Genomic DNA, 43,901 nt, shown 5'->3' with positions numbered 1-43,901 from the left:
CAAGCGTGAAGCCGGCAGGCAGATCCGCACCATCGGTGACGCTGAAACTCAATGAAGCAGCATCATCAACATCCGACGCTGTTAGCTGTCCAGAGATCGCCGCATCGCCTTCATCGACAGATGCGGTGACATCGGCACCCGCTACAGGCGCATCGTTGGTGCCGGTTACCGTCACCTGAATCTGTTGGGTATCAGTCGCACCCTGCTCATCGGTTACTGTTACCGGAATCGTCAGCACCTGGGTATCGCCGGCATCCATTGACTGGTACGCATCGTCCGCAGGATTAAAGCTGTAAGAACCGTCACTCTCTAGCGTGAAGCCTGCTGGCAGATCGGCACCGCCGGTGACACTGAAGCTCAGGCTCGCTGCATCGTCTACATCCGACGCGGTTAACTGGCCAAAGATAGCTGTATCGCCTTCATCAACGCTCGCAGTAACATCCGCACCGGCCACTGGCGCATCGTTGGTGCCGGTCACTGTTACCTGAATCTGCTGGGTATCAGTCGCACCCTGCTCATCAGTTACGGTCACAGGGATGGTCAGCACCTGAGTATCGCCGGCATCCATTGACTCGTAGGCTGCATCGGCAGGGTTGAAACTGTAAGAACCGTCACTCTCAAGCGTGAAGCCGGCAGGCAGATCCGCACCGCCTGTGACGCTGAAACTCAGGCTGGCTGCATCATCAACATCGCTGGCACTTAACTGGCCCGAGATCGCCGCATCGCCTTCATCAACGCTCGCAGTGACATCGGCACCAGCAACCGGCGCATCGTTAGTACCGGTCACTGTTACCTGAATCTGCTGGGTATCCGTCGCACCCTGCTCATCGGTTACTGTTACCGGAATCGTCAGTACCTGAGTATCACCCGCATCCATTGACTGGTATGCATCATCGGCTGGATTAAAGCTGTAAGAACCGTCCGACTCTAAGGTAAAGCCTGCTGGCAGATCGGCACCGCCGGTGACACTGAAACTCAGGCTGGCTGCATCATCTACGTCGCTGGCACTTAACTGGCCCGAGATCGCCGCATCGCCTTCATCAACTGAAGCGGTGACATCGGCACCCGCTACCGGCGCATCATTGGTGCCGGTTACCGTCACCTGAATCTGTTGGGTATCCGTAGCACCCTGATCGTCAGTTATTGTTACCGGAATCGTCAGCACCTGGGTATCACCCGCATCCATCGATTGATACGCATCATCGGCTGGATTGAAACTGTAAGAACCATCAGATTCCAGCGTAAAGCCGGCAGGCAGATCCGCACCACCGGTGACACTGAAGCTCAGGCTTGCTGCATCGTCTACATCGGATGCACTTAACTGGCCCGAGATCGCGGTATCACCTTCATCAACGCTTGCAGTGACATCGGCACCCGCTACCGGCGCATCGTTGGTGCCGGTCACCGTCACCTGAATCTGCTGAGTATCCGTCGCACCCTGATCATCGGTCACGGTCACAGGGATAGTCAGAACCTGGGTATCGCCGGCATCCATTGACTGGTATGCATCGTCCGCCGGGTTGAAACTGTAAGAACCATCGCTCTCAAGCGTGAAGCCGGCAGGCAGATCGGCACCACCGGTAACACTGAAACTCAGACTGGCAGCATCATCTACGTCACTGGCACTTAACTGGCCAGAGATCGTCGCATCGCCTTCATCGACAGAAGCGGTGACATCGGCACCGGCAACTGGCGCATCGTTGGTGCCGGTCACTGTTACCTGAATCTGTTGGGTATCGGTCGCCCCCTGCTCGTCGGTTACTGTTACCGGAATCGTCAGTACCTGAGTATCGCCCGCATCCATCGACTCGTAGGCTGCACCGGCTGGATTGAAACTGTAAGAACCGTCAGATTCCAGTGTGAAGCCAGCTGGCAGATCCGCACCGCCAGTGACACTGAAGCTTAGACTTGCCGCATCATCAACATCCGAAGCGGTTAGCTGTCCAGAGATCGTCGCATCGCCTTCATCGACAGATGCGGTGACATCGGCACCCGCTACCGGGGCATCATTGGTACCGGTTACCGTCACCTGAATCTGTTGGGTATCGGTCGCCCCCTGCTCGTCGGTTACTGTTACCGGAATCGTCAGTACCTGGGTATCGCCCGCATCCATCGACTCGTAGGCTGCATCGGCTGGATTGAAACTGTAAGAACCATCAGATTCCAGCGTAAAGCCGGCAGGCAGATCCGCACCACCGGTGACACTGAAGCTCAGGCTTGCTGCATCGTCTACATCGGATGCACTTAACTGGCCCGAGATCGCGGTATCACCTTCATCAACGCTTGCAGTGACATCGGCACCCGCTACCGGCGCATCGTTGGTGCCGGTCACCGTCACCTGAATCTGTTGGGTATCAGTCGCACCCTGATCGTCAGTCACGGTCACAGGAATCGTCAGTACCTGGGTATCACCCGCATCCATCGATTGATACGCATCATCGGCTGGATTGAAACTGTAAGAACCGTCAGATTCCAGTGTGAAGCCAGCTGGCAGATCCGCACCGCCAGTGACACTGAAGCTTAGACTTGCCGCATCATCAACATCCGAAGCGGTTAGCTGTCCAGAGATCGTCGCATCGCCTTCATCGACAGAGGCGGTGACATCGGCACCCGCTACCGGGGCATCATTGGTGCCGGTTACTGTTACCTGAATCTGTTGGGTATCGGTCGCCCCCTGCTCGTCGGTCACGGTCACAGGGATAGTCAGTACCTGGGTATCGCCCGCATCCATCGACTCGTAGGCTGCATCGGCTGGATTGAAACTGTAAGAACCGTCAGATTCCAGTGTGAAGCCAGCTGGCAGATCCGCACCACCGGTGACACTGAAGCTTAGACTTGCTGCATCGTCTACATCGGATGCACTTAACTGGCCCGAGATCGCGGTATCACCTTCATCAACGCTTGCAGTGACATCGGCACCCGCTACCGGCGCATCGTTGGTGCCGGTCACCGTCACCTGAATCTGTTGGGTATCAGTCGCACCCTGATCGTCAGTCACGGTCACCGGAATCGTCAGTACCTGAGTATCACCCGCATCCATCGATTGATACGCATCATCGGCTGGATTGAAACTGTAAGAACCATCAGATTCCAGCGTAAAGCCGGCAGGCAGATCCGCACCACCGGTGACACTGAAGCTCAGGCTTGCTGCATCGTCTACATCGGATGCACTTAACTGGCCCGAGATCGCGGTATCACCTTCATCAACGCTTGCAGTGACATCGGCACCCGCTACCGGCGCATCGTTGGTGCCGGTCACCGTCACCTGAATCTGTTGGGTATCAGTCGCACCCTGATCGTCAGTCACGGTCACAGGAATCGTCAGTACCTGAGTATCACCCGCATCCATTGATTGATACGCATCATCGGCTGGATTGAAGCTGTAAGAACCGTCACTTTCTAACGTGAAGCCCGCCGGTAGATCGGCACCACCGGTGACGCTGAAACTCAGGCTGGCTGCATCATCTACGTCGCTGGCACTTAACTGACCCGAGATCGCGGCATCGCCTTCATCAACGCTCGCAGTGACATCGGCACCGGCTACTGGTGCATCATTGGTGCCGGTTACCGTCACCTGAACCTGTTGGGTATCAGTAGCACCTTGCTCGTCAGTCACGGTCACAGGAATCGTCAGTACCTGAGTATCGCCCGCATCCATTGATTGATACGCATCATCGGCTGGATTGAAGCTGTAAGAACCGTCACTTTCTAACGTGAAGCCCGCCGGTAGATCGGCACCACCGGTGACGCTGAAACTCAGGCTGGCTGCATCATCTACGTCGCTGGCACTTAACTGACCCGAGATCGCGGCATCGCCTTCATCAACGCTCGCAGTGACATCGGCACCGGCTACTGGTGCATCATTGGTACCAGTTACCGTCACCTGAATCTGTTGGGTATCAGTCGCACCCTGATCATCGGTTACTGTCACAGGGATAGTCAGAACCTGGGTATCACCCGCATCCATTGACTGGTAAGCATCGTCCGCTGGATTGAAGCTGTAAGAACCGTCACTTTCTAACGTGAAGCCAGCAGGCAGATCCGCACCGCCGGTGACACTGAAACTCAATGAAGCAGCATCATCAACGTCCGAAGCGGTTAGCTGTCCATAGATCGCCGCATCGCCTTCATCGACAGAGGCAGTGACATTTGCACCCGCCACTGGCGCATCGTTAGTACCAGTCACTGTTACCTGAATCTGCTGAGTATCCGTCGCACCCTGATCATCGGTCACGGTCACAGGGATAGTCAGAACCTGGGTATCGCCGGCATCCATTGACTGGTATGCATCGTCCGCCGGGTTGAAACTGTAAGAACCATCGCTCTCAAGCGTGAAGCCGGCAGGCAGATCCGCACCGCCGGTGACACTGAAGCTCAATGAAGCAGCATCATCAACATCCGAAGCTGTTAGCTGTCCAGAGATCGCCGCATCGCCTTCATCGACAGAGGCCGTTACATCGGCACCCGCTACCGGGGCATCATTGGTACCGGTCACCGTCACCTGAATCTGTTGGGTATCAGTAGCACCCTGCTCGTCAGTTACTGTTACCGGAATCGTCAGTACCTGAGTATCGCCCGCATCCATCGATTGATACGCATCATCGGCTGGATTGAAACTGTATGAACCATCGCTCTCAAGCGTGAAGCCGGCAGGCAGATCCGCACCACCGGTGACACTGAAGCTCAATGAAGCAGCATCATCAACATCCGAAGCTGTTAGCTGTCCAGAGATCGCCGCATCGCCTTCATCAACAGAGGCGGTGACATCGGCACCCGCTACCGGCGCATCGTTGGTGCCGGTTACTGTCACCTGAATCTGTTGGGTATCCGTCGCACCCTGCTCGTCAGTCACGGTCACAGGAATCGTCAGAACCTGAGTATCACTCGCATCCATTGACTGGTAAGCATCGTCCGCTGGATTAAAACTGTATGAACCGTCACTTTCTAACGTGAAGCCAGCAGGCAGATCCGCACCGCCGGTGACACTGAAGCTCAATGAAGCAGCATCATCAACATCCGAGGCGGTTAGCTGTCCAGAGATCGCTGCATCGCCTTCATCAACGCTTGCAGTGACATCGGCACCGGCTACCGGCGCATCGTTGGTGCCGGTTACCGTCACCTGAATCTGTTGGGTATCCGTCGCACCCTGATCATCAGTCACTGTCACAGGAATCGTTAGTACCTGAGTATCGCCCGCATCCATTGACTGGTATGCATCGTCCGCAGGATTGAAGCTGTAAGAACCGTCACTTTCTAGCGTGAAGCCGGCAGGCAGATCCGCACCGCCAGTGACACTAAAACTAAGACTCGCTGCATCGTCTACATCCGACGCTGCTAGCTGACCAGAGATGGCGGTATCACCTTCATCAACGCTCGCAGTGACATCGGCACCGGCTACCGGCGCATCGTTGGTGCCGGTTACCGTCACCTGAATCTGCTGGGTATCAGTAGCACCCTGCTCGTCAGTTACAGTCACAGGGATAGTCAGCACCTGAGTATCGCCCGCATCCATTGACTGGTATGCATCGTCCGCAGGATTGAAACTGTATGAACCATCACTCTCAAGCGTGAAGCCGGCAGGCAGATCCGCACCGCCGGTGACACTGAAGCTCAATGAAGCAGCATCATCTACGTCGCTGGCACTTAACTGTCCAGAGATCGCCGCATCGCCTTCATCAACTGAAGCGGTGACATCGGCACCCGCTACCGGCGCATCGTTGGTGCCGGTTACCGTCACCTGAATCTGCTGGGTATCAGTAGCACCCTGATCGTCAGTCACGGTCACAGGGATCGTCAGCACCTGGGTATCACCCGCATCCATCGATTGATACGCATCATCGGCTGGATTGAAACTGTAAGAACCGTCACTTTCAAGCGTGAAGCCGGCAGGCAGATCCGCACCACCGGTGACACTGAAACTCAATGAAGCAGCATCATCAACATCACTGGCACTTAACTGACCCGAGATCGCCGCATCGCCTTCATCGACAGAGGCGGTGACATCGGCACCGGCTACCGGTGCATCGTTGGTGCCGGTTACCGTCACCTGAATCTGTTGGGTATCAGTAGCACCCTGATCGTCAGTTACAGTCACAGGGATAGTCAGCACCTGGGTATCGCCCGCATCCATCGACTCGTAGGCTGCATCGGCTGGATTGAAACTGTAAGAACCGTCACTTTCTAAGGTGAAGCCAGCAGGCAGATCGGCACCACCGGTGACACTGAAGCTCAATGAAGCAGCATCATCAACATCAGAAGCTGTTAGCTGTCCAGAGATCGCCGCATCGCCTTCATCAACAGAGGCGGTGACATCAGCACCCGCTACCGGCGCATCATTGGTACCGGTTACCGTCACCTGAATCTGTTGGGTATCAGTAGCCCCCTGATCATCGGTTACTGTTACCGGAATCGTCAGCACCTGGGTATCACCCGCATCCATTGACTGGTAAGCATCGTCCGCTGGATTGAAGCTGTAAGAACCGTCACTTTCTAACGTGAAACCAGCAGGTAGATCCGCACCGCCGGTCACACTGAAGCTCAATGAAGCAGCATCATCAACATCCGAAGCACTTAACTGACCCGAGATCGCCGCATCGCCTTCATCGACAGAGGCGGTGACATCGGCACCGGCTACCGGTGCATCGTTGGTGCCGGTTACCGTCACCTGAATCTGCTGGGTATCAGTAGCACCCTGATCGTCAGTCACGGTCACAGGGATCGTCAGCACCTGGGTATCGCCGGCATCCATTGACTGGTATGCATCGTCCGCCGGGTTGAAACTGTAAGAACCATCGCTCTCAAGCGTGAAGCCGGCAGGCAGATCCGCACCGCCGGTGACACTGAAGCTCAATGAAGCAGCATCATCAACATCCGAAGCTGTTAGCTGTCCAGAGATCGCCGCATCGCCTTCATCGACAGAGGCCGTTACATCGGCACCCGCTACCGGGGCATCATTGGTACCGGTCACCGTCACCTGAATCTGTTGGGTATCAGTAGCACCCTGCTCGTCAGTTACTGTTACCGGAATCGTCAGTACCTGAGTATCGCCCGCATCCATCGATTGATACGCATCATCGGCTGGATTGAAACTGTATGAACCATCGCTCTCAAGCGTGAAGCCGGCAGGCAGATCCGCACCACCGGTGACACTGAAGCTCAATGAAGCAGCATCATCAACATCCGAAGCTGTTAGCTGTCCAGAGATCGCCGCATCGCCTTCATCAACAGAGGCGGTGACATCGGCACCCGCTACCGGCGCATCGTTGGTGCCGGTTACTGTCACCTGAATCTGTTGGGTATCCGTCGCACCCTGCTCGTCAGTCACGGTCACAGGAATCGTCAGAACCTGAGTATCACTCGCATCCATTGACTGGTAAGCATCGTCCGCTGGATTAAAACTGTATGAACCGTCACTTTCTAACGTGAAGCCAGCAGGCAGATCGGCACCGCCGGTGACGCTGAAACTCAGGCTGGCTGCATCATCTACATCACTGGCACTTAACTGGCCCGAGATCGCAGAATCGCCTTCATCAACGCTTGCAGTGACATCCGCACCGGCTACCGGCGCATCGTTAGTACCAGTCACTGTTACCTGAATCTGTTGGGTATCAGTCGCACCCTGATCATCGGTCACAGTCACAGGAATCGTCAGCACCTGAGTATCACCCGCATCCATTGACTGGTAAGCATCGTCCGATGGATTGAAGCTGTATGAACCGTCACTTTCTAACGTGAAACCGGCAGGTAGATCCGCACCACCGGTGACACTGAAACTCAGGCTGGCTGAATCATCTACATCACTGGCACTTAACTGACCCGAGATCGCCGCATCGCCTTCATCGACAGAGGCGGTGACATCGGCACCGGCAACCGGCGCATCGTTGGTGCCGGTTACCGTCACCTGAATCTGCTGAGTATCCGTCGCACCCTGCTCATCGGTTACTGTTACCGGAATCGTCAGCACCTGGGTATCACCCGCATCCATTGACTCGTAGGCTGCATCGGCTGGATTGAAGCTGTAAGAACCGTCTGACTCTAAGGTAAAGCCTGCAGGCAGATCCGCACCACCGGTGACACTGAAACTCAATGAAGCAGCATCATCAACATCAGAAGCTGTTAGCTGTCCAGAGATCGCAGAATCGCCTTCATCGACAGAGGCGGTTACATCTGCACCGGCTACCGGCGCATCATTAGTACCGGTTACCGTCACCTGAATCTGCTGGGTATCAGTCGCCCCCTGATCGTCAGTCACGGTCACAGGAATCGTCAGTACCTGGGTATCACCCGCATCCATTGACTGGTATGCATCGTCCGCAGGATTGAAACTGTACGAACCGTCAGATTCCAGCGTGAAGCCAGCGGGCAGATCCGCACCGCCGGTGACGCTGAAATTCAGACTGGCTGCATCGTCTACATCGGATGCAACCAATTGCCCTGAAATAGCCTGGTCACCTTCATCAGTGACTGCAATTACATCGGCATCAGCCACTGGCCCATCGTTAGAGCCGGAGATTGTAATCACTATCTCTGCTGAACTTTCCAGACCACCGGAATCAACAACTTTAATCGGGATCGCGAGGATCTGAGAGTCACCTATGGCCAGATGATCATAGGCAGAATTAGTTGGATCGAAACTATAATCACCATCGGCAGCCAACTCAAAGCCCGGCGGGAGTGTAAATCCGTCCGCCACCATAAAAGAAAGCTGATCAGCAAAGTCAGGATCTTCAGCTTCCAGTGCCCCTCCAGCGATATCACCACCTTCTGTTACAGAAATAGCAGCATCAGAGAGTACGGGGGTTTCATTGATATCATTCAGATCAATGGTAACAACTTCGGTGTAGCTATTACCGGCAGGGTCGGTGACGGTTACTTCAACCGAATGCTGAGCCAAAGTTTCAAAATCAAATTCACTGCCCTCTTTCACAATCAGCTGATGGCCTTGAATCTCGAACAGTTCAGCCCCTACTCCTGTGAGCTCAAATTCAAAACCATCAACATTATCTGAATCGACTGCAATCAGGTTCGCTACAAAGTCTCCACCCTGAGCATCTTCATCCAGAGTTGTATTTGAAAGCTCAATGTCCGTAGGAACAAAATTAAAAGACTCTTCAACCAGCTCAGCTAACCCATCAAAATTAACACTCAGGGGAACATCCAGAGAGAAGTCGGTGGTGTTGCTACTAACGCTAACCTGCAATGCGAACAGCTCGCCTACCTGAGGTAGTAAGTTAGAACTAAGTACAAGCTGATCACCGACAATGGCAAACTGAGAGTCGCTCAGCTGAAAAGAGAAGTCGGCCCCCTCAACAGGCACCGATAAGGTTGCGATAACCGTACCTTCAGGCAAGACACCGTCTGACTCAATTGCAGAAAGCAGCTGATCGTTAACAACAAATTCAAAGCCTTCTGACTCCAGCTCAGGCAGTAATTTGTCATCTAAACCATGGTCTATTCGTCCCTGGATATTCTGCTTAAACAGCTCCTCCGGAGACAGGTCATCCCGGCCATGAATATCCTCTGACATCCGGCGATTAGGATTAATATGAGCAGTGGCATCTCGGTTAAACAGATCCTCTGTCGCTTTATCACGTACAGAATCTGTAGAAAAATTTTGCTTATCTGCCATAAAGAGCCTCTGCTTCTATTACATCCGGCAAACCACTTCTCAGAATGGTTTATCCAAAATTCAAAAAACGACTGAAGCCCTTGAGAATCGCCCGGAAGAGATGCACTATTGGTTAGAACAAAATTACCCTAATTCAATTAGTTGCATTACATCCTGGAACAGCAGAGCTCCCATGAGTAGGAAAAGGTCGCATCAGTTTGCTTTAAAACGACTTAAAACACCGGGAACATGGAGCCATCCCAGTGTATTACTGTCTTCGCTTGCCATTAACATACTGGCTTTAGCCCTTCCTACTGTCATACTTCAAGTCTATGACCGAATTATTCCCAATCAAGCCACCGGGACCTTTATGTTCCTCATATTGGGCATGCTCGGCGTTGTCATACTGGATACAGCCTTACGAATTTTTCGTTCAACTATCCTGAGTTGGAGTGGTGCAGAATTCGATCATCGCGAAAGCCTTAAAGCGATGAATCACATTTTGAATACAGATAATTCGGCTTTTGAAAGCAAGCCTGCCGGTTACTATCTTGATAAAGTCCACGCCTTAGAACAGATTCAGGAGTTTTACTCTGGTCAGTCGGTTCTGTTGATCATGGATCTCCCCTTCGTTCTTCTATTTCTCGCTTTAATCTGGATTATCGCCGGGCCGCTCATTGTTATTCCATTAGCACTGTTAATGGTCTTTCTGGTCGTGGCAATCATAACCGGCCGCAAACTAAGAAATGCTCTGGAAACCCGTTCCATAATGGAAGACAGGCGCCAGAATTTTATTATTGAAACCTTAAAAGGGATTCATACGGTTAAATCGATGGCGATGGAAGCCCTGATGCTGCGTCGCTATGAAAAACTACAGCACCAATCTGCAGAGAGCGTATACGACCTGAGCCGAATCAACAGCATCGTGCAGGGCATTGGCGCCACATTCTCGCAACTGGCCGTCGTTGCATTTGTTGGTATCGGCAGCATCTATGTTATTGAGGGAGATCTGACAGTAGGCGCACTGGCCGCAGGCACTATGCTATCAAGCAGAGTCCTGCAACCCGGACTAAAAGCGATGGGCTTCTGGTCTCAGTTTCAAACCCTTCACCTGGCTTTGGATAAAGTTAAAGAGTTATACGAACAGCCAGAGGAAACCGGCGGCTCAATCCGGATGGAAACCGGACTAAGCGGTAAAATTGAGATTCGAAACGTAAGCTTCAAACATCCCGGACAAGAAGAGAACCTGATCGAAGACCTGTCCCTGGTTGCCTACCCTGGTGAAACCATAGGCATTACCGGCAACAACGGTATTGGTAAAACCACGCTAATTGGCTTGTTATCCGGTTTCTTAAAACCCGATACAGGCGAACTCTATCTCGATGACCACGATATTCGCGAATACGACATCGAATACCTGCGGGCTCAGATCGGCATCATGCCGCAAAAAGGCATTCTGTTCGAAGGTACTATTCTGGAAAACATGACCCTCTATCGCGAAGGCGAAGCCCTGCAACAAGCGCTTGAATTATCAAAAGTTCTGGGACTTGAGGAGATCGTTGCCCGACTACCAGACGGACTGGATACTCAGGTCGGCGGCGCCGCGGTCGATACCCTGTCTGAAGGGGTGCGTCAAAAGATCATTATGGTTCGATCTTTGGTTGGACATCCGAAGATCATTCTGTTCGATGATGCTAATGCTAATTTTGATATTAAAAATGACAACCGGTTACTCAATGTTATTAAGCAGATGCGCGGCTCTCGCACCATGATTATAGTGACCCATCGTCCTTCATTTATGCGCATCTGCGATCGCCAATACAGCCTGACAAGAGGCAAGCTTTTAGAATATGTCGACCCATATATGGCCAAGAAAGCTAAAGCACAACCTGCAACAGAGACACAAGGCTAAGATCTGATGAGTAATAGCTCTAAGCGCCCCGAAATCGTTTCTGAAAAACTCGCCCACGCTCTGCGCAGTGACAGCGACGACGCATTTATTGATGCATCACCCTTTGCAGCCTGCCTACTTCCTCTTTTAAGAGAGCTTGGCTGGAATAATTATGCCAAAGAACTGATAGAGGCTCTGCCGCACTTTTCTGAACAACTGGATCTTATCGATCTGCGTAATATTCTGGCTACTTTAGGCTACGAAAGCACACCCGTAGCGATTGAAAGCGACAAGCTTAAACATGAGCTCTACCCCGCACTCTATATCACTAAAGAGGGCCGGGTACTGCTATTACAGGGCATAGACGAGCAGCTGATACATTATTACGACCCCTCTGACGACAGCTATCAGACCACCGAAAAACTAAACCTACAAGGCACGGCGTATCTGTTTACCGACTGCCACCACGCCCATGGCAGCAACCCTTCCGAGGCCCCTGGCGCAGACTGGTTTAGCAATCTGTTACAGCGTTTTCAAAAGATGATTATTCATCTACTGGGTATGACTTTTATCATAAACCTGGCCGCGCTTCTGGTACCACTTTTTATCATGGTCATTTACGACAAAGTGATCGGCGCAAAATCCGCAGAAACCCTGCCGTTTTTAATCAGCGGCGCCGCCATTCTCCTTTCAGCAGATCTGGGCCTGCGCTACCTGCGCGCCAAACTACTAGGCGTCACCGCAGGTCGACTGGATTATCTGATCGGCGTAGAAACCTTCAAACGCATGCTCTACCTGCCCCCGCTATACACTGAACGCTCTACAGTTGCGGCCCAGCTTTCCAGGCTTAAACAGTTCGATTCAGTGCGGGACTTCTTTACCGGCCCCAGCGCTGCCATCGCCCTTGAGCTGCCCTTTGTTATTTTATTTCTTATCGTCATAGGTATTCTCGGCGGCGTTGTCGCACTGATTCCATTAGCCATGGTAATAGGCTTTGTCATGCTAGGACTATTCTGGCTACCTATGTTGAACAGTAAGATAATGCGCTCAGGTAAGGCCCGCACCGACAAACAACGCATCATCATGCAAACCGTTGCAGGGCGAAAAGAGATCAAATCCATTGGTGGCGAAACCGTCTGGTGGGAACGCTTCAGAGAAAACTCCGGCGAAGCCGTTCTCTCTAACTACCATACCTTTCTATCCAATAATGTCATGAACAACCTTGCCCAGGGGATGATGACGTTTACCGGTGTCGCCGTTCTCGGCGTAGGTACTTTACAAGTCATGGCCGGAGAGATGACTATCGGCGCCCTGATCGCAATTATGGCGTTGGTATGGCGAGTACTATCTCCTATGCAAAGCGCATTCCTCTCATTTTCAAAAATTCAGCAGACCATTAAAGCAATTAAACAGATTAACCAGCTAATGAAGCTACGCAATGAACGTAAAGGCGGAAAATCCGGTCTGGTATTGGAAAAACTGAAAGGCGATATACGTATTGAGCGCGTTAGCTTTCGCTACGGCCCTGATCGGGACCCAGCCCTGTTAGGCGTATCATTTCATATCAAACCCGGTGAAATTGTCGCCATCTCTGGTAATACCGGATCGGGCAAGTCCACGCTAATTAAAATGATAGCTGGTATGTATGCGCCTCAGGCAGGCTCTATTCAGGTAGATCATATGGATCTGCGCCAACTCAATGCGATGGATCTGCGCCGCGCCGTCGCGTACGTACCCCAGCAAACCCATATGTTCCACGGCACCATCACTCAGAACATCCGCCTCAACAACAGCCTGGCCACGGACGAGCAAATTGAGAGCGCGGCCGCTGAAGCCGGCGTTCTGGAAGAGATACTGGCACTACCTGAAGGCTTCAATACCCGTATTGGTGATACCACCATTGACCGTATGCCACCGGGTTTTCTTCGATCTCTATCGATGGCAAGAGCCTTTGTCAGCCCCGCTAAAATTCTGTTACTGGACGAACCCGGCGCCTCGCTCGATGATGAATCAGATCGTCGCTTTGTCGAACAACTTAAACTACTTAAGGGTAAACGCTCAATCGTTATGGTAAGTCACCGCCCGAGTCATATCCGCCTGGCGGATAAAGCAATACTGATGGATCAGGGAGCCGTTGCCCACGTCGGACACCCTGATGAAGTAGTCGCCCTGCTGCTGGAGAACCTGACATGAGCAATAACAATAACGTTTTTTCATCTCGCGGCGGCGCCAGCCTCCCCCGCGCCCGCGCCCGCTTTCTGGCTCAGGCTATTCAACTGGAAGAGCATCAACCTTCAACCATTATCAATGCAGCTATCTACTTCACATCCTTCATTCTGGTAGCCGCTATCGCCTGGGCTGCATTCACTCAGGTTGATGAAGTTACTTCTGCCCGTGGCGAGATAGTTCCTGCCGGCCTGATTCATGACGTTCAACATCTGGAAGGCGGCATTGTCAGCAAGATAGCCGTACGTAATGGCGACAAGGTACGGGAAGGCGATCTTCTACTAAGCTTCTCACCACCGGCATCACAGTCCGAACTTACTCAAACAGAGATCCGCCGCGCTTCTTTTGTCATGGAGAAAGAGCGGCTACAGGCTATTCTTGACACCCGAACTCCGGTATTTGGGGAGATGGGCCAGCAATATCCTGCGCTGGCACGCAAACAGATGACTATATACAACGCACAACTGGCCAGCTACGAAAGCGAGCTGGGTGTCATTGATGCGCAGATCAGACAGAAAGAGCAGGAACTGAATCAACAGCAAAATAAAGCAGCCTCTGTGGATAAAAAAGTTAAGTTGCTCGATCAACAAGTTGCTATGCGGTTACAGTTGGTTGAAAGCAATGTCGTTTCAGAATCTGATTTGATCACAACTAAGACCAGCCTGGCTGAAGCACAAAGCGAGCAACGCAGCTTGTATGACGGCATTAAAGTATCAAAGTCCGCCCTGAATGAAGCCGAAAAGCGCAAAACCGAAATCACTGCCCGCTTCAAAAGAGACACTGAGCTAGAAGCGGGTAAAGTGGGTGAAGAACTGGCTGAAGTTGAGCAGACCCTGATACGGGCCGAAGACAGAGTGAATCGCTTAGATGTCTATGCACCACTGAGCGGTATCGTTCAGGACCTGTCAATTACACGCATTAATGCCGTAGTAGATCCCGGCCAGATTATTATGCAACTGGTCCCTACCGGTGATGACATGATTGTTGAAGCCCGCCTTTCACCCAGCGATATTGGCCATATCCATCCTGGCCAGCACGTTGAGGTTAAAGTCGACAGCTATGATTCTGCCCGGTTTGGCATTGTAGCAGGCATCGTAGAGCGGATTTCAGCGTCCACCTATCTTGATGAAAAGAAGGACCCTTACTTCCGTACCGAAATCAGCCTCAACCAAGGCTTTGTCGGCGCCAACAAGAACTTTTTAGTCTCTCCGGGCATGACGGTAACAGCAGATATCAAAACAGGCTCTAAATCGATTCTGGACTACTTGCTGAAACCTATATCACGCGGTTTTAATAACGCCTTTAGAGAGCGCTAACAAAATCAATAAAAGAAACCGCCAATGGCGGTTTTTTTATGCACGCAAAAAATTAACCGACACCGATGTCCGCAACAGCTGATCAGGGGTTATATTTTTTAGGGCCGCTTAAACTGAATTGAGCCACTCTGATACCAGACTAAGCTGCGGTGACACTTATTCAATCACACTAATGATTAATTAGACCATGCTGGCGCTTGTAAGGCCCCTGAGACTTAATTGACGTGGAAGCTGGCTGTACTCGACCAGAGTCTACTGAGACTTAATCAGGCAACACTGATGCTTGTACTTATCTGGAAAGCAGCGAGACTTACATAAGCGTGTCATACTTGATCAGGCTTAGCTAAAACTTATTTGGATTAGGGTAAAACTAAGATGATTTTCAGATTGAAAACCCTGAAGTGGCGCGCCCGGCACGATTCGAACGTGCGACCGCCTGGTTCGTAGCCAGGTACTCTATCCAGCTGAGCTACGGGCGCGTATCAGGTAATCTGTGAGTAGATAAAACTTAAGACAGTTTGAGAAGGTTGGCGCGCCCGGCACGATTCGAACGTGCGACCGCCTGGTTCGTAGCCAGGTACTCTATCCAGCTGAGCTACGGGCGCTTAAACCCAAACTTGTTGCTTCCATTATTACACCAACAAATGAATACCTAAGCATTCAGATTGTTGGCGCGCCCGGCACGATTCGAACGTGCGACCGCCTGGTTCGTAGCCAGGTACTCTATCCAGCTGAGCTACGGGCGCTAAATGGCGGTGAGAGAGGGATTCGAACCCTCGATAGAGTTTCCCCTATACGCCCTTAGCAGGGGCGCGCCTTCAGCCACTCGGCCATCTCACCTCAACAACGGCGCGTATAGTACAAGATTGATTTTCAAAAGAAAAGCGCAATCTCTAAAAAAGAATAATTAATCGTTATCTTGTTCTTTTTCTTTCTGAATGCGCTGATAAATCTCTTCACGATGAACAGAAATATCTTTAGGTGCATTGACGCCGATGCGAACCTGGTTGCCCTTAACGCCCAGCACGGTAACGGTAACATCATCACCGACCATCAGAGTTTCTCCGACACGACGAGTAAGAATTAGCATTAATAAATCTCCTTATTTAACAGACAAGTACTACCGACCTGACATATCCAGACTGCTATCTTGCATAACAACATCGGGCTGCCGCAGGCTTACCTTGCGTTAAACATTAATAATGTGCAACAGCAATCTAACTATAGACCACCGTTAATAAAGTTATTCACTTACAGTATCTGCAGCATTCAAATCAAAAGCAGAGTGTAAACCACGTACAGCCAATTCTAGATATTTTTCTGCAATCACTACGGATACTTTAATTTCAGACGTAGAGATCATCTGAATATTAATGTTATCACCCGCCAATGTATCAAACATCTTACTCGCTACACCAGCATGAGAGCGCATTCCTACACCCACAATCGATACTTTAGCGATTTTATTATTACCCATGACTTCACGAGCACCCAACTCAGCCTTAACTTTTTGCAAAATTTCTTCTGCTGCAGCAAAGTCATTGCGGTGTACCGTAAAGGTAAAGTCAGTCGAGTTATCAGCAGCAACATTCTGAAGAATCATATCAACTTCAATATTGGCACGGCTAACAGGACCTAGAATACGCGATGCGACACCTGGAATATCTGGCACACCCAGAATTGTCAGTTTCGCTTCGTCGCGGTTAAATGCAATCCCTGAGATGACCGGTTTTTCCACTGTATCTTCTTCCTCTGTTGTAATAAGCGTACCAGGGCCGTCCTGAAAACTATGCAAGACCCGCAATGGCACATTATATTTACCTGCAAACTCCACAGCACGAATCTGCAGCACCTTAGAACCGAGACTGGCCATTTCCAGCATCTCTTCAAAGGTAATCTTATCCATGCGCTGAGCGCCTTCCACAACACGCGGATCGGTTGTATAGACTCCATCCACGTCAGTGTATATCTGACACTCGTCGGCTTTCAGAGCGGCTGCCAGAGCCACGCCGGTCGTATCCGAACCGCCACGCCCCAATGTTGTAATATTGCCAGTAGGATCAACACCCTGAAAACCCGCAACAACAACGACACGGCCTTGCTCGAGATCTGCACGCATATTGTCGACATCGATATCCTGGATACGTGCTTTCATATGCACATCATCAGTCAGAATTCTGACCTGACTACCAGTATAGGAGCGAGCGCTTACGCCACGTGCCTCCAACGCCATACTCAACAGTGCGATAGTTACCTGCTCGCCCGTTGATACCAGAACATCCATTTCACGAGGTGCCGGATGCTCCTGCATCTCTTTTGCCATACCGATCAGACGATTGGTTTCACCGCTCATTGCTGAAACAACGACAACCACATCATGACCCGCTTCCCGGAACCCTTTTACTTTGTCAGCTACCGACTGAATACGCTCGACGGTACCAACAGATGTTCCACCATATTTCTGTACGTATAGGGCCATACTTACCTGCTTCCTTAATCAGCCTCACGGCTGCAACAATTACAGATTCTGTTCTACCAATGATTTTACGTCTTCCAGCACAGCTGGTAACGCAGCAGCATCAGTACCGCCACCCTGAGCAAAGTCAGGACGACCTCCACCTTTACCACCCAGCTTGGCTGTCAGTTCGCGTACCAGATCTCCCGCCTTTACCTGACCGGTAAGATCTTTTGTTACGCCTGCAGCCAGGCTAACTTTGCCGTCAGCAACAGTTGCCAGTACAACAATACCGCTGCCCAACTTATTCTTGAGCTGATCGATAGTATCACGCAGTGCTTTAGGCTCAATTCCTTCCAGCTGTTCAGCGAGAACTTTAACGCCTTTAACCTCAATCGCATTACTTAAAAGGTCGGCACCTTTCGCCGCAGCCAGTTTAGCCTTCATCTGCTCCAGCTCTTTTTCCAGCTGACGACTTTTAGCAATTTGATCCTGTAGTTTATCTTCTAGCTGTTTAGCTGACTGCTCTACATACTCCAGCGCCTTAGCGCCGGTTACCGCTTCAATTCGACGTACGCCAGCTGCAATACCACCTTCAGATGCAATCTTCAGCAATGCAATATCACCCGTGCGAGAAGCATGAGTACCACCACAAAGCTCTACCGAAAATCCTTCACCCATTGTCAGCACACGAACAGTCTCATCATACTTTTCGCCAAACAATGCCGCAGCACCCGTCGCTTTAGCCGCTTCAATATCCATAATATCGGTACGAACTTCAGAGTTCTGACGGATCTGTTCGTTACAGATTTGCTCAATCTGTTTCAGTTCCTCTGGCTTAACCGCTTCAAAGTGCGAAAAGTCAAAACGCAAACGATCAGCATCACACAGCGAGCCTTTCTGCTGCACATGCTCCCCTAACACTATACGCAGGGCTTCATGCAAAATATGAGTCGCTGAATGATTCACTGCGGTCGCCTGACGCTTACCAGCATCGACCTGGGGCTGCAGAAGATCGCCTACTTTAATAGAGCCTGAGTTCAGGATTCCATGATGTAGATGGTTTTTCGATTCTTTCGTGCAGTCATTAACCTGAAATTCGATACCCGTCGCTGTCAGTACACCTGTATCACCTACCTGACCACCGGATTCACCATAGAATGGCGTTTCATCCAGTACCACCATCCCGGTATCACCAGCATTCAACTGCTCAACAGCTTCGCCATTACTAAACAGCGCGACTACTTTCGCATCGCCACTAAGCTGCTCGTAACCGCTAAATGCTGTTTCACTATCCAGACGGATCGAATCATTGTAATCAACATTAAACTTACCAGCGGCCCGTGCACGGTTACGCTGATCTTCCATCGCCTTTTCAAAACCCGCCATATCGACAGATAGTTCTTGCTCACGAGCTACATCTGCCGTCAGGTCAACCGGAAAGCCGTAAGTATCGTATAACTTGAAGACTGTTTCGCCCGGAATTTCTGTTCCTTTAAGACCACTGATTGCATCCTCAAGCAGACGCAAACCATGATCCAGAGTCTTAGCAAACTGCTCTTCTTCTTTGAGAAGGATACGTTCAACCTGAGCCTGCTTTTCAATCAACTCAGGATAGGCCTGACCCATCTCTTGTGCCAACGCAGCAACCAGCTGGTTAAAGAAAGGTCCGGTAGCGCCCAGTTTATTACCATAACGTACCGCACGACGAATAATACGACGCAGCACATAGCCCGCTCCTTCATTCGACGGAATAACGCCATCACAAATCAGGAAAGAGCATGAGCGGATATGGTCAGCAATTACACGCAGAGACTTGTTATCGGTTTCAGCCGAGCCAACCGCTTTCGCAGCAGCCTTCAGTAGATTTTGGAACAGGTCGATCTCGTAGTTAGAGTGAACGCCCTGCAGCACTGCAGCGATACGTTCCAGGCCCATGCCAGTATCGATAGACGGATTAGGCAGAGGATCCATAGTGCCGCTGGCATCACGGTTAAACTGCATAAATACCAGGTTCCAGATTTCGATATAACGATCGCCATCTTCTTCTGGACTGCCGGGAGGTCCACCCCAGATCTCTTCACCATGATCAAAAAAGATCTCGGTAGAAGGACCACAAGGGCCGGTATCACCCATCGACCAGAAGTTATCTTCATCCAGCTTAGAGAAACGCTGAGGATCTACACCGATCTCTTCTTTCCAGATTTTCTCAGCTTCATCGTCTGAGATATGAACAGTTATCCACAGTTTCTCTTTCGGCAGCTCCAGCACTTCAGTCAGGAAGGTCCAGGCGAAGCGGATAGCATCACGCTTAAAGTAATCACCGAAACTGAAGTTACCCAGCATTTCAAAGAAAGTGTGGTGACGCGCAGTATAACCAACGTTTTCCAGATCGTTATGCTTACCACCAGCACGTACGCAACGCTGACTGGTAGTCGCCCGGTTATAGGAGCGTTTGTCATCGCCCAGGAAGACATCTTTAAACTGCACCATGCCCGCGTTCGTAAACATCAGAGTCGGGTCATTTGCAGGAATCAGAGAACTGCTATCAACAATTTGATGACCCTGAGACTGGAAGTATTCCAGAAAGGCCTGACGCAGTTCAGCACTTGTCATATTTTTCATGGCTTTAATTCGCTCGTAATACTTAACCGTCACCATCACCGTTTCCGATATAAAACAGAAGCTTAGAAACAGCGTGGAAATCACTATAAAAATGGCGATGTAGTATATAACGTGAGGAGTAAATCTACGAATTTTTTTGTTTTTAACCGGTATTCAGCAGGAAATGACTTGAAAAGTGCTGACAGGTAAGGGGTTTTGTCTAATGATCGTTATTAGCGCTTTGCTCAATAGAATAGTTAATCTGCTCCATTGAAAAGCCGCGCTGCGCCATAAATCGCATCCGTTTACTTCGCTCTTTAAAATCTTGCGGTGTTATTGCTGTGCGGTATTTCCTACAGTAAAGCTCCAGAGCCTGTTCGAACCAGTCAATTTCAGCCTCTTCCAGTGAAGTATTAATCATTTCACTGCTTATGCCTTTCTGTCTCAGATCAAAGCGAATTCTGATCTCACCATGCCCCTGTGACACCCTCATGCGGATAAAACTCTGACTAAATCGCAGGTCAGATAAATAGCCGGCGTCTTCCAGCAGATCTAGCACAGGCTCTAGTGCAAAACCCTGACAGCGAGGCTGAAGCTTGGTCATCAGCTCTTTTCGAGAATGTTCGCGCCTTGCTAACAAACCTATCGCCGCATTTTTTGCTTCTTGTTCAGACTCGTACATCTAAATTTCCGGTAAAAAAAAGGAGCCTTTCGGCTCCTGATTTAAACTTAAAGATCTAGCTGAGCTTCCTCAGCATCCTTCTTTTCGTCTTTCTTAAATTGCGGTACTACCAATAATTTTTCTCTGATAGCGGCCTCAATTTCAGTGGCTATTTCTGGATGTTCTTCCAGGAATCTTGCCGCATTAGCTTTACCCTGACCGATCTTATCGCCCTTATAGGCATACCAGGCACCGGACTTATCAACCAAGCCTTCCTTAACACCCAGGTCGATTACTTCACCCATATGGTAGATACCTTTACCATACATTATCTGGAATTCAGCCTGTTTGAACGGCGGTGATACCTTATTCTTAACAACCTTAACCCGGGTCTCGTTACCGATAATCTCATCACCCTGCTTTACCGCACCGGTACGACGGATATCCAACCGCACAGAGGAGTAGAATTTCAGTGCATTACCACCGGTAGTGGTTTCAGGATTACCAAACATCACACCAATTTTCATACGAATCTGGTTGATGAAGATAACCAGCGTATTGGCGTTCTTCACATTACCTGTCAACTTACGCAACGCCTGTGACATCAAACGCGCCTGCAGACCCACGTGATGATCGCCCATCTCACCTTCGATCTCAGCTTTTGGTGTCAAAGCAGCAACAGAATCGACAACCAGAACATCTACTGCATTGGAACGAACCAGCATATCGGTAATTTCCAGCGCCTGCTCGCCCGTATCTGGCTGCGAAACTAACATTTCATCAACGTTTACACCCAGCTTTTCAGCATAGATAGGGTCAAGTGCATGCTCAGCATCAACGAAGGCACAGGTCTTGCCTATCTTTTGTGCTTCAGCGATTACCTGCAATGTAAGTGTTGTCTTACCGGATGATTCAGGACCGTAAATCTCGACAATACGACCGGTTGGCAGACCGCCTATGCCCAGCGCGATATCCAACGCCAGAGACCCGGTAGAGATCGCTGGAATGGCTTCACGGGGCTGGTCGCCCATTTTCATCACAGCGCCTTTACCAAACTGGCGCTCAATCTGACTCAGGGCAGCATCTAATGCTTTTTGTCTGTTCATATCCATCGTAATTACCTATCCCGGCAGGGCAATTAATATACTGTACGTTTGGACAGTATTATTAACAGGACATTGCCAGTTTGCAAGTAATTTATATGTTTTTTTATACAGTATTTTTCAAGCGTTCTATTTTGCTGCAACAGAGAGTTGTTTTATAAGACCTTTTAGCGCTTCTGTGATCGCTGCAACCTGAACGGAATGACGATCCCCACTGAATAAAAAGCAATGAGTCTCGACTTCGCCGCCATCCATATACCAGGCCATCCAAACAGTGCCCACCGGTTTTTCCGGACTACCACCACCAGGACCTGCTACGCCGCTAATACTAACACTGATATCGGCATTACTGCGCTCTACAGCTCCAATGGCCATTGCAGTGACAACAGACTCACTCACAGCGCCATCAGTGATGAACAGCTTTTCTGGAACCGCCAACATACTCTGCTTCGCGGCATTACTATAAGTGACAAAACCACACTCAAACCAATCTGAACTGCCAGCCAACGCTGTAATACTTTGTGCAACACCACCGCCAGTACAAGATTCAGCTGTACATATTCTGATATTTCGCTGTTTCGCCAGCAAAGCCAGCTTATCTACCAAAGGGTCTGTCATCGTCACTCTTTCTTTAACACTTATGCAGCAATTCAAGTCATCTGCTTACAAGACTACCAGCTTATTTAAAGTTTACTAAGGTTGCCCCATCCGCATTATTCAGAATCCCTTCTAAACCATTTTCCTCTGGCTCTGAAGTATTTAAATAATCTCGATTTCCGATTTGAAGAATATCCTTGATATGGGTCTTATCTTCCAGATAACGGGTTGCCTGATCTTTTAGTAACGGTTTACTGAACAATTCACCCTGAACCTCATCACAGTTCATTTTTTTCAGAGTTGCTAGCTGTTTCATATCCGCCACACCTTCAGCAACAACTTTCAAGCCCAGGTTATGAGCCATCGAAATGACGGTCGTCACTATCTCTGTATCTAACGGGTTGCGTTCAAAACCTGACACGAAACTACGGTCAATTTTAACCCAGTCTAACGAAAAATCCCGCAATGAAGCTAACGATGAGCGACCAGTACCAAAGTCATCTAATGCAAAACGAATACCGGCATCACTCAAACATTGCAGGGTATCCACGATTCTTGCTTCATTGCCGCTGAGGGATGATTCAGTCAGATCGATAACCAGATGTTCACAAGCAATATCAGCAGACTTTACCGCCGTCAGAATATCGTCGACCAGACCGGTATCGTTAAACTGCGACTGGGAGAAGTTTACCGTTATTGTCAGTCCTTGCTGTCCCGGTATTGATTGCCACTGTTTGAGCTGACGACAAGCTACATTCAATACCCACCGGCCAATATCACTGATCAAGCCAGAGCGTTCTGCCAAAGCGATAAATTGTGCCGGATCAACCATACCTAGTTCAGGATGATACCACCGCAACAACGCTTCAAATCCGGTAATCCGGCCATTTCGTATATCGATCTGCGGCAGGTATTCCATAAACAGATCATCATGCTTGATCGCTTTCTGCAGGTTCGCACTAAGATTGAGCTGCTTGCGTGACCGTTTGTGGATATCTTCACTAAAGTGAATGCAATTATCCTGACCTAACATCCGCGCTTCCAGCAAAGCCGCGCTGGCGTTAGCCAGCAATATTTCCGGATCATCACTGTCTTCCGGATAACTGCTCACGCCAAAGTTTGGCACCACCAGGATATCATTACCCTCCAGAATAAAGGGTTCTTTTAATGCGCTAAGCAAGCGCTGTACAATCCAGGTGATATCCTCATCACTTTGAATATCGGTCAACAGCAAAGCAAACTCATTCTGACTCAGCTTTGAGATACTGATATCCAATAGCGGTTGATCATCTCTGCTAACGGTATCAGTACTACGCAGTGACGTTCGTAAGCGCTTGATCGTCATTCTGGTCAGTTTCTCTGCGGCCTGATAGCCCCAGGTACTGCGAACCTGGGTAATGGTTTCAGTACCCATAAATAGCAGAGCCATTCTGGTCTTCGTGCGCTCAAACCGAATCACATTCTGCTGGATACGATCTAATAGTATGGCCCTACTTGCGCTACCATCCTTATCTATTCCTTTCCCATGTTTACGCTGTCTCTGCTCGCCAAGTTGATTTTCCAACTCTTCTATCCGAGCCAACAAAAACATTTCCTGCCCCTTTGGCCCTTCTTCTGTCCGCATAACGTTTGCATTTGTAAGGTCCGGCATTTCATGCTGTTTGTCCGTAGAGCTCTGTTTATCCTGCCAGTGTACGACTTTGTTACGGCCCGTTTCTTTTGCTACATACAGCGCCTTATCTGCTTTATCAATAATCTCCTCAGCATGCACCTCACCTCTCTCATAACTCGACACGCCGAAACTTGCGGTAAAATTAAGACGTGATGAACCCACCCGAATCTCTGCATCTTCAACAGCCCGACGGATACGTTCAGCTATTTCCAGCGCATGCATCTTACTCATCCCTTTAAGGACAACACAGAATTCTTCGCCACCATAACGCCCCACCAGATCTTCCGGCCGCGTCATTTTTGTCAGAGTAAGCGCCATCAACTTGATTGCTTTATCACCGGTAGCGTGTCCATAGCGATCATTAACCAGCTTAAAGTGGTCAATATCAACCATAATGCAACTGAATATACCCCGCTCTTCCCGGGTCTCATTTATCAGCAGGTCCAAGCCTTCAAATAATGATCTGCGATTCAAAATACCGGTCAATGAATCATAAGAAGCCAACTGCCGTAGTTCTTTATTCTGCTTCGCTATTTCTGTCTGGCTTAGTTTTAGCTTTTGTAACACCCTTGCAAGGTCCTGATGCGACTGTTCCAATTCGGTAAGATCGGCAAAAGTCACAATTGCACCGACCAGATTTCCTTTTGGGTCATCTATTCGTGCAACATTGACTGAAAAACTCAGTAATTCCTTTGCTTTAGTTGTAAAGCTAAGCGGGGTTGTTTCCACATCGTCATGGTCGGTCAATAATCGTTTCCATGGAAAAACAAATGATGGATCATCACTAACATTGGCTATATTCCATGCCAGTGTAGATAAAGGTATCCCGGTGAGATCATGTCCGATGAAGCCTGTTTTTCTGATAAATGTGCTATTAGTAAACAGAATATGACCTGACTGATCTAGTATAACCAAGCCTTCAGATAGCGTATCTAACGCATTTTTCACCCTATCAGGAACAACAGATGAGGGATCTAATTCTCTTAATGAACGCTTTAGAAATAACCAGTAAGCCAGACAGCCTGCCACACTGACAAACAGGATAATGCCAATAATAGACTGTCTTTGAAACAGTCCTCCCCAGAAGTTATCAACCGATTTAAACTGTATTTCCAGAGTTCCCCAACGACCAGCATTATCATGAATAGGCAATAAAAGGTGACTATAGGTCGATCTGTTATTTGCTGGCGACCGCCAGTTTTTAGCATGTTCACCCGTTGCAAAAATCAGCTGCTGGCTCTTGTTACGTAATCCAAGCGATACAATATCTTCGCTTCGATTTTGTACCAGACGCATAGCCTGTTCAGACTCATCAATGTGCCCTGCTGCTACATCAATCGATACCTGTACAGCTAATGTCTCAGCAATAGCCACTCTTGCCTTAAACTGATTCTCCTGTTTATCTGGCACCAGTCCAATCAGATCACCTACCAACAATAAACTGATTGTCAGTAGCAGCAGCCCAAGGGTTAACCGAACTATCGGCGATATTAAAGCCATTGAATTTACCCTGTGTAACTAATCATTAATAACTAACCTATCGTTCAAAAAGATCATCTATGTTTCGACTTTCATCCTTACCCTGTTCGGACCTGGACTTTGATTCAGCTTCAGCTTGTTCAGCCTGCTTTTTTTTCTTTTTACCCGCTGCAAGAATTGGAAGAGGATCAAACCATTTCCAGAATGGTAATGAGAACAACAGACTGGCAAGCAGTGAACTACCGCGTAACAATGTACTGAAGACGCCAACCGTTAATGCCATAAATATCCCGGCAAGTGACTCAGTGAAAATCTTATCCTTACGCTGTTCGGCATCCGTTGATGCCTTCATGTCGATCGCAACCTGCTCCATCTCTGCGGCAAACCCCGACTCACTATCACGAGCTAGCAGATGCTCTATCACCCGATCAGTTGCAGTATCGTTTTGTTTTGCCAAAAGCAGTTCATGGATTTGATTCTGATCAGAAGACAGATCGCTGTCTTCTCTTTCCACGTGCTGATTCTCAAACACAGGATTCAGTACCTGCAATACCACATCATAAACCTCGATAGGCTCAACCGACTTATCAGGCGTACCCACCGATGCTGGTGCTGTCGTGGCAACAGTCACTCTTTCCGGTTCCGAATCAGGTTCAGATGGTAACTCATACTCCGACTCAGGTTCAGGCACGGGAATTATCTGAGGCGGCTCCGGTTGAGGAGTCACTGCCGAATTATCAAATACCCTGATACTGAACACCTGATTTCTAAAAGTATCACCATCACTGACCTGTACAACCACATTGTGCACACCAATCTCAGAGGTTCCAGGCGTTCCATAAAGACTCGCTGTGCCATCACCGTTGTCGATCAGGGTAAGCCAGGCCGGCAGCGTCGGAGCACTGATCATCAAAGTATCTACAGCATCCGAATCTGAGGTAATGATGTTATAGCTATACAAGTTATCCTGAACCACGGTGGTCAGTGCTGTGCTATTAAAGCGAGGCGTATCTTCTGCACCGTTTATGGTAATCACAACATCATGAGTTGTTCCATCAGCACTGGTGACGGTAAGGGTATCAATCAGGGTTTCTGTGACATCCAGCCCCTGAACCATAGCTTGAGTGTTATTGGCACTGTAACTCCAGTTACCTGCATTACCGATAACCAGATCACCATAGCTGCCGTTAACCGTTTCGGCGACAAATGAAGACTCACCGACATCAATATCAGTAATATTCAGGGTTCCACTGACTTCAAGCAAACCATCGCCATCAGGATCAATATCTTCCGTCACCGCTCCGGTATCAACACCCGTAATAACTGGCGTATCATTCACATTGGCCAATGTAACACTGATCGACTGGGTGGTGGTGCCGTTCAGGTCATCGGTGACGGTGACTTCAAAGCTGTCACTGCCAAACCAGTTAACGTCTGTCGGGGTATAAGTCCAGGCTCCGGTCTCAGGATCAATACCTGCAGTTCCATTGGAACCCTGACTACTAACAGTAAAGTAAGTGCTGTCAGTCAGGCCTTCAACATCGGTGGCATTAAGATCACCAGTTATTACATCGCCTTCATTACCTGAGTTACTGATGTCGCCGGTAATAACAGCAGCATCATCGACATTCGCCAAAGTCACGCTAATCAGCTGCGTAGTTGTGCAGTTGAGGTCATCAGTTACGGTTACCTCGAAACTATCGGAACCGTACCAATTGGCATCCGTCGGGGTAAAGGTCCAGGCGCCGGTCACAGGATCAATCGCTGCAGTACCGCTGGAGCCCTGGTTGCTGATGGTAAAGTAGCTGCTATCGGCCAGGCCGTCTGCGTCGGTAGCGTTAATATCACCGATTACAGCCGCTCCTTCATTGCCATTGAAGCTGGTATCGCCGGTAATGACCGCCGCATCGTCGACATTCGCCAGAGTCACGCTAATCAGCTGCGTAGTTGTGCCGTTGAGGTCATCGGTTACGGTTACCTCGAAACTATCGGAACCGTACCAGTCAGCATTGGTCGGGGTAAAGCTCCAGGTTCCGGTGGCAGGATCAATGGTTGCAGTGCCGTTACTACCCTGACTGCTGATCGTAAAATAGGTGCTATCGGTCAGGCCTTCAACGTCTGTCGCATCAAGATCGCCCGCAACAACATCACCTTCATTGCCCGAGAAGCTCGTATCACCGGTAATGATGGAAGGATCATCGACGTTAGCTAATGTGACGCTGATCAGCTGGGTCGTGGTGCCGTTCAGGTCATCGGTGACGGTGACTTCGAAGCTGTCGCTGCCGAACCAGTTGGTATCGGTCGGAGTGAAGGTCCAGGCGCCGGTGGCAGGGTCAATCGCCGTGGTACCGTTACTACCCTGACTACTTATCGTAAAGTAAGTGCTGTCGGTCAGACCTTCGATGTCGGTGGCATCAAGATCGCCAGCGACAGCATCGCCTTCATTACCGGTATAACTGGTATCGCCAGTAATAATCGAAGCATCATCGACATTAGCCAGAGTCACGCTGATTAGTTGCGTCGTGGTACCGTTCAGATCGTCAGTGACGGTGACTTCAAAGCTATCGGAACCGAACCAGTCGGCATCCGTCGGGGTAAAGGTCCAGGCGCCGGTCACAGGATCAATCGCTGCGGTACCGCTGGAGCCCTGAGTGCTTATGGCAAAGTAAGTGCTATCGGTCAGGCCGTCTGCGTCGGTAGCGTTAAGATCACCAGCTACGGTATCTCCCTCGTTACCGATATAGCTGGTATCGCCGGTGATCACTGCACTATCGTCAATGTTACTCAGGTTAACGCTAACCACCTGATCGGTGGTACCGCCCTGATCATCGGTGACCGTAATAGTAAAACTATCACTGCCAAACCAGTTGGCATCGGTCGGGGTAAAGCTCCAGGCGCCAGTCGCTGCATCGATACTCGCAGTACCGTTAGTCGCCTGACTTTTAACCGTAAAGTAAGTGCTATCGGTCAGACCATCAACATCAGTCGCATTCAGATCACCACTTACCACATCGCCTTCAATGCCAATATAGCTATTATCTCCTGTGATAATAGCCAGGTCATCGGTGTTACTCAGGTTAACGCTAACCACCTGATCAGTGGTACCGCCCAGATCATCGATGACGGTAATAGTAAAGTTGTCACTGCCATGCCAATCCGGATCGGTCGGGGTAAAGGTCCAAGCGCCGGTTTCAGCATCGATACTGGCACTACCGTTTGTACCCTGCGTCTTTATCGTAAAGTAGGTGCTATCGGTCAGACCATCCGCATCGGTCGCGTTCAGGTCACCAGTGATTATATCCCCTTCTACACCGGTATAACTGGTATCCCCGGTTATCACTGCGCTATCGTCTACGTTACTCAGGCTAATACTGATCACCTGATCAGTGGTACCGCCCAGGTCATCGGTGACGGTAATAGTAAAGCTATCACTGCCATGCCAATCCGGATCGGCTGGGCTAAAGGTCCAGGCGCCGGTTTCAGCATCGATACTGGCACTGCCATTGCTCCCCTGACTCTTAATCGTGAAGTAAGTGCTGTCGGTCAGCCCATCCACATCGGTCGCATTCAGATCGCCACTGACTACATCACCTTCGCTACCGGTATACCCGGTATCGCCGGACATCACCGCACTGTCATCAACGTTGTTCAGGTTGATACTGATCACCTGATCGGTAGTGCCACCCAGGTCATCGGTGACTGTAACGGTAAAGCTATCCGAGCCGTGCCAGTTGGCGTCGGTCGGGGTAAAGCTCCAGGCCCCGGTCGTACCATCGATACTGGCAATGCCATTGGTAGACTGAGTCTTGATCGTAAAATAGCTACCGTCGATCAGGCCGTCCACATCAGTAGCGTTCAGGTCACCACTCACGACATCGCCTTCGTTGCCGGTATAACCGATATCACCCGTGATGATTGACAGATCATCACCATTACTCAGGTTTATACTAATCACTTGATCAGTGGTGCCACCCAGGTCATCGGTCACGGTCACGGTAAAGCTATCACTACCAAACCAATTCGGATCAGTCGGGGTGAAGTTCCAGCCTCCGGTTACAGCATCAATGCTTGCTGTACCATTCGCGGGCTGATTTTTAATGCTGAAGTAACTATTATCCGTCAGCCCATCGATATCAGTGGCATTCAGATCACCGCTTACCACATCACCTTCGTTGCCGGTATAGCCGGTATCACCGGTAATAATTGCACTATCGTCAACATTAGTCAGGCTGATATTTATCACCTGATCGGTAGTTCCACCCAGGTCATCCGTCACCGTCACGGTAAAACTGTCACTGCCGTGCCAGTTGGTATCGGTCGGGGTAAAGCTCCAGGCACCGGTCGCAGCATCAATACTGGCAGTGCCGCTGGCGGCTTGATTCTTGATCGTAAAGTAACTGCTGTCGGTCAGACCGTCCACATCGTTAGCGTTCAGATCACCACTAACGATATCGCCTTCAGTGCCGCTATAGCCGATATCGCCGGACACTATTGCACTGTCATCAACGTTATTCAGGTTGATGCTGATCACCTGATCAGTGGTGCCGCCCAGATCATCGGTGACGGTTACGGTGAAGCTGTCACTACCGTGCCAATTCGAGTCGGTAGGAGTAAAGCTCCAGACTCCGGTTGCGGCATCAATGCTGGCACTGCCGTTTAAACCCTGATTCTTGATCGTAAAGTAGCTGCTGTCGTTCAGACCATCGATATCGGTGGCATTCAGGTCGCCACTCACGACATCGCCTTCGTTACCGGTATAACCGATATCGCCGGTGATAATAGCCAGATCATCGGTGTTACTCAGATTGATGCTGATCACCCTATCAGTGGTGCCGCCCAGATCATCGGTAACGGTGACGGTAAAACTATCGCTACCGTGCCAGTCCGGATCGGTTGGGGTAAAGCTCCAGGCTCCGGTTGCGGTATCGATACTGGCACTACCATTTAACCCCTGACTCTTTATCGTAAAGTAACTGCTGTCAGTCAGACCATCCACATCGGTGGCATTCAGATCACCACTCACGGCATCACCTTCATTACCGGTATAACCTGTATCGCCGGTAATAATAGCGCTGTCGTCAACGTTGCTCAGGTTGATACTGATTACCTGATCGGTAGTGCCGCCCAGATCATCGGTAACAGTAATGGTAAAACTATCACTGCCAAACCAATTAGGGTCAGCCGGGGTAAAGCTCCAGCCCCCGGTCGCAGGATCAATATTGGCTGTACCATTCGCAGATTGTGTCTTGATGGTAAAGTAAGTACTGTCGGTCAGGCCTTCAACATCGGTAGCATTCAGATCACCGGCAACCATATCGCCTTCGTTACCGGTATAGCTGGTATCGCCTGTGATAATTGAAAGATCATCACCATTACTCAGGTTGATACTGATCACCTGGTCGGTAGTGCCGCCAAGGTCATCGGTAACGCTAACAGTGAAACTGTCACTGCCGAACCAGTTCGGATCGGTCGGGGTAAAGCTCCATGCGCCAGTTTCGGCATTAATACTGGCACTGCCATTTGCAGGCTGGTTTTTAATACTGAAGTAGGTGCTGTCGGTCAGACCGTCAACGTCGGTGGCATTCAGGTCACCGGCAACTGTATCGCCTTCGTTACCGCTATAGCCGGTATCGCCGGTAATAATGGCACTGTCGTCAACGTTGCTCAGACTGATGTTGATGACCTGATCGGTGGTACCGCCCAGATCATCGGTGACGGTAACGGTAAAGCTATCACTGCCATGCCAGTTGGCATCGGTCGGGGTAAAACTCCAGGCTCCGGTTGCGGTATCTATATTGGCTGTGCCACTGGTACCCTGAGTATTAATGGTAAAGTAAGTATTGTCGGTCAGACCATCCACATCGGCCGCATTCAGGTCACCGGTTACGGTATCCCCTTCGATACCGCTATACCCGATATCACCTGAGATGATCGCACTGTCATCCAGGTTACTCAGGTTAATACTGACCACCTGATCGGTGGTACCGCCAAGGTCATCAGTGACAGTCACTGTAAAACTGTCGCTGCCGTGCCAGTTCGCATCGGTCGGGGTAAAGGCCCAGGCCCCGGTTTCAGCATCGATACTGGCACTACCGTTTACCCCCTGGCTCTTGATCGTAAAGTAAGAGTTGTCTGTCAGGCCATCCACATCGGTAGCATCCAGATCACCACTCACGGCATCGCCTTCGTTACCGTTATAGGCCGTATCACCGGTTATAAGGGCACTGTCGTCAACGTTACTCAGGTTGATACTGATCATCTGATCAGTAGTGCCACCCAAATCATCGGTGACGGTCACAGTAAAACTATCACTACCGTGCCAATTGGCATCAGTAGGGGTAAAACTCCAGCTTCCGGTTACGGCATCGATACTGGCACTACCGTTTAACCCCTGGGTCTTGATCGTAAAGTAGCTGCTATCAGTCAAACCATCTACATCAGTAGCGTTCAGGTCACCCGCAACAACATCGCCTTCATTACCGGTATAGCTAACATCGCCTGTAATGACAGCCAGATCATCGGCATTGTTCAAAGTAATACTGATCAGTTGCGTCGTGGTGCCGTTAAGATCGTCGGTTACCGTCACTTCAAAACTGTCAGAACCGAACCAATCAGAATCGGTCGGCGTAAAGGTCCAGGCGCCAGTGGCAGGATCAATGGCTGCGGTACCGTTAGAGCCCTGACTACTAACGGCAAAGTAAGTGTTATCAGTCAGGCCCTCGACATCGGTAGCGTCAAGATCGCCCGCAACAACATCGCCTTCGTTGCCTGAGTAACTGGTATCGCCGGTGATGATCGAAGCATCATCAACATTGGCCAGAGTCACGCTGATCAGTTGCGTGGTCGTACCGTTCAGGTCATCGGTTACCGTCACTTCGAAACTGTCAGAACCGAACCAATCAGAATCGGTCGGGGTGAAGGTCCAGCCGCCAGTGGCAGGATCAATGGCCGCAGTACCGTTGGTGCCCTGGCTACTTATCGTAAAGTAAGTGTTATCGGTCAGGCCTTCAACATCGGTGGCGCCCAGATCGCCCGCAACGGCATCGCCTTCGTTGCCTGAGTAACTGGTATCGCCGGTAATAATCGAAGCATCATCCACATTGGCCAGAGTCACGCTGATCAGTTGCGTAGTCGTGCCGTTCAGGTCATCGGTTACCGTCACTTCGAAACTGTCAGAACCGAACCAGTTGGTATCGGTCGGGGTAAAAGTCCAGCTGCCGGTGGCAGGATCAATGACAGCGGTACCGTTACTGCCCTGACTGCTTATCGTAAAGTAAGTGCTATCGGTCAGGCCCTCGACATCGGTTGCATTCAGGTCGCCCGCAACAACATCGCCTTCGTTGCCTAAGTAACTGGTGTCGCCGGTAATGATAGAAGCATCATCAACATTGGCCAGAGTCACGCTGATCAGTTGCGTGGTCGTACCGTTCAGGTCATCGGTTACCGTCACTTCGAAACTGTCAGAGCCGAACCAATTGGCATCGGTCGGGGTAAAGGTCCAGGCGCCGGTGGCAGGATCAATCGCCGCGGTACCGTTTGCGCCCTGACTACTAATGGCAAAGTAAGTGCTATCGGTCAGGCCCTCAACATCGGTTGCATTCAGGTCGCCCGCAACAACATCGCCTTCGTTGCCTGAGTAACTGGTGTCGCCGGTAATGATAGAAGCATCATCAACATTGGCCAGGGTGACGCTGATCAGTTGCGTAGTCGTGCCGTTCAGGTCATCGGTTACCGTCACTTCAAAGCTGTCCGAACCAAACCAGTTGGCATCGGTCGGGGTAAAGGTCCAGGCCCCAGTCGCAGGATCAATCGCTGCAGTACCGTTACTGCCCTGACTGCTTATCGTAAAGTAACTGCTGTCGGTCAGACCTTCGACATCGGTGGCATCAAGATCGCCCGCAACAACATCGCCTTCGTTGCCTGAGTAACTGGTGTCGCCGGTAATAATCGAAGCATCATCGACGTTGGACAGAGTCACGCTGATCAGCTGCGTGGTAGTGCCGTTCAGATCATCAGTCACCGTCACTTCAAAGCTGTCCGAACCAAACCAGTTGGCATCGGTCGGGGTGAAGATCCAGGCGCCAGTGGCAGGATCAATGGCCGCGGTACCGTTAGAGCCCTGGCTACTAACGGCAAAGTAAGTGTTATCGGTCAGGCCCTCGACATCGGTTGCATCAAGATCGCCCGCAACGGCATCGCCTTCGTTGCCTGAGTAACTGGTATCACCGGTGATGATCGAAGCATCATCAACATTGGCCAGAGTCACGCTGACCAGTTGCGTGGTCGTGCCGTTCAGATCGTCGGTCACCGTTACTTCGAAACTGTCAGAACCGAACCAATCAGAATCGGTCGGTGTAAAGGTCCAGGCGCCGGTGGCAGGATCAATGGCCGCGGTACCGTTAGTACCCTGACTACTAACGGCAAAGTAAGTGTTATCGGTCAGGCCTTCAACGTCAGTGGCATCAAGATCACCAGCAACAACATCACCTTCGTTGCCGGTATAACTGGTATCACCGGTAATAACCGAAGCATCATCAACATTGGCCAGGGTGACGCTGATTAGCTGCGTGGTAGTACCGTTCAGATCATCGGTTACCGTCACTTCGAAGCTGTCAGAACCGAACCAATTAGAATCGCTTGGCGTAAAGGTCCAGGCGCCGGTCACAGGATCAATGGCCGCGGTACCGTTTGTGCCCTGACTGCTTATCGTAAAGTAAGTGTTGTCGGTCAGGCCCTCAACGTCGGAGGCATTCAGGTCGCCCGCAACGGCATCGCCTTCATTACCGGTATAACTGGTATCGCCGGTAATGATGGAAGCATCATCGACATTGGCCAGAGTCACGCTGATCAGTTGCGTGGTGGTGCCGTTCAGGTCATCGGTTACCGTCACTTCGAAACTGTCGCTGCCAAACCAATTAGCATCGGCCGGGGTAAAGGTCCAGGCGCCCGTGGTTGGGTCAATCGCCGCAGTACCGTTAGCGCCTTGGCTGCTGATCGTAAAGTAGGTGCCATCAGTCAGGCCTTCGACGTCGGTGGCGTTCAGATCGCCATCAACCACATCGCCTTCGTTACCTGAGTAACTGGTATCCCCGGTTATCACAGCACTGTCGTCAACGTTGCTCAGATTAATACTGATAACCTGATCGGTGGTGCCTCCTAAATCATCGGTAACGGTGACTGTAAAGCTGTCACTGCCATGCCAATTTGAATCAGTCGGGGTAAAGGTCCAAGCCCCGGTCGCAGCATCAATATTGGCAATACCATTCGCAGATTGTGCCTTGATGCTAAAATAAGTGCTGTCGGTCAGCCCGTCCACATCGGTAGCATTCAGATCACCAGCGACAACATCACCTTCGTTACCGGTATAGCCGGTATCGCCGGTAATAATGGCACTGTCATCAACGTTGCTAAGGTTGATACTGATCACCTGATCGGTGGTACCGCCCAGATCATCGGTAACAGTGATGGTAAAACTGTCACTGCCGTGCCAGTTGGCATCGGTCGGGGTAAAGCTCCAGGCACCGGTAATAGGATCAATACTGGCGCTACCGTTGGCAGACTGAGTCTTAACCGTAAAGTAGGTGCCGTCAGCCAGACCATCTACATCAGTGGCGTTCAGGTCACCCGCCACCACATCGCCTTCGTTACCGGTATAACCGATATCGCCAGTAATTATTGACAGGTCATCGCCATTACTCAGGTTGATACTGATGACCTGGTCGGTGGTGCCGCCCAGATCATCGGTGACAGTGACGGTAAAGCTGTCACTGCCGAACCAGTTTGGATCTGCCGGGGTAAAACTCCAGCTGCCACTCGTAGCATCGATACTGGCTGTACCGTTAGCGGACTGAGTCTTGATCGAAAAATAACTGTTATCAGCCAGGCCATCGATATCAACGGCATTCAGATCACCACTCACGACATCGCCTTCATTGCCGGTATAACTCGTATCGCCGGTAATAACCGCTGCATCATCGACATTGGCCAGGGTTATGCTGATCAGCTGCGTCGTTGTGCCATTCAGATCATCGGTCACCGTCACTTCAAAACTGTCGCTGCCAAACCAATTGGCATCGGTCGGGGTAAAGGTCCAGGCGCCCGTGGCAGGATCAATCGCCGCGGTACCATTTGTCCCCTGGCTACTTATCGTAAAGTAAGTACTGTCAGCCAGGCCTTCAACATCGGTTGCATTCAGATCACCAGCGACAGCATCCCCTTCCATGCCGGTATAACTAGTATCGCCAGTAATAACCGCCGCATCATCGACATTGGCCAGAGTTACATTAATCAGTTGCGTGGTGGTGCCATTCAAATCATCGGTGACTGTCACTTCAAAGCTATCCGAACCGAACCAGTTGGCATCGCTTGGCGTAAAGGTCCAGGCGCCGGTCGCAGGATCAATCGCTGCGGTACCGTTACTGCCCTGACTACTAACGGCAAAGTAAGTACTGTCGGTCAGACCTTCGACATCGGTGGCATCAAGATCGCCAGCGACGGCATCGCCTTCATTACCGGTATAACTGGTATCGCCGGTGATGATGGAAGCATCATCGACATTGGCAAGGGTGACGCTGATCAGTTGCGTGGTAGTGCCATTCAGGTCATCGGTGACAGTCACTTCGAAACTGTCCGAACCGAACCAGTTAGCATCGGTCGGAGTAAAGGTCCAGGCGCCGGTCGCAGGATCAATCGCCGCGGTACCGTTAGTACCCTGACTACTAACGGCAAAGTAAGTACTGTCGGTCAGACCTTCGACATCGGTGGCATCAAGATCACCAGCGACGGCATCGCCTTCATTACCGGTATAACTGGTATCGCCGGTGATGATGGAAGCATCATCGACATTAGCTAATGTCACGCTGATCAGTTGAGTCGTTGTACCGTTCAGATCATCAGTCACAGTCACTTCGAAACTGTCAGAACCGAACCAATCAGAATCGGTCGGGGTGAAGGTCCAGGCGCCAGTAGCAGGATCAATCGCCGCGGTACCGTTAGAGCCCTGGCTACTAACTGCAAAGTAAGTGCTGTCGGTCAGACCTTCCACATCGGTAGCATCAAGATCGCCAGCAACAACATCGCCTTCATTCCCTGTATAACTTGTATCGCCGGTAATGATGGAAGCATCATCGATGTTGGACAGAGTCACACTGATCAGCTGCGTGGTAGCGCCGTTCAGGTCATCGGTTACCGTCACTTCGAAACTGTCTGAACCGAACCAATCAGAATCGGTCGGGGTAAAGGTCCAGGCGCCAGTGGCAGGATCGATGGCCGCGGTACCGTTAGTGCCCTGGCTACTTATCGTAAAGTAAGTGCTGTCGGTCAGACCTTCCACATCGGTAGCGTCAAGATCACCCGCAACAACATCGCCTTCATTCCCGGTATAACTAGTATCGCCGGAAATGATGGAAGCATCATCAACGTTGGCTAATGTGACGCTGATCAGTTGCGTCGTGGTGCCGTTCAGATCATCAGTTACCGTCACTTCGAAACTGTCCGAACCGAACCAGTTGGCATCGGTCGGGGTAAAGGTCCAGGCGCCGGTGGCAGGATCAATCGCCGCGGTGCCGTTACTACCCTGACTACTAACGGTAAAGTAAGTGTTGTCGGTCAGGCCCTCGACATCAGTCGCATCAAGATCGCCCGCAACAACATCATCTTCGTTGCCGGTATAACTGGTGTCGCCGGTAATAATCGAAGCATCATCCACATTGGCCAGGGTCACACTGATCAGTTGCGTGGTAGTACCATTCAGATCATCGGTTACCGTCACTTCGAAGCTATCGCTGCCGAACCAGTTGGCATCGGTCGGGGTAAAGGTCCAGGCGCCGGTCGCAGGGTCAATCACCGCGGAACCGTTAGAGCCCTGGCTACTAACGGCAAAGTAAGTACTGTCGGTCAGACCCTCGACATCGGTGGCATTCAGATCACCCGCAACCACATCACCTTCGTTGCCGGTATAACTCGTGTCGCCGGTAATAACTGCTGCATCATCGACGTTGGCCAGGGTTACGCTGATTAGTTGCGTGGTCGTACCATTCAGATCATCGGTTACTGTCACTTCGAAGCTGTCAGAACCGAACCAGTTGGCATCGGCCGGGGTGAAGGTCCAGGCGCCGGTGGCAGGATCAATTGCTGCGGTACCGTTACCGCCCTGACTGCTTATCGTAAAGTAGGTGTTGTCGGTCAGACCTTCAACATCGGTTGCGTTCAAATCACCCGCAACCACATCACCTTCGTTGCCTGAATAGCCGGTGTCGCCAGTAATGATGGAAGGATCATCGACATTGCTAAGGTTGATACTGATTACCTGGTCGGTAGTGCCACCCAGATCATCAGTGATAGTCACTGTAAAGCTGTCACTGCCGAACCAGTTGGCATCCGTCGGCGTAAAGCTCCAGGCCCCGGTTGCAGCATCGATACTGGCTGTACCGTTGGCGGACTGAGTCTTGATGGTAAAGTAACTGCTGTCGGTCAGACCGTCCACATCAGCAGCATCAAGATCGCCAGCGACAACATCACCTTCGTTGCCGGTATAACCTGTATCGCCAGAAACAATGGCACTGTCGTCAACGTTGCTCAGGTTGATACCGATTACCTGATCAGTGGTACCGCCCAGATCATCGGTGACCGTAACGGTAAAGCTGTCGCTGCCGTGCCAGTTAGCGTCAGTAGGGGTAAAGCTCCAGACCCCACTAACAGCATCGATATTGGCCGTACCATTCGCTGACTGCGTCTTGATGGTAAAGTAAGTACCGTCGGTCAGGCCTTCAACATCGCTAGCATTCAGATCACCGGCAACCGTATCACCTTCATTTCCGGTATAGCCTGTATCACCCGTGATCACTGCACTATCGTCCAGGTTACTCAAGTTAATACTGATCATCTGGTCGGTGGTGCCGCCCAGATCATCAGTAACGGTGACGGTAAAGCTGTCACTGCCGAACCAGTTAGCGTCAGACGGGGTAAAGCTCCAGGCCCCGCTAATAGCATCTATAGCTGCTGTACCGTTAACCCCCTGACTACTGATGCTAAAATAAGTCGTGTCGGCAAGGCCATCGATATCGGTTGCGTTCAGGTCACCGGTTACCGCGTCGCCTTCGTTGCCGGTATAGCCGGTATCACCGGTAATAATGGCACTGTCATCAACATTACTCAGATTAACGCTGATCACCTGGTCGGTAGTGCCACCCAGATCATCGGTAACGGTGACGGTAAAACTGTCACTACCGTGCCAGTTGGTATCGGTCGGGGTAAAGCTCCAGGCCCCGGTCTCGCTATCGATGCTGGCAGTGCCGCTGGCGGCTTGATTCTTGATCGTAAAGTAGCTGCTGTCGGTCAGACCATCCACATCGGTAGCGTTCAGATCACCTATGACGGTATCCCCTTCAATACCGCTATACCCTGTATCGCCAGACATCACCGCACTGTCATCAACATTGCTCAGGTTGATACTGATTACCTGGTCAGTAGTACCACCCAGATCATCGGTAACGGTCACGGTAAAGCTGTCACTGCCGTGCCAGTTCGAGTCGGTCGGGGTAAAACTCCAAACTCCGGTCGTGGCATCGATACTGGCTGTACCATTCGCAGATTGAGTCTTAATAGAAAAGTAAGTGCTGTCGATCAGACCATCAATATCAGTAGCGTTCAGATCACCTGCAACAACATCACCTTCATTACCGGCATAAGCAATATCCCCGGTAATAACTGCCAGATCATCGGTGTTACTCAGGTTTATGCTGATCACCTGATCGGTGGTACCACCCAGATCATCGGTAACGGTGACGGTAAAGCTGTCACTGCCATGCCAGTTTGAATCGGTTGGGGTAAAGCTCCAGGCGCCGGTTTCAGCATCAATACTGGCAGTGCCGTTGACCGATTGAGTCTTGATCGTAAAGTAACTGCTGTCGGTCAGACCATCCACATCAGTCGCGTTCAGGTCACCACTCACGACATCGCCTTCGTTGCCGGTATAACCTATATCACCGGAAATAATGGCACTATCGTCAACGTTGCTCAGGTTTATACTGACTACCTGATCGGTGGTGCCGCCCAGATCATCGGTAACAGTAATAGTAAAGCTATCGCTACCGTGCCAATTGGCATCAGTAGGGGTAAAACTCCAGGCACCGGTCTCAGCATCAATACTGGCTGTACCATTCGCAGATTGTATCTTGATGGTAAAGTAAGTACTGTCGGTCAGGCCTTCAATATCAGTCGCATTCAGATCACCGGCAACCGCATCGCCTTCGTTACCGGTATAGCTGGTATCGCCAGTGATAATGGACAGATCATCACCATTACTCAGGTTGATACTGATCACCTGATCGGTCGTGCCGCCCAGGTCATCGGTGACGGTGACCGTAAAGCTGTCACTGCCAAACCAGTTCGGATCAGTCTGAGTAAAACTCCAAGCTCCACTAATCGCATCGATACTGGCAGTACCATTCGCAGACTGCGTCTTGATAGTAAAGTAGGTGCTGTCGGTCAGACCATCAACATCAGTGGCGTTCAGATCACCACTGACGACATCGCCTTCGTTACCGATATAAGCAATATCACCGGTAATAGCGGCACTGTCATCAACATTACTCAGGTTGATATTGATTACCTGGTCGGTGGTGCCGCCCAGATCATCGGTGACGGTAACGGTAAAGCTGTCACTGCCATGCCAGTTGATATCGGTCGGGGTAAAGGTCCACCCGCCTGTGACAGGATCAATGGCCGCGGTACCGTTGCTGCCCTGGTTGCTGATCGTGAAGTAAGTACTGTCGGTCAGGCCATCAACATCGGCGGCATTCAGATCACCGCTCACAACATCCCCTTCAATACCGCTATACCCGGTATCACCGGATATCACTGCACTGTCATCAACGTTGCTCAGGTTGATGCTGATCAGCTGATCGGTAGTGCCGCCCAGGTCATCGGTGACAGTCACTGTAAAGCTATCACTACCGTGCCAGTTAGCATCGGTCGGGGCAAAGTTCCAGGCCCCTGTCTCGGCATCGATACTGGCTGTGCCGTTGGTAGCCTGAGTCTTAATGGTAAAGTAAGTATTGTCGGTAAGACCATCAACATCGGTGGCGTTCAGATCACCATTAACAACATCACCTTCATTGCCGGTAAATCCGGTATCGCCGGTGATCACAGCACTGTCGTCAACGTTACTCAGATTGATGCTTATAACCTGATCGGTAGTGCCACCCAGGTCATCGGTGACGGTGACGGTAAAGCTGTCACTGCCGAACCAGTTGGTATCGGTAGGGGTAAAACTCCAGGCTCCTGTCTCAGCATCGATACTAGCCGTGCCGTTGACCGATTGAGTCTTGATCGTAAAGTAACTGCTGTCAGTCAGGCCATCCACATCAGTGGCGTTAAGATCACCCGCAACAACATCACCTTCGTTACCGGTATAGCTAACATCGCCTGTAATGACAGCCAGATCATCGGTATTGCTCAACGTAATACTAATCAGTTGTGTCGTGGTGCCATTCAGATCATCGGTGACGGTGACTTCAAAGCTGTCGCTGCCAAACCAGTTAGCATCCGTTGGGGTAAAGGTCCACCCGCCTGTGACAGGATCAATAGCAGCGGTACCGTTGCTGCTCTGGTTGCTGATCGTGAAGTAAGTACTGTCGGTCAGGCCATCGATATCGGTGGCATTCAGATCACCATTCACGACATCACCTTCATTACCGATATAACTGGTATCACCGGTAATCACGGCAGCATCATCAACATTAGCCAGGGTTACACTGATCAGTTGCGTGGTGGTACCGTTCAGATCATCGGTTACCGTCACTTCAAAGCTGTCCGAACCGAACCAGTTGGCATCAGTCGGGATAAAGGTCCAAGCCCCAGTGGCAGGATCAATCGCCGCGGTACCGTTACTGCCCTGACTACTTATCGTAAAGTAAGTGCTGTCGGTTAGCCCGTCCACATCCGTGGCATCCAAATCACCTGCAACAGCATCCCCCTCGTTACCTGAATAGCCGGTGTCACCGGTAATCACAGCGCTATCGTCAACATTGCTCAGATTAATACTGATCACCTGATCAGTTGTGCCTCCCAGATCATCGGTAATGGTAACGGTAAAGTTGTCACTGCCGTGCCAGTTAGCGTCCGTCGGGGTAAAACTCCAGGCACCGGTTGCAACATCAACACTAGCCGTGCCGTTGGTCGCCTGGTTTTTAATCGTAAAGTAGGTGCTATCAGTCAGGCCGTCTACATCGGTAGCGTTCAGGTCACCCACAACAACATCGCCTTCGTTACCGGTATAACTAATATCACCGCTAATAACAGCCAGATCATCGGTATTACTTAGAGTAATGCTGATTAGTTGAGTTGTTGTACCGTTCAGATCATCAGTGACCGTGACTTCAAAACTGTCGCTGCCGAACCAGTTAACATCGGTCGGAGTGAAGGTCCACCCGCCGGTCGCAGGGTCAATCGCTGCGGTGCCGTTACTGCCCTGACTACTTATCGTAAAGTAGGTACTGTCGGTCAGTCCATCGACATCGGTGGCGTTCAGGTCGCCAGCAACCAGGTCTCCTTCGTTGCCGGTATAACTTGTGTTACCGGTAATAACAGCAGCATCATCGACGTTGGCCAGAGTCACGCTGATCAGTTGCGTGGTAGTACCGTTCAGATCATCGGTCACCGTCACTTCGAAACTGTCGCTGCCGAACCAGTTGGCATCGGTCGGGGTAAAGGTCCAGCCGCCGGTGGCAGAATCAATGGCTGCGGTACCGTTACTGCCCTGGCTGCTGATCGTAAAGTAAGTGCTGTCGGTCAGGCCTTCAACATCGGTGGCATTCAGATCACCTGCAACCACATCGCCTTCGTTGCCTGAGTAACTAGTATCGCCGGTAATAATCGAAGCATCATCGACATTGGCCAAAGTGACGCTGATTAGCTGCGTGGTAGTGCCGTTCAGATCATCGGTGACAGTCACTTCAAAGCTATCCGAGCCGAACCAGTTGGCATCGCTTGGCGTAAAGGTCCAGCCGCCAGTGGCAGGATCAATGGCCGCGGTACCGTTTGTGCCCTGACTGCTGATCGTAAAGTAAGTGTTATCGGTCAAGCCTTCGACATCGGTAGCATTCAGATCACCCGCAACAACATCGCCTTCGTTACCTGAGTAACTGGTATCGCCAGTAATAATCGAAGCATCATCCACATTGGCCAGAGTCACACTGATTAGCTGCGTGGTAGTACCGTTCAGATCATCGGTGACAGTCACTTCGAAACTGTCGGTTCCAAACCAATCAGAATCGGTCGGGGTGAAGGTCCAGGCGCCAGTGGCAGGATCAATCGCCGCGGTACCGTTGGTGCCCTGACTGCTTATCGTAAAGTAAGTATTGTCGGCCAGGCCCTCAACGTCGGTGGCATTCAGATCACCCGCAACCACATCGCCTTCGTTGCCTGAGTAACTGGTATCGCCAGTAATAATCGAAGCATCATCCACATTGGCCAGAGTCACGCTGATCAGCTGCGTTGTAGTGCCGTTCAGGTCATCGGTTACCGTCACTTCAAAACTGTCAGAACCGAACCAATCAGAATCGGTCGGGGTAAAGGTCCAGGCGCCAGTCGCAGGATCAATCGCCGCGATACCGTTAGAGCCCTGACTGCTGATCGTAAAGTAAGTACTGTCGGTCAAGCCCTCGACATCAGTCGCATTCAGGTCGCCCGCAACTGCATCGCCTTCATTACCGGTATAACTGGTATCGCCGGTGATTACGGCAGGGTCATCAACATTTGTAACAGTAAAATTAAAGGTGCCGGTGGCTGCTGTTGCGCCATTCTCACCACCATCAGCCAACGAAAAATCAAAACTGTCACTCAATGCCTGAGAACCATTATGATCATAGGCTAACAAGCCAGCATCAATATCAGCCTGAGTAAAAGTATCATTCAAGCCAATGGCAACTCCATTGAGTTTTAAAGTACCTGTAATCACATCGGTGGTTACCGTATAGGTCAATCCTGCACCCGCATCATCAACATCACCTTCATTGAGCATAGCGGTCGTGATGATATTATTCGTAGAGCCCTCCGCAACGGTTGAGCCCGTGTTTGTTGCTACCGTGGGGCTCTCGTTAATATCCTCAACCTGAACGGTTACAACTTCATCGTAGGTTAACCCACCAGCATCGGTAACCCTGACCGTTATGTCATGGCTTTGTGCGGATTCATAATCCAGCGTGGCTCCGGCCTTTACCCGTATTTCATTTCCTACAATTTCAAAATTATTGGCGGGATCATTAATGATCGAAAAGGTAAAGGTATCA

Annotated in this window: 12 protein-coding genes and 4 tRNA genes (1 of these 16 only partly in view); 3 read left to right on the top strand and 13 right to left on the bottom strand. The window is 50.6% G+C overall.

Features of this window, described 5'->3' with window-relative positions; translation table 11 throughout:
• On the bottom strand, positions 1 to 9,628 hold a 9,628-nt coding region (locus tag EHS89_RS13820), incomplete at its 3' end, for a VCBS domain-containing protein (RefSeq protein WP_211340343.1).
• 100 nt (positions 9,629 to 9,728) lie between these two features.
• On the opposite strand from EHS89_RS13820, the gene EHS89_RS13815 reads away from it, so the two are divergent.
• The 3 genes from EHS89_RS13815 to EHS89_RS13805 are packed head-to-tail and all read left to right on the top strand — an operon-like array spanning position 9,729 to position 15,040.
• On the top strand, positions 9,729 to 11,519 hold the full coding sequence (locus tag EHS89_RS13815; protein WP_124926738.1) for a peptidase domain-containing ABC transporter: 1,791 nt from the start codon (positions 9,729 to 9,731) through the stop codon (positions 11,517 to 11,519).
• A gap of 6 nt (positions 11,520 to 11,525) precedes the next feature.
• Positions 11,526 to 13,691 carry a peptidase domain-containing ABC transporter gene (locus EHS89_RS13810; protein WP_124926737.1) on the top strand — a complete coding sequence of 722 codons (2,166 nt, stop codon included), beginning with the start codon at positions 11,526 to 11,528 and terminating at the stop codon, positions 13,689 to 13,691.
• Positions 13,688 to 15,040 (top strand): HlyD family type I secretion periplasmic adaptor subunit, encoded by a 1,353-nt coding sequence (locus tag EHS89_RS13805; RefSeq protein ID WP_124926736.1) that lies wholly within the window; start codon positions 13,688 to 13,690, stop codon positions 15,038 to 15,040. Before EHS89_RS13810 ends, EHS89_RS13805 begins: the two co-directional genes overlap by 4 nt.
• 402 nt (positions 15,041 to 15,442) lie before the next feature.
• Here the strand turns inward: EHS89_RS13805 and EHS89_RS13800 are convergent.
• The 12 genes from EHS89_RS13800 to EHS89_RS13745 form a co-directional block, all read right to left on the bottom strand.
• Positions 15,443 to 15,519, bottom strand: a tRNA-Arg gene (locus EHS89_RS13800).
• 49 nt (positions 15,520 to 15,568) lie between these two features.
• Positions 15,569 to 15,645 (bottom strand) — tRNA-Arg (locus EHS89_RS13795).
• Positions 15,646 to 15,709: 64 nt separating this feature from the next.
• A tRNA-Arg gene (locus EHS89_RS13790) sits at positions 15,710 to 15,786 on the bottom strand.
• A gap of 4 nt (positions 15,787 to 15,790) precedes the next feature.
• Positions 15,791 to 15,880, bottom strand: a tRNA-Ser gene (locus EHS89_RS13785).
• Between the two features lie 67 nt (positions 15,881 to 15,947).
• Positions 15,948 to 16,130: a carbon storage regulator CsrA gene (gene csrA, locus EHS89_RS13780; protein WP_124926735.1), complete on the bottom strand. Its 183-nt coding sequence runs from the start codon at positions 16,128 to 16,130 to the stop codon at positions 15,948 to 15,950.
• A gap of 153 nt (positions 16,131 to 16,283) precedes the next feature.
• The gene (locus EHS89_RS13775) at positions 16,284 to 17,519 is read right to left on the bottom strand and encodes an aspartate kinase (protein ID WP_124926734.1); all 1,236 of its coding nucleotides are present in this window, start codon (positions 17,517 to 17,519) and stop codon (positions 16,284 to 16,286) included.
• Between the two features lie 39 nt (positions 17,520 to 17,558).
• Positions 17,559 to 20,111, bottom strand: coding sequence for an alanine--tRNA ligase (gene alaS, locus EHS89_RS13770; RefSeq protein WP_170167510.1), 2,553 nt, complete (start codon positions 20,109 to 20,111; stop codon positions 17,559 to 17,561).
• Between the two features lie 208 nt (positions 20,112 to 20,319).
• Positions 20,320 to 20,781, bottom strand: a complete 462-nt coding sequence (locus EHS89_RS13765; protein ID WP_124926732.1) for a regulatory protein RecX — start codon at positions 20,779 to 20,781, stop codon at positions 20,320 to 20,322.
• A gap of 47 nt (positions 20,782 to 20,828) precedes the next feature.
• Positions 20,829 to 21,872 (bottom strand): recombinase RecA, encoded by a 1,044-nt coding sequence (gene recA / locus EHS89_RS13760; RefSeq protein WP_124926731.1) that lies wholly within the window; start codon positions 21,870 to 21,872, stop codon positions 20,829 to 20,831.
• Between the two features lie 120 nt (positions 21,873 to 21,992).
• Positions 21,993 to 22,481 (bottom strand): CinA family protein, encoded by a 489-nt coding sequence (locus EHS89_RS13755; protein ID WP_124926730.1) that lies wholly within the window; start codon positions 22,479 to 22,481, stop codon positions 21,993 to 21,995.
• A gap of 61 nt (positions 22,482 to 22,542) precedes the next feature.
• Entirely contained in the window at positions 22,543 to 25,632 is a 3,090-nt protein-coding gene (locus tag EHS89_RS13750) for an EAL domain-containing protein (protein WP_124926729.1), read from the bottom strand.
• Between the two features lie 37 nt (positions 25,633 to 25,669).
• Positions 25,670 to 43,901, bottom strand: the 3' portion of a protein-coding gene (locus EHS89_RS13745; RefSeq protein WP_124926728.1) for a tandem-95 repeat protein. 4,853 nt of this gene lie beyond the right edge of the window; only the last 18,232 of its 23,085 coding nucleotides appear in the window; the start codon falls outside the window, past its right edge — the gene reads right to left on this strand; it ends in the stop codon at positions 25,670 to 25,672.

Origin of the sequence: Amphritea balenae (assembly GCF_003858655.1) — a bacterium.
Lineage (GTDB): Bacteria > Pseudomonadota > Gammaproteobacteria > Pseudomonadales > Balneatricaceae > Amphritea > Amphritea balenae.
This window is presented reverse-complemented; position numbering and strand designations above follow the sequence as displayed.

Bases quoted from the DNA above. Each gene is read 5' to 3' on its own strand.
- EHS89_RS13815 (WP_124926738.1), top strand. From the start codon at position 9,729: ATGCACTATTGGTTAGAACAAAATTACCCTAATTCAATTAGTTGCATT.
- EHS89_RS13810 (WP_124926737.1), top strand. From the start codon at position 11,526: ATGAGTAATAGCTCTAAGCGCCCCGAAATCGTTTCTGAAAAACTCGCC.
- EHS89_RS13805 (WP_124926736.1), top strand. From the start codon at position 13,688: ATGAGCAATAACAATAACGTTTTTTCATCTCGCGGCGGCGCCAGCCTC.
- csrA (WP_124926735.1), bottom strand. From the start codon at position 16,130: ATGCTAATTCTTACTCGTCGTGTCGGAGAAACTCTGATGGTCGGTGAT.
- EHS89_RS13775 (WP_124926734.1), bottom strand. From the start codon at position 17,519: ATGGCCCTATACGTACAGAAATATGGTGGAACATCTGTTGGTACCGTC.
- alaS (WP_170167510.1), bottom strand. From the start codon at position 20,111: ATGACAAGTGCTGAACTGCGTCAGGCCTTTCTGGAATACTTCCAGTCT.
- EHS89_RS13765 (WP_124926732.1), bottom strand. From the start codon at position 20,781: ATGTACGAGTCTGAACAAGAAGCAAAAAATGCGGCGATAGGTTTGTTA.
- recA (WP_124926731.1), bottom strand. From the start codon at position 21,872: ATGGATATGAACAGACAAAAAGCATTAGATGCTGCCCTGAGTCAGATT.
- EHS89_RS13755 (WP_124926730.1), bottom strand. From the start codon at position 22,481: ATGACAGACCCTTTGGTAGATAAGCTGGCTTTGCTGGCGAAACAGCGA.
- EHS89_RS13750 (WP_124926729.1), bottom strand. From the start codon at position 25,632: ATGGCTTTAATATCGCCGATAGTTCGGTTAACCCTTGGGCTGCTGCTA.